General features: G+C 48.0%; 40 protein-coding genes (1 of these 40 running past the window's edge). 24 read left to right on the top strand and 16 right to left on the bottom strand.

Going from position 1 to position 41312, the window contains the following annotated elements; all coding sequences use genetic code 11:
* The first annotated feature begins 140 nt into the window (after nt 1-140).
* Together V7728_RS15705 and V7728_RS15700 are read left to right on the top strand one after the other, a co-directional pair.
* Nucleotides 141-902, top strand: a complete 762-nt coding sequence (locus tag V7728_RS15705; protein ID WP_099567293.1) for a MerR family transcriptional regulator — start codon at nt 141-143, stop codon at nt 900-902.
* A gap of 46 nt (nt 903-948) precedes the next feature.
* Nucleotides 949-1791 carry a DUF2268 domain-containing protein gene (locus V7728_RS15700; protein WP_309194580.1) on the top strand — a complete coding sequence of 281 codons (843 nt, stop codon included), beginning with the start codon at nt 949-951 and terminating at the stop codon, nt 1789-1791.
* Between the two features lie 82 nt (nt 1792-1873).
* Here V7728_RS15700 and V7728_RS15695 read toward each other — a convergent pair whose 3' ends face one another.
* Nucleotides 1874-3061, bottom strand: coding sequence for a class I SAM-dependent rRNA methyltransferase (locus tag V7728_RS15695; protein WP_099567193.1), 1188 nt, complete (start codon nt 3059-3061; stop codon nt 1874-1876).
* Nucleotides 3062-3155: 94 nt separating this feature from the next.
* On the opposite strand from V7728_RS15695, the gene V7728_RS15690 reads away from it, so the two are divergent.
* Nucleotides 3156-3539, top strand: coding sequence for a VOC family protein (locus tag V7728_RS15690; protein WP_012118757.1), 384 nt, complete (start codon nt 3156-3158; stop codon nt 3537-3539).
* Nucleotides 3540-3567: 28 nt separating this feature from the next.
* Here the strand turns inward: V7728_RS15690 and celB (V7728_RS15685) are convergent, their stop codons facing one another.
* Nucleotides 3568-4902 carry a PTS cellobiose transporter subunit IIC gene (gene celB, locus V7728_RS15685; protein WP_007407728.1) on the bottom strand — a complete coding sequence of 445 codons (1335 nt, stop codon included), beginning with the start codon at nt 4900-4902 and terminating at the stop codon, nt 3568-3570.
* A 161-nt stretch (nt 4903-5063) separates the two neighbouring features.
* Here celB (V7728_RS15685) and V7728_RS15680 point away from each other — a divergent pair, with 161 nt between their 5' ends.
* On the top strand, nt 5064-6809 hold the full coding sequence (locus tag V7728_RS15680; RefSeq protein WP_309194582.1) for a S8 family peptidase: 1746 nt from the start codon (nt 5064-5066) through the stop codon (nt 6807-6809).
* 57 nt (nt 6810-6866) lie between these two features.
* Here the strand turns inward: V7728_RS15680 and V7728_RS15675 are convergent, their stop codons facing one another.
* The 3 genes from V7728_RS15675 to V7728_RS15665 all read right to left on the bottom strand — a co-directional run bounded on the left by V7728_RS15675 (nt 6867) and on the right by V7728_RS15665 (nt 9686).
* The gene (locus V7728_RS15675) at nt 6867-7727 is read right to left on the bottom strand and encodes a glycosyltransferase family 8 protein (RefSeq protein ID WP_015418500.1); all 861 of its coding nucleotides are present in this window, start codon (nt 7725-7727) and stop codon (nt 6867-6869) included.
* Between the two features lie 259 nt (nt 7728-7986).
* A complete protein-coding gene (locus V7728_RS15670) occupies nt 7987-8619 on the bottom strand; it encodes a GTP pyrophosphokinase (RefSeq protein WP_007407732.1) in 633 nt (210 codons plus the stop codon).
* Nucleotides 8620-8750: 131 nt separating this feature from the next.
* Entirely contained in the window at nt 8751-9686 is a 936-nt protein-coding gene (locus tag V7728_RS15665) for a 1,4-dihydroxy-2-naphthoate polyprenyltransferase (RefSeq protein WP_003150884.1), read from the bottom strand.
* A 443-nt stretch (nt 9687-10129) separates the two neighbouring features.
* On the opposite strand from V7728_RS15665, the gene V7728_RS15660 reads away from it, so the two are divergent.
* The 6 genes from V7728_RS15660 to V7728_RS15635 all read left to right on the top strand — a co-directional run bounded on the left by V7728_RS15660 (nt 10130) and on the right by V7728_RS15635 (nt 15692).
* Nucleotides 10130-10279, top strand: coding sequence for a teichoic acid D-Ala incorporation-associated protein DltX (locus V7728_RS15660; RefSeq protein ID WP_003150882.1), 150 nt, complete (start codon nt 10130-10132; stop codon nt 10277-10279).
* A 15-nt stretch (nt 10280-10294) separates the two neighbouring features.
* Nucleotides 10295-11806, top strand: coding sequence for a D-alanine--poly(phosphoribitol) ligase subunit DltA (dltA, locus tag V7728_RS15655; protein ID WP_012118761.1), 1512 nt, complete (start codon nt 10295-10297; stop codon nt 11804-11806).
* Entirely contained in the window at nt 11803-12984 is a 1182-nt protein-coding gene (gene dltB / locus V7728_RS15650; protein ID WP_012118762.1) for a D-alanyl-lipoteichoic acid biosynthesis protein DltB, read from the top strand. The genes dltA and dltB overlap by 4 nt, the downstream gene beginning before the upstream one ends.
* Before the next feature lie 16 nt (nt 12985-13000).
* Nucleotides 13001-13237: a D-alanine--poly(phosphoribitol) ligase subunit 2 gene (gene dltC / locus V7728_RS15645; protein ID WP_003150875.1), complete on the top strand. Its 237-nt coding sequence runs from the start codon at nt 13001-13003 to the stop codon at nt 13235-13237.
* Nucleotides 13238-14416 carry a D-alanyl-lipoteichoic acid biosynthesis protein DltD gene (dltD, locus tag V7728_RS15640; RefSeq protein ID WP_061581632.1) on the top strand — a complete coding sequence of 393 codons (1179 nt, stop codon included), beginning with the start codon at nt 13238-13240 and terminating at the stop codon, nt 14414-14416.
* 184 nt (nt 14417-14600) lie between these two features.
* Entirely contained in the window at nt 14601-15692 is a 1092-nt protein-coding gene (locus V7728_RS15635; RefSeq protein ID WP_052828079.1) for a branched-chain amino acid aminotransferase, read from the top strand.
* 41 nt (nt 15693-15733) lie between these two features.
* Here V7728_RS15635 and licH read toward each other — a convergent pair whose 3' ends face one another.
* From licH to V7728_RS15600, 7 genes are all read right to left on the bottom strand, one after another.
* Nucleotides 15734-17062, bottom strand: a complete 1329-nt coding sequence (gene licH / locus V7728_RS15630) for a 6-phospho-beta-glucosidase LicH (RefSeq protein ID WP_015240832.1) — start codon at nt 17060-17062, stop codon at nt 15734-15736.
* Nucleotides 17059-17391, bottom strand: coding sequence for a PTS lichenan transporter subunit IIA (gene licA / locus V7728_RS15625; RefSeq protein WP_003150867.1), 333 nt, complete (start codon nt 17389-17391; stop codon nt 17059-17061). The genes licH and licA overlap by 4 nt, the downstream gene beginning before the upstream one ends.
* Nucleotides 17392-17409: 18 nt before the next feature.
* Complete coding sequence (gene celB, locus V7728_RS15620; protein WP_015240833.1) at nt 17410-18768, bottom strand: PTS cellobiose transporter subunit IIC; 1359 nt, start codon at nt 18766-18768, stop codon at nt 17410-17412.
* 15 nt (nt 18769-18783) lie between these two features.
* Nucleotides 18784-19092 carry a PTS lichenan transporter subunit IIB gene (licB, locus tag V7728_RS15615; RefSeq protein ID WP_003150863.1) on the bottom strand — a complete coding sequence of 103 codons (309 nt, stop codon included), beginning with the start codon at nt 19090-19092 and terminating at the stop codon, nt 18784-18786.
* Between the two features lie 98 nt (nt 19093-19190).
* Nucleotides 19191-21146: a transcriptional regulator LicR gene (gene licR, locus V7728_RS15610; protein ID WP_015240834.1), complete on the bottom strand. Its 1956-nt coding sequence runs from the start codon at nt 21144-21146 to the stop codon at nt 19191-19193.
* Between the two features lie 146 nt (nt 21147-21292).
* A complete protein-coding gene (locus V7728_RS15605) occupies nt 21293-21427 on the bottom strand; it encodes a hypothetical protein (protein WP_369719122.1) in 135 nt (44 codons plus the stop codon).
* A 51-nt stretch (nt 21428-21478) separates the two neighbouring features.
* Nucleotides 21479-22069 carry a DNA-3-methyladenine glycosylase gene (locus V7728_RS15600; RefSeq protein WP_007407743.1) on the bottom strand — a complete coding sequence of 197 codons (591 nt, stop codon included), beginning with the start codon at nt 22067-22069 and terminating at the stop codon, nt 21479-21481.
* Nucleotides 22070-22310: 241 nt separating this feature from the next.
* Between V7728_RS15600 and V7728_RS15595 the strand changes: the two genes are divergently transcribed.
* The 13 genes from V7728_RS15595 to katX all read left to right on the top strand — a co-directional run bounded on the left by V7728_RS15595 (nt 22311) and on the right by katX (nt 35200).
* The gene (locus tag V7728_RS15595) at nt 22311-23309 is read left to right on the top strand and encodes a FecCD family ABC transporter permease (RefSeq protein ID WP_223252816.1); all 999 of its coding nucleotides are present in this window, start codon (nt 22311-22313) and stop codon (nt 23307-23309) included.
* Nucleotides 23310-24323: a FecCD family ABC transporter permease gene (locus V7728_RS15590; RefSeq protein ID WP_007407745.1), complete on the top strand. Its 1014-nt coding sequence runs from the start codon at nt 23310-23312 to the stop codon at nt 24321-24323.
* A gap of 16 nt (nt 24324-24339) precedes the next feature.
* Nucleotides 24340-25236 carry an ABC transporter substrate-binding protein gene (locus tag V7728_RS15585; protein ID WP_007407746.1) on the top strand — a complete coding sequence of 299 codons (897 nt, stop codon included), beginning with the start codon at nt 24340-24342 and terminating at the stop codon, nt 25234-25236.
* 102 nt (nt 25237-25338) lie between these two features.
* Nucleotides 25339-25689 carry an ArsR/SmtB family transcription factor gene (locus tag V7728_RS15580; RefSeq protein ID WP_025285481.1) on the top strand — a complete coding sequence of 117 codons (351 nt, stop codon included), beginning with the start codon at nt 25339-25341 and terminating at the stop codon, nt 25687-25689.
* A 12-nt stretch (nt 25690-25701) separates the two neighbouring features.
* On the top strand, nt 25702-27000 hold the full coding sequence (locus tag V7728_RS15575) for an arsenical efflux pump membrane protein ArsB (protein ID WP_061581630.1): 1299 nt from the start codon (nt 25702-25704) through the stop codon (nt 26998-27000).
* Between the two features lie 153 nt (nt 27001-27153).
* Nucleotides 27154-27465 (top strand): PTS sugar transporter subunit IIB, encoded by a 312-nt coding sequence (locus tag V7728_RS15570; protein WP_020958028.1) that lies wholly within the window; start codon nt 27154-27156, stop codon nt 27463-27465.
* Nucleotides 27466-27479: 14 nt separating this feature from the next.
* Nucleotides 27480-27797 (top strand): PTS lactose/cellobiose transporter subunit IIA, encoded by a 318-nt coding sequence (locus V7728_RS15565; RefSeq protein WP_007407750.1) that lies wholly within the window; start codon nt 27480-27482, stop codon nt 27795-27797.
* An 18-nt stretch (nt 27798-27815) separates the two neighbouring features.
* The gene (gene celB / locus V7728_RS15560; RefSeq protein ID WP_012118772.1) at nt 27816-29135 is read left to right on the top strand and encodes a PTS cellobiose transporter subunit IIC; all 1320 of its coding nucleotides are present in this window, start codon (nt 27816-27818) and stop codon (nt 29133-29135) included.
* A gap of 29 nt (nt 29136-29164) precedes the next feature.
* Nucleotides 29165-30565 (top strand): glycoside hydrolase family 1 protein, encoded by a 1401-nt coding sequence (locus tag V7728_RS15555; RefSeq protein WP_025285483.1) that lies wholly within the window; start codon nt 29165-29167, stop codon nt 30563-30565.
* 19 nt (nt 30566-30584) lie between these two features.
* Entirely contained in the window at nt 30585-31466 is an 882-nt protein-coding gene (locus V7728_RS15550) for an ROK family protein (protein ID WP_099567195.1), read from the top strand.
* Nucleotides 31463-32407 carry a mannose-6-phosphate isomerase, class I gene (gene manA / locus V7728_RS15545; RefSeq protein ID WP_099567196.1) on the top strand — a complete coding sequence of 315 codons (945 nt, stop codon included), beginning with the start codon at nt 31463-31465 and terminating at the stop codon, nt 32405-32407. Before V7728_RS15550 ends, manA begins: the two co-directional genes overlap by 4 nt.
* Before the next feature lie 19 nt (nt 32408-32426).
* Nucleotides 32427-33509 (top strand): glycosyl hydrolase, encoded by a 1083-nt coding sequence (locus tag V7728_RS15540; protein WP_099567197.1) that lies wholly within the window; start codon nt 32427-32429, stop codon nt 33507-33509.
* A 77-nt stretch (nt 33510-33586) separates the two neighbouring features.
* Complete coding sequence (gene katX / locus V7728_RS15535) at nt 33587-35200, top strand: catalase KatX (protein ID WP_059367540.1); 1614 nt, start codon at nt 33587-33589, stop codon at nt 35198-35200.
* 39 nt (nt 35201-35239) lie between these two features.
* Here katX and V7728_RS15530 read toward each other — a convergent pair whose 3' ends face one another.
* Nucleotides 35240-36226 carry a choloylglycine hydrolase family protein gene (locus V7728_RS15530; RefSeq protein WP_099567198.1) on the bottom strand — a complete coding sequence of 329 codons (987 nt, stop codon included), beginning with the start codon at nt 36224-36226 and terminating at the stop codon, nt 35240-35242.
* 316 nt (nt 36227-36542) lie between these two features.
* On the opposite strand from V7728_RS15530, the gene V7728_RS15525 reads away from it, so the two are divergent.
* The gene (locus tag V7728_RS15525) at nt 36543-37901 is read left to right on the top strand and encodes a purine-cytosine permease family protein (protein ID WP_015240847.1); all 1359 of its coding nucleotides are present in this window, start codon (nt 36543-36545) and stop codon (nt 37899-37901) included.
* A gap of 13 nt (nt 37902-37914) precedes the next feature.
* Here the strand turns inward: V7728_RS15525 and V7728_RS15520 are convergent, their stop codons facing one another.
* The 3 genes from V7728_RS15520 to cydD all read right to left on the bottom strand — a co-directional run.
* On the bottom strand, nt 37915-38745 hold the full coding sequence (locus tag V7728_RS15520) for an NAD(P)H-hydrate dehydratase (protein ID WP_052827997.1): 831 nt from the start codon (nt 38743-38745) through the stop codon (nt 37915-37917).
* A gap of 91 nt (nt 38746-38836) precedes the next feature.
* Nucleotides 38837-40567: a thiol reductant ABC exporter subunit CydC gene (gene cydC, locus V7728_RS15515; RefSeq protein WP_099567199.1), complete on the bottom strand. Its 1731-nt coding sequence runs from the start codon at nt 40565-40567 to the stop codon at nt 38837-38839.
* On the bottom strand, nt 40564-41312 hold the 3' portion of the coding sequence (gene cydD, locus V7728_RS15510; protein WP_047936301.1) for a thiol reductant ABC exporter subunit CydD. It continues 955 nt past the right edge of the window; 749 of the gene's 1704 nt are visible here — the last part of the coding sequence; the start codon falls outside the window, past its right edge; it ends in the stop codon at nt 40564-40566. The genes cydC and cydD overlap by 4 nt, the downstream gene beginning before the upstream one ends.

The raw sequence follows: 41312 nt of genomic DNA, 5'->3' as shown, positions 1-41312 counted from the left end.
TCACGCCCGGCTTTTTTTCTTTAATTTCAGCAATGAAATCCTCATATGTTCTCCCTCTATATACAAAAAATCTTTAACCAACTATTGACTCTTACGTTGCGTAATACTTTAGAGTAGCCATTAAGGAGGCGGCAAACGTGATGGGTATGAAAGTAAAAGAAGTAGCTGAACTGATTGGAGTGAGCATACGTACTCTCCATCATTACGATCAAATCGGATTATTGACTCCTCAGGAAACGACCGATTCCGGTTATCGGCTTTATTCTGAAGAGAATCTTGAACAGCTGCAGCAGATACTATTTTTCAAGGAGCTCGATTTCTCCTTAAAAGAGATTAAAGAAATCATTAATAGTCCTTCATTTAACCGAAGGGAGGCATTAATTTTACAAAAGAAAATGTTGATTGAGAAACGGAATAGAGTCGATAAGATGATTGAAACCATCGATAAATCAATCAAACATTTGATGGGAGAGATTAGCATGACGAACAAAGAGCGGTTTGAGGGAATGAACTTCAATCATAATCTTTATGAACAAGAAGCTCGCAAACGGTGGGGTGATCAACCTGTCGATAAGGTAAATATTAGATTAAAAAACATGACTGATGGTGAGCAAAAAGATTTATCTGATAAGTGGACTGCAATGTTCAATAAATTTGCACTCCTTATTAACCAATCTCCCAAGTCCCCAGACGTACAAACAGCTATCAAAGAGTGGTTTGATTTTCTCAATGAAAATTTTGGTGAATATTCTTTTGATGCCTTTTACGGATTAGGTCAACTCTATATTGAAGATAAACGCTTCACTAAGAACATCGATCAGTATGGTGAAGGGTTGGCGAAGCTCATGAGTGATGCCATTACAATTTATATAGATCATCAAAAAAAGGGTGGTACCCATTAAAATCATTATCGAGGATACAATCAGGCAATACGAAACGTTATTTTCAATGATTGAAAATAGAGAAGATTATTATCGGTATTCAATGATGAAACCTTTTGAAGATATGTGGAAAAAGATGAATGTTCCCTTAAAGGCAAAGCAACCTAACGGATATGATGTAATCATGGCTGCAAATATGCTGGGCTATCTGAGCATATTTGATACGGAAACCGGAAGAAAAGCATTAGAGAATCTAAAAGAAATTCAAGCTCTTCAAATTGCATATGGCACTTTAACTCATTGTGTAGAATTTATCCAACAAAACCGCTTAAAAATAAATGCTGATGAAATAAGGTTTGGGATGTATTTGGCCAATCAAAAAAAGCTTGAGTTACATAGAGGGTATTGTGGATTCGGAGGAATTCCGGGATTTATTCAAGTTTCAATATTCCCCAATTCATATAACATACCGAGACTGCCTGCTGTAATCGCACATGAATTTCATCATAATATTCGTTTTTCGTATTTCAATTGGGATTATGGGAACGTAACGGTTGGTGATTACTTAATTATAGAGGGGTTGGCAGAATCGTTTGCCAAAGAACTTTACGGAGAAGCTTTGTTAGGTCCTTGGGTTACTTCTTTTGAAAAAGAAGACTTAGAATACTCAAAAGAAATCATCAAAGGCTCGTTAAATATGAAAGGATTTGCTGAGGTCAGCAGTTACATGTTTGGTGACACCTTTGCAGCCGAACAAGGTTATCAGCCTGTCGGCTTATCACCGTTTGCAGGTTATGCGGTTGGCTACCAAGCGGTACAATCCTTCATGAAAGCCAACAATGTGGGGATTAGTGAGGCCACTTTACTTAGCACAGATGAGATACTAAGTAATAGCGGGTTGTTTCTTTAAGATATGAAGATTATTTTATCCCGTATTAACGCGATGGAAGAGGGTTTTCTTTTCCCCTCTTTCCACGCTATAAATGATCATCCTATTTTTTCCGCAAGAAAACAACCTTCAAATAGTTCCCTTCTTTAAACGCGGGAATCGTTTTGAAATCTTCCGGAAGCGTGTATTCTTCCAAAATGTCGTAACGCTCATTTGTTTCTTTAAAGGCGGTCTCTATAAAGCCTTTAAATTTCTTCATATTGAAGGCGCTGCTGTTTGTCGAAGCGACGATGATGCCGTTTTTTGCGGTGATGGCGATCGTTTCCTTCAGCAGATTTTTATAATCTTTCGCCGCGCTGAACGTCCGTTTTTTTGTGCGGGCGAAAGAAGGCGGATCAAGGATGATGAGGTCAAACTCCAGCCCTTTTTTCTCCGCATAGCCGAAGTATTTGAAAACATCCATGACTTTAATGTCATGCGCTTCATAATCAATTCCGTTGGCGCTGAACTGTTCAATTGTTTTTGCGAGACTGCGGTTGGCGACATCGACGCTGGTCGTTTTCTCAGCTCCGCCAAGCGCCGCCGCAACGGAAAATGCCCCCGTATAAGAGAACGTATTCAGCACCCGTCTGCCGTTTGCATACTTGTCCCGAATCGCTTTGCGCACATGACGCTGGTCTAAGAAAATGCCCGTCATCGCCCCGTCGTTTAAATCCACCGCGTATCGGATGCCGTTTTCTTGAACAATGACCGGAAAATCTCCTCTTTCGCCTTTGACAAAATCGTCGTCTTCCACGTATTGCCCGGCCGTATCGAATCGTTTCTTTTCATAGATCGCTTTATAAGAAAGCTCCAGTCCGTCAATCGCCTCAATCATGCTGTCCTTATAAGCGTAAATGCCTTTACTGTACCATTGAATCAGCAGATAACCATCATAAAAGTCAAGCGTGACGCCGCCGATGCCGTCGCCCTCACCGTTGAACAGCCGGAACGCCGTCGTGTCGGGCGCCTTAAACAGATGGGCTCTCGCTTCAGCCGCTTTTTTCAGCTTGTCCAGAAAGAAACGTCCGTCGATCCGTTCATCTCTCGCGCGTGACAGCACCCAGCCGACTCCTTTATTCTGCAAACCGTAATAGCCTTTTCCGATAAACTCACCCTTCTCGGATGTCACATCAAAAAGATCGCCCTCTGTTAAATGAGCAGAGCTTCCGGACAGAGCGTCTTTTTCAATCAGGGGGAATCCTTTTTTCAGCTTTCCGGCAAATGTATCTTTCACTGTAAGTAGCTTCATTGTGCATTCCTCTTTCGTTTTGCTTTCTCTTATCGTACCATAAAACATGATCAACACCGCATTGTCCCGAAAAATTCAAAACAGGGGGAAAACCATGACAGCCAAAAGAATCGACCATACAGGCATTATGGTCAAAGATATTGAAACATCCATCGCCTTTTATCAAGACGTTCTCGGTATGCAGTTAAAGGATCGTATCACTCATACGAACGGCATTATTGAACTTGCCTTTCTCGGCTTTCAGGAAGGGCCGGAGACAGAAATTGAGCTGATCCAGGGCTACAGCAGCGAGCTTCCCGCAGAAGGAAAAGTTCACCACTTCGCTTTATTAACTGAAGATATCGCGGCGGAGTTCACGCATGCGAAGCGTCAGGGCGCCGTATTTATCGATGAAGAAATCACGACGCTTCCGAACGGGTACCGCTACTTTTACATTGAAGGACCTGACGGCGAATGGATTGAATTTTTCCAGCGTTAAAAAAAACGGGCGAAAGCGCCCGTTTTTTTTATGTTTCTTCAGTGACGTTTTGTTCCGCCGCCCGTTCCTCTCTCCATTTTTGAAGATCCCAAATTCGGAAAAACGGATAATAGATGATAAATGTAATCAGGAGATTGATCAGCTGCATGACCGAACCGGAGATTTTCCCGCCCGTCGCCAAATAACCGGAAATCAGCGGCGGCATCGTCCACGGCACGGCGATTCCCGCCGGTTTTGCCACCATCCCCGTGCTCATCCCGATGTACGTCGCCGTAATGGTCAAGAGCGGCGCAATGATAAAAGGCACGATTAACAGCGGATTCATGACGAGCGGCATCCCGAAAATAATCGGTTCGTTAATGTTAAAAATCGCGGGCCCGATTCCGAGACGGCCGAGCTGTTTCATCTGTTTGCTTCTGGAGCGCACAAGCATGGTCAGCACAAGGGCAAGCGTCGCTCCGCTTCCGCCGACATTAATCCATATTTGAAAGAACTGTGTCGTAAAAATGCTCGGCAGCGCTTCTCCCGCCTGAAAAGCCAAACGGTTGGCGTCCATCGCCCCGTACCAGATCGGCGACATGACGCCGCCGATAATGGACGCGCCGTGTATGCCGCACGACCAAAGCAGCATTTGCACGAATTCGGCGATAAGACTCCCGCCGAGACTCCCGCCCAAAATAGACAGCGGGGTGCCCAGCAGATCGCCTACGACATTGTGGAGGCTTTTAAAAGGAGTTATTTCAATAAACAGACGGGCCAGCCATACAAGCGTAATAATAATGAAACCGGGGATGAGCGCAACGAACGATTTGCTGACCGCAGGCGGCACTCCGTCAGGCATTTTAATGACGATATTTCTTTGTATGATAAACCGGTACACTTCCGTAGACAGCATTGCAATGATCATCGCGACAAACAGACCTTTGCTTCCGAGCAGCGAAATCGGAATGCCGCCTCCCACCATAATCTCTGTTGCCGAGCCGTCAGGAATAAACGGAATCTGATACGGCGTCGCCAATAAAAAGGCGGCAAGGGCAATGGCTCCCGACGACAGGGCATCCACCTCATAGCTTTCCGCAAGCCGGTAGGCAATCCCAAAGGCGGCGACAAGCGCCATAATGTCAAAGGACGCATTCACGGGATACCCGAGCTTTTCAACCCAATTTTCACCGAAAAGACCAGCCATAAAATCGGCATAACCGGGAATCGGAAGACTCGTCAGAATCAGAAAAACCGATCCGATGATGATAAGCGGCATAGTCAAAATAATGCCGTCCCGCAAAGCTCTTAAGTGCCTTTGGCCGGCGACTTTTCCGGCGACAGGCATGATTTTTTCTTCCATGACCCGATTGAACGTACTCATTTATCAAAAACCCCCTTTTTGAGTTCATTGCGCAGATGTCTTAAAGCATTTTCTCCATCATATTTTGGAAACGCTTACATTTGCATACAGAAATTTTCCTTATCCCTCAGGAAAAAAAGAATTCCGCACTGCCGATATATAAAGAAAAAGGGGGAATCACAATGTATCACACCCTGAAACCGATAATGGCCGCGGCCTTGTGCGTCGGCCTGTTCTCCGCCGCGGCGCCCGCGCACGCCGAGACGCACGACCGGGACGTTATCGTGGTGTACAAAAATCAAAACGGCAAGGAATCCGCCATAGACAGCGGAGCGGATGTGGAACAGACCTATCAGCATCTCCCGGCAGTCGCCATGTCAGCCGATTCACAAACGGTGAAAGACCTGAAACAGGACCCTGACATCTTATATGTAGAAGACAATGTATCCTTTCAGGCAGCAGGCGGTTCTGATATCCGCCCGTTATCAGCGGCCCAAAGCAGCAGTTACGCGCTGCCGCAATGGGATATAGAACCGACTCAGGTCAAGCAGGCGTGGAAAGAAGGCTTGACGGGAAAAAAGGTGAAAGTGGCTGTCATTGACAGCGGCATTTATCCTCATGATGATCTGTCCATTGCGGGAGGCTATTCCGCAGTCAGCTATACTTCCTCATACAAAGATGACAACGGACACGGGACGCATGTCGCCGGAATCATTGCGGCCAAACATGACGGATACGGCATTGACGGCATCGCGCCGGATGTCCGGTTATATGCGGTTAAGGCATTAGACAGAAAGGGTGCAGGGGATCTTAAGAGCCTTCTTAAAGCAATCGACTGGTCGATCGCCAATAAAATGGACATCATCAATATGAGCCTCGGAACTAACGCAGACAGCAAAATTCTTCACGACGCCGTAGATAAAGCATACAAAAAAGGAATCGTGATCGTAGCCGCCGCAGGAAACGACGGCAACAAAAAACCCGTCAATTATCCGGGTGCCTACAGCAGCGTAACAGCAGTCTCAGCGTCAACTGAAAAAAACGGGCTCGCGGCTTTTTCCACGACCGGAAAACAACTTGAATTTGCCGCACCCGGCACCAATATTACGAGCACGTACCTGAATCAAATGTACGCCGTAGCTGACGGCACATCTCAAGCCGCACCGCACGTCACCGGCATGTTCGCGCTGCTCAGGCAGAAATATCCCGAGGAAACAAATACACAGCTCCGGCAGCAGATGCAGCAAAACATCAAAGATCTGGGCGCTCCCGGACGTGACAGCCGATTCGGGTACGGCCTGGTGCAATATCATGTAAAGCAAAAGAGCTATGCCGAACGGGCCGTAATAAAAGCGGAAAAGACGAAAAAACAGGCAGATATCAATCAAGCAAAAACGGCCGTCAGCAAGCTGTCCAAGTCAAAGGGAAAAACCGCTCTCGAGTCCCGGATCAATAAAGTTCAGACGGCAAGAAATGTGACGGACGCAAGAGACAAAGTCCGGACTGCCGAAAAACAAAAGAAAAAAACCGCCGTCAATGCCGCACAAAGCGCCATTCGCAAATTACCGGCCGGTTCAGAAAAAAAAGGGCTGCAAAAGCGGCTGAACGCTGTCAACTCAAGCCTTTTGAAAACAGCTGAGGCCAGCGTCAAGCAGGCGGAAAAAAAGACCTCTGAGGCCAGCACCGTAAAAGCCCAAAAAGCAGTCAGCGAAATCCAGCCGGGAAAAGAAAAAAACGCTCTGGAAAAACGGCTTGACCGGATAAAAGATAAACTCAACCGGCAGCAGGCTAGAGACAAAGTAAAAACGGCTGAGAAAACCAAGACGAAAAAAGCAAAATCAGCGGCGCAAACGGCAGTCAGCCGATTGAAGCCGTCTGCCGAAAAAACCAGCCTGCAAAAACGCGTGCGTGCGATTCGGGTGAAATAGCAAAAAAAACGCTTATGAGCCGGATAACGGCTTCACAAGCGTTTTCATCACACCTGCCTATTGGTTCATGGCCGGGCGGTCGATCGTGTTCCATTTCGTAAAGGACATATATCGGAAATAATGATCACGATACGGGTGCGAGGTGCCTGTATTCCAAGGCTTGTCACTGCCGCAGAAATGGACGATGGCCGGTTCGGCACGTGTTTCTCTGTAACGTATACGGTCGATCAGTTCAGGAGGCGTTTTCTCGTTCATGATAATATGCGTCTGCGCGTTCCAGCGCGGATGCAGTTCATGCCATTGATCATATAAGATCGCGTTAAGCGCGTCCTGATCATGAAACACGAGAAAATCCTCCGAGCTGTTTTCGTTGATAAAATCAATCACCTTTTCGGAAATATTTTGTTTTCTCCAAGGTTCGAAATCTATAATCATAATGCCGGAATTAAAATACTTGGCAGTTTCGCTGATATTCATTTTTTTCAGTCTTTCATGCTGTCCGGCGTCTTCTACCGCCGCAACTATTGCCGGGGAAATATCCAAGTCCCATAAAACCGAAATATCTTCCATCACAATTGCATCGCAATCAATGTAAATCATCCGCTTTACGGACTCATCCTTAATTAAATCAGGGATGGAAATGCGGTAATAAGCCGCTTTTGTAATGTGGCTGCTTTCGACTGCATGCTTGTATTGATCAGCGTCTACTTCTAAAAATTCAAGCGGCGTCCCGAATGACATCGCGGTCTGTTCAAGCTTGTCCTTGTTTTCGGCAGTAATTCCGCCGTCGATTACATATAATTTTGCATCCCTTGTTTTATCCATATTCATCAATAAAGAAGCGAACATCCCACCCAAATGACGAGCATAATGATCATCGGCACATGATACGATATGCATTGTTTCATTCTTTCCCACTGATATTCATCTCCCTTTTTGTTGTACAAATGTCTTTCCCTTTTTTTAAAAAGTAAACCTCGATCTTACACATTTTTTCTGCGGGAATGTGCTGTTTGCGATTTGATATCTTTTGCATTCCCTGTTCAAATTCAATCAGGATTTCAGCCTGAATCATCGTCAGAATATATCGCGCAGGAAAGCGAAAACACGTAAACATAAAAACAACCAGCCGGACTGCACATAAAAGCGGTCCGGCTGGTTGTGATGCGTCAATCGTTTAATCGACTTCTTTCTTAATCCCAAGCATCTTTTCGTCTAAATAATGGGCGATGTCCGCCGCTTCCTTCAGCTCGTCGGTCAGATGCTTTGGGACTTCGTTATTTAATTTGTAATAAATTTTATGTTCAAGACTCGCCCAAAAATCCATGGCAATGGTGCGGATTTGAATTTCCGCCTTCACATATTCCACACGATTCGTCAAATAAACGGGAATTTCAATAATCAAATGCAGGCTGCGGTAGCCGTTCGGCTTCGGATGTTTGATATAATCCTTCACCTTTACGATCTTCAGGTCCTTATGCTGCTTCAAAACCTCAGCGACATTATAAATATCGGAAATAAAGGAACAGATAATCCTGACACCCGCAATATCATGAATATGCTCTTTCATTTCCTGCGTCGTCACATCGCAGCCTTTGCGCATCAGTTTATTGACGATACTCTCAAAACTTTTCACGCGTGATTTTGTATGCTCGATCGGGTTATGCCCGTGAATCAGATTATATTCCTGGCTGATAATAGAAAACTTCGTATCCAGCTCATCTAAAGCGAATTTATAAACTAATAATTCATTTTTCCAATCTTCCATGACCGTTTTCAAATCATCCATATGGGCTGTTGACAAGTCCATTTTTTTCATCTCCTTGCTTTGCTGTCCATATATGAGACGGGTCAGTCCGCGGTCAGGTTCTTTACAAAATCGTGAAGATTATGTCATAAAAAAAAGCAAATGCCGGTTATGGCATTTGCCCTTTCATTTGATCAGCGGAAATAACTGATCAGGAGTCCGATGGAAAGCAGGAATCCGAAAAATGTATTGGTTTGCGCCGTTGATTTCATCGCAATAATCATGTTCATCGGCATTTCGTTTTTCACAAAGCCTTTCACGGCCTGAACGGGTTTCGGCACGCTCAGGAAGACCAGGAACAGCCACGGGCTTGTGTAACCCATAATGACAAGACCGACGATCCAGATGTAAGCGATGGCAAAAGATGCGGCCAGTATCATGACGGCCCCTCTATGCCCCATCAAAATGGCCAGGGTTTTACGTCCGCCCTTTTTATCTTCCTCAATATCACGGATATTGTTGGACAGATTAATGGCTCCGACCAAGATGGCGATCGGGATGGAAATCAAAATGCTCTGTTCATTAATTCTGCCTGTCTGAATGAAGAAAGAAATAAGGACAAATACAGAGCCCATGCAAATGCCGGAGAACAGTTCCCCGAACGGTGTATACGCAATCGGCAGCGGGCCGCCCGTATACAGATAGCCGATCAGCATGCCGGCAAGGCCGATAGCCGCAAGCCACCAGCTGCTGCTCATGCAGATATAAACACCGAGCACGAGGGCAATCGCATAAGAGCCGAGCGCCAGCTGCAGAATTGTTTTCGGCTTCATGCCGTGGCGGACGATCGCTCCGCCGATACCGACGGAATCCTCCGTATCTAAACCGCGTTTAAAATCGTAATATTCATTGAATAAGTTCGTGGCGATCTGAATCCAAAGACAGGAAAACAGCATGGCCAAAAACAGCAGGAAATCAACCTTTACGTAAAACATCGCCAATACGGTGCCGAGAAGTACGGGCACAAACGATGCCGTCAATGTATGAGGGCGGGTTAGCTGCCACAAAATGCGGCCCATGCTTTCTTTCTCGGGCGTCTTTTGGCTGCCCCCCATATTGTTTTGATTCATTTTCCTCTTCCTTTCTATTAAAAGGCTTTCACAGTCAGCCGATAACAGTAGTGTTGAATTGGGGTTTTCACGTTTTCTGCTACCTTATCTATCATAATAATTTCTTCCTCATTTCACAAGATGCGGCGCTTTATCGGCTATCCTGCCGGAAACGGCTTTTCGCCCTTCTCCATTGGGGTTCGGCACAAGCCTGCTTAAGAAAAAGCCGCCAAAATTTTTTTACCTCGTTTATATTTACGATAAGTTAAAAATCCCGCCTGAACAGCGCCCTTTTAGTATGATCATTTGCCAATTTATACATGCGTGTTTTCCATCCTTTTGTTTCTCATTCATTTTTAAGGAAATTTTAAGCTTAGGATATTAGACATATTTTGAAACTTTTTGTTAATCTAATCGTCATATACTGGTGTAATTATTGAATACGCGGGGAAGGAATTTTGAATATGATGCAAAAATTAAAACGTGCTTATGAAAATACATTGATCAAATGGACGTTTCATACGGGCTTTTATTTTCTGATATTAGTATTGCTCTTTTGGATGTATGGATTTCATACAGCGAATACCGGCACTTATATTTACAACGATTTCTAATCGGGGAGGATAACTATGAAACTACTTGATGCTATAAAAACATACGCAGACGCCAAGCCGCAGGCCGAAGCGTTTCGTTCCTTAGATCATTCCCTCACTTACGGGGAATTATGGGATTTGTCGGAGCGGGTTGCGTCCGGCATTCAAAAACATACAGCTGACGGTTCGAAAGCGCCTGTCCTGGTTTACGGACATATGGAGCCGAATATGATCGTTTCTTTCTTAGGAAGCGTCAAAGCGGGCCGCCCTTACATCCCTGTCGATGTTTCCATTCCGGCGGAGCGGATCGTCAAAATCATTGAAAGCTCAGGCGCAGAGCTGCTTATCAGCGTATCGGGCGATGCAGTCGATACGGGAAGCAATCTGATTAAAACCGTTACGCCCGAAGAGCTTGCAGCTGACGGAGATGCAGACCTCAGCCGTGAGAACTGGGTAAAAGAGCTGGACACGTTTTACATTATTTACACGTCCGGCAGCACGGGAAATCCGAAGGGCGTGCAGATATCGGCTGATAACCTGCAAAGCTTCACTGACTGGATCTGCAGGGATTTTCCTGTGGGCGAGGGTAAGACATTCTTAAACCAAGCTCCGTTTTCTTTTGATTTATCTGTCATGGACATTTTCCCGTCGCTTCAAACGGGAGGTACGCTGCACTGCGTAACGAAAGACAAAATCAATAAACCGAAAGTACTATTTGAAGAGCTGGAGAAATCCAAACTGAACGTCTGGACATCGACGCCGTCTTTCGTCCAAATGTGTCTGATGGACCCCGGCTTTACGCAGGAGCTCCTGCCTGAGGCAGAAGTATTTATGTTTTGCGGAGAAGCGCTTCCGGCTGCCGTGGCACAGGAGCTGTTAAACCGTTTTCCGAAGGCCCGCGTATTCAATACATACGGCCCGACTGAAACAACGGTTGCCGTCACCTCCGTTGAAATTACGCAGCAGATCATTGATGAAAATGAATCTCTGCCTGTCGGTTTTGCAAAACCCGATATGGATATCTTCATCATGGATGAAAACGGGAATAAGCTTCCGGACGGTGAAAAAGGGGAAATCATCATCGCGGGCCCGAGCGTAAGCAAAGGCTATCTCGGAGAACCTTCTCTGACGGAAAAAGCGTTTTTCCCGATCGACGGCCAGTGGGCATATCACACGGGTGATGCCGGTTATGTTCAGGATGGTCAGATTTTCTGCCAAGGACGCCTTGATTTCCAGATTAAGCTTCACGGCTACCGCATGGAGCTGGAGGAAATCGAAGTACATGTAAGGCAGTCTCAATATGTGCGCACGGCGGTTGTCATCCCGTATCAGCCTAACGGACCTGTCGAATATTTAATTGCCGCCATCGTGCCTGAAAAACATGATTTTGAAAAAGAATTCCAGCTGACAAGCGCCATTAAGAAAGAACTGGCCGCTTCGCTTCCGGCCTACATGATTCCGAGAAAATTCATTTATCAGGACCACATTCAAATGACTGCGAACGGAAAAATCGACCGTAAACGCATTGGCGAAGAGGTTCTTGTATGACGCCTTACAGCTCGTTTTTCTTCTTTATCTTACTTGGAATCCTTCTTTTGCCGACGATTATTTTAGGGCTGAACGGCAAGAGATTCCAAGGATACAACATGTTTATATCCATCATCGTATTGGCTTTGATTTTCGCGCATGATCTGCACGGCGTGATCGCACTATGTATCTTTACGCTGTGGCAGGTGCTTTTAATCAGGGGTTATCTCGCTTACAGACTGAAAGCCAACAGCGGCTTTGTCTTCAGTATGGCCGTGATCGCGTCCATTTTACCCCTGTTTTTATCTAAATTATGGCCGTTTTTCTTTCCGCCGGCGCCTCATCACCCGGTTCATAACCTGATCAGTTTCTTAGGAATTTCTTATTTGACATTTAAAGGCGTCCAGCTGATCATGGAAACGAGAGACGGGCTGATTAAAGAAAAAATGCCGCTTCACCGCCTTTTGTACTTTATTATGTTTTTCCCGACCATTTCTTCCGGTCCGATCGACAGATACCGCAGATTTGCCAAGGACGAACAGAAAGTATGGACAAAGGGAGAATACGCTGATTTACTGTATACCGGCATTCATAAAATTTTTATCGGTTTCTTATACAAATTCATTATCGGATATGCGATTAACACGTATTTCATTATGAATCTGTCTCATATCACCCACAGCAAACTGTGGGGTAATGTGCTGTACATGTACGGATACAGCTTGTACCTGTTTTTTGATTTTGCGGGTTACACGATGTTTGCCGTCGGTGTAAGCTATATCATGGGTATCAAATCTCCGGAAAACTTTAATAAGCCGTTTATCAGCAAAAACATTAAAGACTTCTGGAACCGCTGGCACATGTCCTTATCCTTCTGGTTCAGAGACTACGTATTTATGCGCTTTGTTTTCTGGATGACAAAGAAAAAATGGATAAAGAACCGGATGGCCGTCTCAAACATCGGGTATTTCCTGCTGTTCATGCTGATGGGCGTCTGGCACGGACTCGCCCTGCAATATATTGTATACGGCCTGTACCACGCCGTATTAATGACCGGGTATAACTTTTTTGAGAAATGGAATAAGAAATACAAGTGGCTGCCCGCCAATCGTTTTACGGCCTTTTTAGCCATCGTCATCACATTCCATTTCGTATGTTTCGGATTTTATATTTTCTCAGGAAAACCATTTCATCACTAAAGGAGATTGAAAACACATGGAATTTAAACAGGAAGTATTAGACGTATTAGCTGAAGTTTGTCAGGAGGACGCTGTGAAAGAAAATCCTGATATTGAAATCTTTGAAGAAGGACTGCTTGATTCTTTCGGAACTGTAGAGCTGCTGGTCGCCATCGAAAACCGCTTCGGCATTACAGTGCCGATCACTGAATTTGACCGTGACGAGTGGAATACGCCAAACAACATTGTAAACAAACTGACTGAGTTGAAGTAAATGAAAAAGCGTTTCTTTGGACCAATTATTTTAGCGTTCGTCCTGTTTGTCGGAGCTATCGCAGTTCCGGCTTCATGGCTTACGCGCTTCATTCCTGAAAAACGTGTCGAAGAGTCGGCGGCAGCCTTAAATCCGAATATGTTCCAGGGACTCTATCTTCAAAACAAAATGTTCGAAGACTCGAAGTATATGCCGATTTTCGGTTCTTCCGAGCTTTCAAGACTGGATGAGTTTCACCCGTCCAACTATTTCCAAGTGAACAACCAAGGCTTTACGCCTTATCTTGTCGGAAAAGGCGGGGACCAATCCTTGATACACGCCGTGAACTTTGCGGCGCATTATCAGCAGCTGAAGGGCAAAAAACTGGTATTCATTGTTTCTCCGCAATGGTTTATCAAAAAAGGTTCTGATGAACAGCACTTTGCGCCGAATTTTTCATCACTTCAGGCATTGGATTTAGCATTTAATAACCAGATTGATCCCGCGGTCAAAAAGAACATGATGAAGCGCATGCTCCGTTTTAAAGTCGTTCAGCATGATGCCGTCCTTTCTGAATTGTACAAGGGAATGGTCAACGGACAATCATGGAAAGTGAAAGCGGTCATGCCGGCTGCCAAAGCTTATTATTCTCTGCTTGAGAAAAAAGATCTTTATTATTCAATGGGAGAAAACAAGGGCCCTGAACGGACGATCTCTGAAAACCTGAAAGGGAAATCGTGGTCAGAGTTAAAAACAGCCGCCGCTCAATTAGGAGAACGGAGCTCCAAGTCCAATCCTTTCTATATCGATGACGCTTCTTATAAAAAGATTAAGAAGAAAGTAAAGAGAGTGAAAGGAATCAACAAAGGAAGAACATACGCCAAATCAGTCGAATATCACGACTTTGAGGATATGCTGGACATTCTGAAAGATGCAGGCGCTGAACCGATGTTCGTGGTTATTCCGGTCAACGGAAAATGGTATGACTACACCGGCTTCCCGAAAAAAGGCCGGACTGATTACTACAAAAAAGTCACTAAGCAAATTAAAGCGAAGGGCTTTCAGGTTGCCGACTTATCCGGGCACGAATATGATCCGTACTTTATGAAAGACACCATCCATATCGCCTGGAAGGGCTGGGTGTACGTCGATAAAGCAATGGAGCAGTTTTACAAAACCGGCAAGGTGACGGTTCACTGAGCACGGTGATGACAGAATACGTAAAAACGAACACGCAGGGGGCATTCTCTCCCCTGCTTTTTATGTGATTTTGATTTTTTCACAAATTTGAGGAAAACTATTGCGAATATTTGTTGAAGGTATACAATAGAATATAAATTATTTTCAAATAAGTTTGACAATAACACCAATAGGGAGACAGAACATTATGAAACAAGATATTCGTGTTGAATTCACTTCAGCCAAAAAACCGAAACCGGACCCCCATGACCTTGCGTTCGGCAGAATTTTCACCGACCATATGTTTGTTATGGATTACGACGCCGATCAAGGCTGGTATGATCCGAGAATTATCCCTTATCAGTCCATCTCAATGGATCCTGCGGCCATGGTTTATCATTACGGCCAAACCGTTTTTGAAGGGCTTAAAGCGTATGTAACGAAGGATCAGGAAGTGCTTCTGTTCAGACCGGAGAAAAATATGGAGCGCCTGAACCAGTCAAATGACCGCCTTTGCATCCCGCTCATTGATGAAGAGCTTGTTCTTGAAGGCCTGAAACAGCTCGTAGCCATCGACAAAGACTGGATTCCGAAAGCGGAAGGCACTTCCCTTTATATCCGTCCGTTTATCATTGCGACTGAGCCTTTCCTCGGTGTAGCGGCATCCCATACGTACAAGCTGTTTATCATTCTTTCCCCGGTCGGCTCTTATTACAAAGAAGGCATTAAACCGGTAAAAATCGCCGTGGAAAACGAATTCGTGCGCGCCGTCAAAGGCGGCACCGGAAACGCGAAAACCGCCGGCAACTACGCATCAAGCCTGAAAGCGCAGCAGGTTGCGGAAGAGAAGGGATTTTCCCAGGTTTTATGGCTTGACGGCATTGAGAAAAAATACATCGAAGAAGTCGGCAGCATGAACATCTTCTTCAAGATCAGCGGCGAGATCGTGACGCCGGAGCTGAACGGAAGCATTCTTGAAGGAATTACGAGAAATTCCGTCATCACCCTTCTCAAACATTGGGGACTGACTGTGTCTGAGCGGAAGATTTCGATCGATGAAATCATCCAGGCGCATCGTGACGGCCGATTGGAAGAAACATTCGGAACCGGTACGGCTGCGGTCATTTCTCCGGTCGGCGAACTGATCTGGAATGATGAAAGTCTTGTCATCGGCAGCGGTGAAACCGGAGAGATCTCGAAGAAATTGTATGATACCATTACAGGCATTCAAAAAGGCGCGGAAGCCGACGTGTTCGGCTGGACGACGGAAGTCGCCTCACTAAGCGAATCAAAATAAGCAAAAAACCCGGAAGCGAATCCGGGTTTTTTTTACTGCTCTTATGCTTCAATCGACTTAAAGAAATGAGGCAGATGATCTTTGTGGGCCTCAAGCATTTCATCCAGAATGGCCTTTGCCACGGAGTCTGACGGGACGAGAGGATTGATCGTCATCGCAAGTAGCGCCGTTTGATAATCTCCCGTGACGGCTGCTTCAGCGGCGACACGCTCAAATGATTTGATTTGCTGGACGAGTCCGCGGACAGACACCGGCAGATCACCGACGGCGATCGGTTTCGGACCGTCTTTCGTCATAACACAGTTCACTTCGACCGCTGAGTCATTCGGAATGCTGGCGATCGCGCCGTTGTTGATCGTATTGACGGGCTGGATATCATGTTTGTCGTTATAGATGGAGCTGATCAGGTTGCAGGCCGCGTCACTGTAGTACGCTCCGCCCCGTTTTTCAAGCTGCGGCGGTTTAATGGCGAGATTCGGATCTTTGTACAGTTCGAACAGTTCTTTCTCAACCTTCTGTACGACCTCGGCGCGTGTGCCCTCCGTCTGTGACGCTTCTATTTCATGCTCGAGCATTTCTTTCGTTTTGAAATAATAGCGGTGGTAGCCGCAAGGAATCAGATCGAGCGCCTTCAGGAATTCAGGCTCCCATTCCGCCCCTGAAATATTTTTCATCGTCATGGCGTTTTTCGGGTCTCCCATGGCTTCAATGACTTGATCTTTCACGCTGACGCCGTCTAAGAAAACATCTAATCCGAAGACCATATGATTCAGCCCGGCAAATTGCACTTCGATCCGGCTGACATCCACGTCCAATGCTTTTGCGACGCCCATTTTAATGCCGATCGGCACATTGCAGAGGCCGACGACTTTTGTGAGATTCGAGTAGCGGAGCAAGGCCTCGGTAACCATGCCGGCAGGGTTTGTGAAATTCACGAGCCATGCATTCGGACAAAGCTCTTCGATGTCTTTCGCGATTTCCAGAATAATCGGGATGGTGCGCAGCCCTTTGAATAAACCGCCCGGACCGTTTGTCTCCTGGCCGATTACACCGTATTTTAGCGGAATCCGTTCGTCTTTGGCGCGGGCCTCAAGAAGGCCGACGCGGAATTGAGTCGTTACGAAATCCGCATCCTTCAAAGCTTCTCTCCGGTCAAGCGTCAGGTGAATCTCTATCGGAACACCCGCTTTTTCGACCATGCGTTTTGCAAGCGTGCCGACGATATTGAGTTTTTTCTCGCCTTCGGGAATGTCGACGAGCCATAATTCTCTGACAGGCAGTTCCTCATAGCGTTTAATGATGCCTTCCACAAGCTCCGGTGTATAGCTTGAACCTCCGCCGATCGTTACAATTTTAATTCCTTTTGTCATATTTTCGCTCCCCCTTGCAGACTCACTTTTTCGTAAATCTCGACTAACTCAGCGGCCAAGTCTTTCACGGTCATGGCATTCATTAAATGATCTTGCGCATGCACCATTAAAAGCGTCATGTCTGTTTTTTCTCCGCCGGCTTCATTTTGGATCAGTTCTGTCTGATAATGATGGGCTTCCGTCAGTTCCCTTGCGGCTTCCTGAAGCTTTTCTTCCGCCATGGCTCTGTCCCCCCTCTTTGCGGCGGCAATGGCTTCCATTGATGCGCTTCTGCCGTTGCCGCCATGCAGGATGATCTGAAAAATGGTCTGTTCCATTTTTTCATTCATGTGTTTCACTCCCTTTCTCTACAGCACGGCTTTTTCGTCTCCCTGTACGGCTGGCGCCTGCGATTGTTCAAGTTCGTTTTCTTCTTTCAGCTTTTGCGAATCCCACATTCTGAAGAACGGATAGTACACGATAAAGGCTGTGATGATATTAATCGCCTGCATGACAGCCCCTGATATTTTTCCGCCCGTGGCAAGATAGCCGGAGAAAATCGGCGGCATCGTCCATGGGACGGCAATGCCGGCAGGTTTGGCGACGAGGCCAGTGCTCATGCCGATATAGGTAAGGACCAGTGTGACAAGCGGTGTGATAATGAACGGAATGAGAAGCATCGGGTTCATGACGATCGGCATTCCGAAAATAATCGGCTCATTAATATTAAAGACGGCCGGCCCGATGGCGAGTTTCCCAAGCTGCTTCATCTGCTTGCTTCGCGAACGGAGAAACATGGTGACCACGAGCGCCAGTGTCGCGCCGCTTCCGCCGATGTTGATCCAGATTTCAAAAAACTGCTGGGTGAAAATATTCGGAAGCGCATCGCCCGCCTGAAACGCAATCCGGTTGGCATCCATCGCTCCGAACCAGATCGGCGCCATGACGCCGCCGACTATGTTCGCCCCGTGTAATCCGCACGCCCACAAGAGCATTTGAACCGCTTCGGCTATCAGGCTTCCGCCGAGACTTCCCCCAAGAATCGAGAGCGGTGTCCCCAGTACAACGCTTACAATGTTATGAAGGCTTTCAAACGGTGTCGCTTCGACAATTAAACGCGCGCCCCAGATCAGAAAGATGACGGCAAAACCGGGAATTAAAGCGATAAACGATTTGCTGACCGCAGGAGGCACGCCGTCCGGCATTTTGAAGACGAAATTCCGCTGGATGATCAGGCGGTAAATTTCCGTCGACAGCATGGCGATGATCATCGCGACAAACAGCCCTTTGCTTCCCATGAGAGACAGCGGGATGCCGCCGCCGACCATGATTTCCTCTTTGGCGCCGGAAGGCAGAAACGGAACTTTGTACGGCGTTGCCAAGAGAAACGCCGCCAAAGATATCGCACCGGCCGATAATGCATCCACCCCGTATTTTTCGGCCAGGCGGTAGGCGATTCCGAAAGCGGCGACAAGACCCATGATTTCAAAGGTCGCATCAACCGGATATTGCAGTTTTTGAGACCAGGCGCTTCCGAACGTCTTTGCCATGAAATCCGCATATCCCGGAATCGGCAGGTTGCCGATGATCAGAAAAAATGAACCGATGATAATAAGCGGCATGGTGAGGATGATCCCGTCACGCAATGCTTGCAGATGCCGCTGGGAGGCAATTTTTCCGGCAATGGGCATGACTTTCTCTTCTAAAAACTGGTTCACCTTATTCACACGGCCCGCCCCTTTCTACGATGCGTTTCCGAGCTGTTCCGCTGATTTCAGAACCTCCGCTCCGTTGCATGTGCCGTAATGGACAGTATTGATGACTTCAACCGGCACTCCTTTTGATTCACCCAATTTTTTCAGCTGCGGAAGCAAATAACGGACTTGAGGCCCAAGCAGCAATACGTCCGCTTTATCAATATGCTGGTTGACTGAATCGCCTGACACCGCCCAGATTTTATATTCTTTTCCTTGTTCCTGCGCGCTTTTTTCCATCTTGGTGACGAGTAAGCTTGTTGACATCCCTGCTGCACAAACGAGTAATATATTCATGTAAAAGACCTCCTGAAAGTTTGATATTTTGTATGTCTCGATGTTAGTACCATCATATTATGAAATCGCTTTCATAACTACTCAGGCTTTTTCCGCTGTTAACGGAAAAAAGGTGTATCCCGGTCTTTCTCTGATCGTTTGTCTCTGAATACTCGTAAAACCTCCTGATAGGTTGTGCATTTTAAGAGACGGCTTACCGCGGCCGGATCATCTAACATGCCGCCGAGCCATTTGTACATATGCTGGAGGTCGGCTTTGCTTTCTTTCTCGACGCAGAGCAGGCAGACAAATTGGACACGCTTATCCGCCCAGTCAATCGGCTTCTTCAGCGTGCATACCGCCCAAAACGTCGTGTCTGTCTGCGGAACGAGCGGGTGCGGAATCGCCGTAAGATTGCCGAAACTCGTAGGAGAAATCGCTTCCCTTTCAAAAATAGAATCGGTCAGAGAATCAGAAGCGAGGCCGGCTGCTGCAACCTGCTGTCCGAGAAAACGGATGACGTCCTCCTTCGTCTCCAGATCCTGCTGCAAAAATACCAGCTCCGGTTTCAGAAAGTTCAATTGTTCCCGCTTTTCTTCCAGCATGGCGTCGATTTTTGTAAAATCCCCGCCGCCCAACAGCGTATGAACCTTTAATACGGGAACGGGCAGGTCTTTTTTGATCGGCACTGTGCTGACCACAAAATCAATCGACTCAAAGGAAAGCTGGTCAAGGCTGCAGTAATCAGCCGTTCCGACGATTTCAAGACGCTTTGCGAACCGGGAACGGAGCTTTTCTCTTAAAAGCTGTGCGCTGCCGGCGCCGGACGCACAGACAATCAAGCAGCGTTTAGGCGGCCGTTCCGTCTTTCTCCTTTCAATGGCGGCTCCGAAATGAAGCGCCAAATATCCGATCTCATTCTCATGAATATCAATGCCGGTTTGCTCCTTGATCACGATTCCCGCAATCACTCCCGCTTCAAATGCGAGCGGATAATTTTCCTTTATGGCGGAGAGCATCGGGTTTCTCAGGTTCATTCCGTACCGGTTTCGGTTAATCGCCGGCTTGATGTGGAGCGCAAGACCCGCTTTCAGCTCATTGTCGTCCGTGATTCCGAGCTTCAGCTCCCGCTCAATGGCTTCGATCATGGCCTCCGTCAAACGGCTGGTTTCCCCGTCTATCAGCCTTGTAAGCTCTTTTCCTTCCAGTTGTGACTGGGTCATGCGCTTTGTCCCGAGCAGGTGAATGGCGATATAGGCGGTTTCCTGTTCGGGAAAGGTGACCGAAAGCGCCGATTCAAGCTCTTTTACGATGGCTTCCGCTGACTGATATTCTGTTTCAAGCTTAATATCATGAAGATCTTCCGGAATGAGAGATACATAGTTTTCTGTCCGGATACGTTTGCAGGCAATGGCGATATGGATGATGAGATTGTTCAGGCCGAAGAAAGAAAGCGGGATCTTATGGTTTCGAACCTGCTTCATAATGGCTGTGCGGATCACATGAATGTCGTCTTTCGGCAGAATACCGGCCTTTTCACTCAGGAGATCAGGCTCAGGCTCGCGGTCGTCCACTAAGTATTCCGCCATACAATAACGGAGGCGGAGCTCTTCGCCGCGCAGCTTAAAGCCGTAGTTCGGCCTTGTTTCCAAAATGATGTCATAGGGGCGGAGCCGTTTTTTGACTTCTTTTAAATCAGATTGAAGTGTGGATTTACTGATGAACAGTTCTTCCGCCAAGTCATCCAGCTTGAGGTAGCCGTCGGCCAGAAGCATTCTTTTCATAAGGTAATCTATCCGTTCATCGGGAAAAATCGGCACGGTGCTGTTCTGCTGGAAATTGTCCTGAAGCCAGTTTTTAAACGGCTGCTCATTCCGGATCAGCAGCTTATAGCCGCTCCCTCTGACAGATTGAATGGATGCGCCGTGTTTTTCTACAATGGTTTGCAGTTCCTTTATGTCATTGCGGACCGTCCGCGTCGTTACCTTTACATTTGCAGCGATGACTGAGCTTGTAACCGGTGTTTCAGCAGCTAAAAGCAAGCGCAGAAGTTCACGAAGCCGCCCATGAAGCATGAGAAAAACCTCCTATCAGATCAGATGCAGACGTGAAAAATGGGCAAAAAGAATGAGGAAGGGGTAAATGTATGTAAATTCTATAATGGGGAGGATTTCAAGTCAATGCGGCAATCCGATGCCAAGCCCGTAAAAAAACAGCCGGATCAGCCGGCTGTTCGGGATGCGGACATGCGGTTCCGCTTAGATGCCTTCCGTTCTTTTATGATTTTTCTGATGATCGGATAGATGACGGGCGCCCATTTGATAATCGTTTTGAAAAATTTTTTCAATGTCTGAATCCCCTTTCTTTTACCTTGTCTTTCCCCTGTTATCAGCGTTTATAAACATGGTCAGCGTGAGACATACCGGTTCCCCGTCACCCAATAGCGCCACGGATAATCCCGGGCTTCTCCGCTGTTGTCAATCCCGATTCTCGGGCCTGTTGATATATGCTCAGGCGTAAAGCCCTCCGTAATATACAGCGGCGGTTCCGTGATCATGCCGCCGTAGTCGTTCATTGAAATGCCCATCGCCTTCGTCAGTTTTCCCGGGCCGTTTGTCCACTCTCTCGGAGGTCTGCCCGGTCTCCTGCTCTCCATCAGGAACTGTCCTTCATGAGGCTCCGCCGCCCTGATTAACACGGCCTGCGGAATGCCGATGTCCGCGGCGACGACGTTCATTAATGTATGAGTGTGCATGACGTATGTATAAATGCGGCCCGCCTCATGGAACATAATTTCCGTCCGTTTCGTGCGCCGGTTGCCGAAGCTGTGCGCCGCCCGGTCTTCCGCTCCCATATAAGCTTCCGTTTCCACGATAAAACCTGAAGCCGTTCCCTCATCCGTCTCCTTCACCAAGAGACAGCCGAGCAATAAAGGGGCAAGCTCCACTGACGGTCTCTGGTAAAATTCAATCGGCAAAGGCTTTCGTTCTCCCGCCATTTGCCTCCCTCCTTTCTAATATAGCGATTTCCTCTTTCACGTTTTTCACTTCTTTTTTACAATATAAACATGAGAGAAAAAAAGGACATTATTGTTGAACGCTCTATTGCGTTTTGAAAATCGGCTCGGTATAATATGATGGTTCAAATGAAAATGATTCTCATGTTCAATAAATACCGGACAATGATCATAAAAGTAGGTGAATTGATTTTTGAGCGATTCTGTCAGGTCCGCAAACCGTCTGATCAGCATCTTAAAAAACGGGGTTTTCTTCCTGATCGCGGTGATCGGGCTGCTTGTATCTATTTTTTTCGCCGTCTCATTCGGCGCGAAAGACATTACTTTACATACGGTTTGGTCGGCTGTTGCTGATTACAATCCGAATATAACGGGCCAGCAGATCATTCATGAATTGCGTCTTCCGAGGGTGCTCGGGGCGGCCGTTACAGGAGCCGCTTTTGCCGCAGCCGGCGCCCTCATGCAGGGTGTCACGAGAAACCCGCTTGCCGATTCGGGAGTCTTAGGCGTAAACGCGGGCGCCATGTTTGTTGTTGCGCTCAGTTTTGCTTTTTTCCCTCACTTATCATACGCCCTGCTGATGGTGATGTCATTTTTGGGAGCACTGGCAAGCACCGGCTTGATTTTCTTTATCAGTGCGGCGGGAAAAGGCAGCATGACACCTTTAAAAGTGACGCTTGCCGGGGCGGTCGTGGCCGCTCTTTTACATTCACTCAGTACCGGTGTGGCGATTTATTACGATTTAAGCCAGGATTTGGCCTTCTGGTACGCCGGCGGGGTGTCAGGGATCAAGTGGACTCATTTACAAGTCCTTGTTCCCGTGATTGCGGTCTTCATCATTCTTGCGACATTCATGGGCCGGTCCGTCACCCTTCTCTCAATGGGAAATGACGTGGCGGCGAATTTAGGGGTGAACACGGCTCTGACGCGTGCCGCCGGATTAATGATCGCCGTCGTTCTTGCCGGTGTGTCTGTTTCCGCTGCCGGCGCGATCGGCTTTGTCGGGCTGGTTATTCCCCATATCGCGCGAAAGATCGTCGGCGTTACGTACAGGCTGATTATTCCGATGTCCGCGTTACTCGGCGCGATTCTATTGATTTTGGCTGACCTGGCCTCGCGCACGGTCAGTCCCCCGAGGGAATTGGCGATAGGCATTATGGTCGCACTTGTCGGTGTCCCTTTCTTTCTTTATATTGCCCGCAAGGAAGGGAGAGACTTATAAATGAAAGTGCAGAAAGAAACAAAAAAAGCGGCGGCGGCAGGACTCATTCTGCTGGTCATCGCCGTTTGCATTATTCTGATCGGGCTGCATACGGGCTCATTCCGGCTTTCTCCTCTCACGGTGGGAAAAACGCTGTTCGGATACGGCACGTTTCAAAGCACAACCGTTTTATTCGATTACCGGCTTCCCCGGATTCTGGTGACGATGCTGGCCGGCATCGGTTTAGGAGTGTCGGGCGCTATTTTGCAGGGTGTATCCCGAAATCCGCTTGCCGATCCGGGCATTCTCGGACTGCATGCCGGCGCTTCCTTCGGTTTGATGATGTATATCACGTTCTTTCATTCCCTGGAGGCGCAGGCATCGATGTTCATCCCGCTGTTTACGTTTGCGGGCGGAACACTCGCCGCCCTGCTGATCGTAGTGCTTACGTACGACAGGCTGAACGGTTTTTTAACGATCCGCATGCTGTTAGTCGGGATCGCCGTTTCCGCGGGCTTCAGCGCCGTTACATTGTTTATGTCGCTGCGACTGAATGAAGAAACTTATACATTCGCTTCCCGCTGGCTGGTGGGAAACGTCTGGGGCAGGGATTGGATTCACGTGTGGTCGCTATTGCCCTGGATCGGCATTCTCGCACCGCTTGCATGGCTTAACGCCCGCTCTTTGAATATTTTAATGCTCGGTGACCAGGCAGCCGCGGGGCTCGGCGCACACGTGCAGAGAAAAAGGATCATGCTGATCGCCATAGCGGTCGGCTTGTCCTGCGCGAGCGTCGCGATGGCCGGGGGAATCGGCTTTATCGGCTTTGCCGCCCCTCACTTGGCAAGACGGCTCGTCGGCACCATGCATCAGCATATTATCCCGATTGCGGGATTAATCGGACTCGTCATTCTTGTCGCGGCAGACACCATCGGCCGGTCTTTGTTTCAGCCGAACGCCATTCCGGCCGGCGTGGTTGCGGCAGCCATCGGCGCGCCGTATTTTCTCTATCTCGTCATGAAAATCAAATCATAAAACAAGGAGTATTCCCATGAAAAAAATAATTGCGCTCGTCAGTTTCATGTGTATTTTCTTATTGGCTGCCTGCCAATCTGATTCAACACAGCCGGAGTCAAAAAAGAAATCCGGCGATCATAAAATCGCTTCGATGTCCATTCACCTGACAAATGATCTGCTGGCTCTCGGCGTTACACCTGCCGGTTCCGTCGTGGGCGGAGAATTAAAAGATTTTCTCCCTCATGTGAAAAATCAGCTGAAAGACACGAAAAAACTCGGACCTGCCTCAGACCCGGATATGGAAGCTTTACTTGAGTTGAATCCAGACAACATTTATCTTGATAAAGAATTTGCGGGAAAAGATGTGTCAAAATACAAGAAAATCGGAAACACACACGTTTTCGACCTTGATAAAGGCACTTGGCGCGATCATTTAAAAGACATCGGAAAAATCGTCAATCGTGAAAAAGAAGCGAAAACATTTATTCAAGATTACGAAGATGAAACAAAACAAGTCAGATCCATGATGAATAAGGAATTAGGGAAAAACGCCAAAGTCATGGCGATCCGCGTGAACGCAAAAGAGCTTCGCGTCTTCAGCACACGCCGTCCGATGGGACCGATTCTGTTTGACGATCTGAAGCTGAAACCGGCTGACGGCATTAAAGAAATGAACACCTCCCGCCCTTATGAAGTCATTTCTCAAGAAGTGCTGCCTGATTACAACGCAGATGCGATTTTCGTCGTCGTTAACAGAGACGACAAGTCACAGCAAGCCTATAAAGAATTGCAAAAAAGCGCTGTATGGAAAGGGCTGAAGGCCGTGAAAGCAAACCACGTCTATAAAATTGCCGATCAGCCTTGGCTTGATTATTCAGCACTGGGAAATAAATTAGCAATGGATGAAGCGAAAAAACTGTTCCAAAAATAAACATGAGCCGGTTTTGCAAAAAGTGCAAGGCCGGCTTTTTTATATTGTCGTTTACTTATATAAACATCTGCTTATATAATAGTGTAAAAAAGGAGTGAGCGCATGGAACGGAGGCATCATGCTTTAAGTTCCGAAGGGATCAGCCAGTGCCTCAAACTTCTAAGCGACCCGACGAGGCTTTTGATGCTGAAGCTTCTGAAGGATAAGGAATATTGTGTCTGCGAGCTGACAGCTATTTTTCATATAAGTCAGCCCGGCATCAGCCAGCACTTGCGGAAGTTAAAGAACGCCGGCCTTGTGCGGGAAAGACGCGAGGGTCAGTGGCGGTACTATGCCATTCATCCGTCCGGTCCGGAATACGCGCTGGTTTGCTCGATTCTGCAGCAGATAGATGAAAAGGACGAAGTTTTACAGACATTGCGGCAAAAAGAAGTCACTGTTACATGCCGGTAAGGGGGATATATCTTGGGAGTTGCGGTTTTATCAGCGCTGATTTTTGTGCTGACACTTGTGTTTGTCATATGGCAGCCGAAACATGTATCAATCGGCTGGTCTGCCTGCGGCGGGGCGGTCCTCGCTTTGATCGCCGGAGCAGTCAGCCTGCACGATATCGCGGAAGTGACGGGAATCGTCTGGAATGCGACACTTGCCTTTATCGCCATTATTATCATTTCATTGATTCTTGACAGTATCGGTTTTTTTGAGTGGGCCGCGCTGCATATGGCCATGGCGGCCAAGGGCAGCGGGCTGCGGATGTTTCTCTATGTGTCGGTCTTAGGGGCTGTTGTCTCCGCCCTATTTGCCAATGACGGAGCGGCGCTCATTTTGACCCCGATCGTACTGGCGATGGTGCGGGCTTTGAATTTACCTGAAAAGCTGGTTTTTCCTTTTATTATCGCCGGAGGATTCATCGCCGACACCACCTCGCTTCCGCTCGTTGTAAGCAATTTGGTCAATATTGTATCCGCCGATTACTTTCATATCGGATACATTGAATATGCATCACGCATGCTGGTGCCCAACCTTTTTTCTCTGGCGGCAAGCATTTTGGTGCTGTATCTCTATTTCAGAAAAAACATTCCGAAACGGTATGACACCGGTCTTGTGAAACATCCGGCATCCGCGATTAAGGATGAACGCCTTTTCCGGTTATCGTGGGCTGTGCTGGCCGTTTTATTGATCGGATATTTCGTCAGCGAACTGCTATCGATACCCGTTTCCTTCGTTGCCGGCTCCATCGCGGTCATTTTTCTCATTCTGGCGCAGCGAAGCCCCGCCGTCCCTGCGAAACAAGTCATCAAGGACGCCCCGTGGGCCATCGTGTTTTTTTCTGTCGGCATGTATGTTGTCGTGTACGGCTTGCGGAATGCCGGACTGACGGATCTTCTTTCTCAGCTTATACAGAAAGCGGCGGATCACGGTTTGTTTGCGGGCACACTCGGAATGGGGTTTATCGCGGCGATCCTCTCCTCCGTTATGAATAACCTGCCGACGGTGATGATTGACGCCATAGCCATCAGCGGAACGGAAACTCACGGGCTGATGAGAGAAGCATTGATTTACGCGAATGTTATCGGTTCGGACCTCGGGCCGAAAATTACGCCGATCGGGTCGCTGGCGACGTTGTTATGGCTCCACGTTCTGAGCCGGAAAAACGTGAAAATTTCCTGGGGAATGTATTTCAAGACAGGTCTGATATTAACCATTCCGACGTTATTCATCACCCTGATCGGACTTTATTTATGGCTGTTATGGCTCGCTTGAGATGAAAAACCTTTTAAGTTGAATCTTAAAAGGTTTTTTTGTGTCAAAAATCCGAAAAGTAAAACTTTTATATTTTAAAAGTATAGACATTTAATTTCAAAAGATTATAATATTCATGAAAACGTTTTAACTTTATGAAAGAAGGGATTCCTCATGAAAAGAATTTTATTAGCCTGCAGCTCAGGCATGTCCACCAGCCTTCTTGTTACGAAAATGCAGAATTACGCCCGCTCCATCGGTGAGGAAGCCGAGATTTGGGCAGTCGGACAGGATAAAGCAAAAGAAGCGATGAAAGACGCAGACGTCGTACTGATCGGCCCGCAGATGAGTTTTTTAAAAGGTGAGCTTCAAAAAGATGCGGACCCGCTTCACATCACCGTTGATGTGATTGACATGATGGCTTACGGCATGGGAGACGGCAAAAAAGCATACGAACAGGCCGTTGCCTTGATAGAGAACAAATAAAGGAGGCGATAAGCATGGAAACGTACACGGATGAACAGATAAGTTTTCAGCTGATTCTTCACAGCGGCAATGCCCGCAGCAATATTATTCAATCGATACGCGCATATAAAGACGGCCGGACAGATGAGTCAGACACCTTTCTGACAAAGGCTGAAGAAGAACTGGGGAAAGCGCACGACATCCATTTTCAGATGATTCAAAAAGAAGCCGGCGGCGCCAAGACGGATGTCTCTCTGCTTTTTATGCATGCTGAAGATCACTTAATGTCAGCGCTTTCAATGAAAGAGCTCGTCAAAGAAATGCTCGACTTATTTCAATCAAAGAATTTATAAAAAGCCGGGGGTGAAGACGTGTTTGAGAAAATCAGCCAATTCCTTGTTCCGATCGCGGGAAAATTAAACAATAACCGCTACTTGCAAGTCTTACGGGATGCTTTTATGCTGGCGTTTCCGCTGACCATTTTCGGTTCGGTGTTCGTCGTGCTGACGAACCTGCCGTTTTTAAACAAAATCATGAGCAGCTCCGCCCTGTCTGTCTTTCAATCCGGATTTGGCGGCGCTTCGACGGCGACGATGGGGATTATGTCCATTTTTGTCGTCTTCGGGATCGGCTATTACCTTTCCAAAAGCTACGAAGTGGAGGCCGTATTCGGCGGGGCGATCGCATTGGTTTCTTTTCTGCTGCTCACCCCGTTCGTTTTAGAGCCGGAAACGGGCAAAGCGGTCGCAGGCGTCATTCCGGTTGACCGGCTTGGAGCAAAAGGGATGTTTCTCGGCATGATGACCGCGTTTTTGTCAGGTGAAATCTACAGAAGAATCGTTCAGAGAAACTTAACGATTAAGATGCCTGCCGGTGTTCCTCCGGCTGTTGCTAAATCGTTCGCCGCATTGATTCCGGCTTTTATCACGCTTACCGTCTTCCTCTTGATCAATGCGGCTGTCACCCAGATCTTTCACACCAATCTGCATGATGTCATTTATCATACGGTTCAAGCCCCGCTTGTCGGACTTGGAAGCGGCATCATTCCTACATTAATCGCTGTTTTCTTTATTCAGATTTTATGGTTTTTCGGACTTCACGGACAAATCATTATCAATTCCGTGATGGACCCGATTTGGAATACATTACAGGTCGAAAATTTGGCAGCGTATACAGCGGGGAAAGAGATTCCCCATATTATTTCTAAGCCGTTTATGGAGATTTACACCGTCGGAATGGGCGGAACCGGAATGACATTGGCCATAGTGATCGCCATCTTGCTTTTTATGAAAAGCAAACAGATGAAACAGATATCCAAACTCGGTCTCGCGCCAGGCATTTTCAATGTCAATGAGCCGGTTATTTTCGGTTTGCCGATCGTGATGAACCCGATCATTATCATTCCGTGGGTGATCGCGCCGATGGTTGTCACCCTTGTCACCTACCTGGCCATGTCGGCGGGGATCGTGCCCCCTCCTACCGGCGTGACCGTGCCTTGGACCGTCCCCCTATTCATTAACGGGATTATGGCGACCAATTCCGTCATGGGCGGCATCATGCAGCTGGTCAACCTCTGTATTGTGTTTGTCATCTGGTTCCCGTTTCTTAAAGCGCTGGACAAATTAAACATGGCAAAGGAAAAAGAAGCTGAGACCGAGCAGCATGCCCGGGATGACAGCATGAGTATGTAATCAAAATCGCAGTAAGGGAGAGAAATCAATTGACTGAATCAAATATTCAATATCGTTTTCCGGAAGGATTCTGGTGGGGGTCTTCCGCCTCCGCCACCCAAACAGAAGGCGCCGCTGACAGAGACGGAAAAAGCCAAAACATATGGGATTACTGGTATGAAAAAGAGCCGAGCCGTTTTTTTAACGGCGTCGGCCCCGGCGACACGTCACGTTTTTACGATCAATACAAGGAGGATATCCGGCTGATGAAAGAAATCGGCCATAACTCCTTCCGGCTGTCTATTTCCTGGTCAAGATTGATTCCGGACGGAACTGGCGAGGTCAATCAGAAAGCGGTCGCGTTTTATCAGGACGTCATCGATGAAATGCTTGCCCATCGCATTGAGCCGTTTGTCAATTTGTTTCACTTTGACATGCCGCTCGCCCTTCAGCGTAAGGGGGGCTGGGTCAGCCGGAACACCGTTGACGCGTTTGAACATTACGCCAAAACCTGCTTTTCGCTATTCGGTGACAAGGTGAAAAAATGGTTCACTCACAACGAGCCGATTGTGCCGATTGAAGGCGGCTATTTATACGACTTTCACTACCCGAATCACGTTAATTTTCAAGAAGCGGTGCAGGCCGGTTTCCATACCCTGCTGTCGAATGCAAGGGCTGTCAAAGCCTACAGAGAATTGAAACAGGACGGACAAATCGGAATCATTCTGAATCTGACGCCTTCTTATCCGAGAAGCTCACATCCAGAAGATGTCAAAGCGTCCCGGATTGCCGACGCCTTTTTCAACCGCTCATTTTTAGATCCCGCCGTAAAGGGCGAATTTCCTGAGGAGCTTGTCGAGATTCTCAAGGCGGAAGGCTTTCTGCCGCATTATGAGAAAGAAGATCTCCGTCTCATTCAGGAGCATACGGTTGACCTGTTAGGCGTGAACTACTATCAGCCGAGGCGCGTCAAGGCAAAAGAACATGTTCCGAATCCGCATGCCCCTTTCCTGCCTGAGCGTTTCTTCGACCCGTATGTCATGCCCGGCCGGAAAATGAACCCTCACCGCGGGTGGGAAATTTACGAAAAAGGAATCTACGACATTCTCACCAATCTCAGAGAACATTACGGAAATATCGAGTGTTTTATTTCTGAGAACGGCATGGGAGTAGAAGGCGAGGAACGCTTCCGCGATGAAAACGGCATCATTCAGGATGATTACAGGATTGAATTTATCCAGGAACATCTCAAATGGGTGCATCGGGCCATCGGAGAAGGTTCAAATGTAAAAGGCTATCACCTGTGGACTTTCATGGACAACTGGTCTTGGACAAATGCTTATAAAAACCGTTACGGCTTTGTATCTGTCAATCTGGAAAACGGGGGCGAACGGACCGTCAAAAAAAGCGGCCGCTGGTTCAAAGCCGTTTCCGATCAAAACGGATTTTAACAGATGAGGAGGGACGGCCATGCTTGGAGGTATTGAAGCCGGCGGCACGAAATTTGTCTGTGCCGCCGGACAAAGAGACGGCACCATTCTGGACAGAGCAGAGTTTCCGACGGGAGAACCGGATGACACACTCAGACAGGTCATCCGTTACTTTACAGATTTCCCGATAGAAGCCATCGGCATCGGGTCGTTCGGGCCGATTGATATCCGTCCTGACAGTCAAACATACGGGTGCATCACCGCGACGCCGAAGACAGCCTGGCGGAACTGCCCTATTCTTCAAACGATCAAAAGCGCTCTGGGTATTCCCGCAGGCTTCACCACCGACGTTAATGCGGCGGCGCTCGGAGAAGCTTCTTTCGGCGCGGCCAAAAACGCGGACAGCTGCCTGTATTTGACGGTCGGCACAGGCATCGGCGCGGGCGCCATCATGAACGGCAGATTTGTTCAAGGGCTGTCTCACCCTGAAATGGGCCACATTTATGTCAGAAGACATCCGGACGACGGCTACAAAGGCAATTGCCCATACCATACAGATTGTCTGGAAGGCCTCGCGGCAGGCCCCGCCATTGAGAAACGCTGGGGGAAAAAAGCATTTTTGCTCACGGATCAGCAGGAAGTGTGGGAGCTTGAGGGCTATTATATTGCCGAAGCGCTTGTGCAGTACATTCTCATACTTTCGCCGGAAAAGATCATTCTCGGCGGAGGCGTCATGAAGCAGCGGCAGCTGTTCTCTTCTATCCGTCAGCACGTGAAAAAGCGGCTGAATCAATATATTGATCTCCCTGATATTGAAAAATACATCGTTCCCCCTCAATTAGGGATTCACTCCGGCGCGGCCGGTTCGCTCGTATTGGCGGAGCAGGCCTTAGAAGCGGCAAACCGGGAGGCGGGAAAATGACGAAACTCTTATTTTTGGAACCGGTTTTTAAAGAAAGATTATGGGGCGGGACGAAGCTGCGCGATACATTCGGGTATGAGATTCCTTCTGAGCGGACGGGAGAGTGCTGGGCGATTTCAGCTCATCCGCACGGTACTTCCATTGTGCGGAACGGGCCTTTTCCCGGAACATCATTACACCGTCTCTGGAATGAACACCCTGACCTGTTCGGACATCCGAAAGAGGACGCCTTTCCCCTGCTCACAAAAATTCTTGACGCAAATATGGACTTATCCGTGCAGGTTCATCCGGATGACGCATATGCACATCGGCATGAAAACGGAGAACTCGGAAAAACGGAATGCTGGTACGTGTTGGACTGCAAAAAAGACGCGGAGCTCATTTTAGGGCATCGCGCCCAAACGAGAGAAGACTTCGTTCGGCTCATTGAACGAAACGAGTGGGATCACCTGCTCCGCCGCATCCCCATTAAGCCCGGCGACTTTTTCTATGTCCCGAGCGGCACACTGCACGCTTTATGTGAAGGTACGCTCGTTCTTGAAATCCAGCAAAGCTCTGATGCCACCTACCGGCTTTACGACTATGACCGGACGGATGGGAACGGGAATAAACGCGAGCTTCATCTTCAGAAAGCAATTGACGTAACAGACATTCCCCATACCGATGAAAATGTAAAAAGCACAAAGCATCAGATCGGAGATGCTCTTATTACAACACTCGCAGAAACACCTTTCTTTTCAGTTTATCAATGGGATGTGAGCGGAAAAGCATCATTTCCCGCACCCGGCCGGTATTTACTCGCAAGCGTCATGAAAGGACGCGGAGAACTGGATGGATGTCCCATTCACAAAGGCGATCACTTTATCGTGCCGGCGGATTCCGGAGATTTTGTTATAGAAGGAGATTGTGAGGTTATCGTTTCACATCCTTCATCATCCTAAAAATCAGGAGGTCTTTTATATGCTCAAAAAGTTAGCAGTCTGCCTGTCTATCGTTTTATTACTCTTAGGAGCCGCCAGTCCGATATCGGCTCACACCGTTTATCCCGTCAACCCAAATGCCCAGCAGACGACAAAAGATATCATGAACTGGCTGGCGCACCTGCCCAACCGTTCAGAAAACAGGGTCATGTCCGGGGCGTTCGGCGGGTATAGCGATGTCACTTTTTCAATGACAGAGGAAAACCGCTTGAAAAACGCGACGGGACAGTCTCCCGCCATCTACGGCTGTGACTATGGGAGAGGATGGCTTGAAACAGCGGATATCACCGATTCTATCGATTACAGCTGCAACAGCAGCTTAATCTCATACTGGAAAAGCGGCGGCCTCCCTCAGGTCAGCCTGCATCTCGCAAATCCGGCTTTTCCATCCGGAAACTATAAAACGGCCATCTCAAACAGCCAGTACAAAAACATCCTGAACCCTTCAACTGTTGAAGGAAAACGGCTTGAGGCGCTGCTCAGCAAAATCGCCGACGGCCTTACTCAGCTGAAAAATCAAGGCGTCACCGTTCTGTTCAGACCGCTGCATGAAATGAACGGCGAGTGGTTCTGGTGGGGGCTGACAGGCTACAACCAAAAAGACAATGAAAGAATCTCGCTGTACAAAGAGCTTTACAAGAAGATATACCGCTATATGACAGAGACAAGAGGATTGGATAACCTTTTGTGGGTGTATTCGCCGGATGACAACAGAGACTTTAAGACAGACTTTTACCCAGGCTCATCTTTTGTGGATATTACCGGTCTGGACGCTTACTTCACTGATCCGTATGCGATATCAGGCTATGATGAAATGCTGTCTCTGAAAAAACCGTTTGCCTTTGCCGAAACCGGTCCGTCCGGTAATATCGGAAGCTTTGATTATGCTGCTTTTATCAATGCGATCAGGCAAAAGTATCCCGAGACAACGTACTTTTTGACATGGGATGAACAATTAAGTCCGGCGGCCAATCAAGGCGCGCAAAGCCTTTATCAAAACAGCTGGACGCTGAACAAAGGCGAAATATGGAACGACGGGTCCTTGACGCCGATCGCGGAATAACTGCTTCTTTTGAAAATCGGTTTTAAGAAACGGCTCTGCTGGGCATATTGTTACCGTTCAAAAAGGAGGGTTCAACAATGGAAAATAACAAAAACAGCGAAGAAACGCTTTCCAGTAAAACGACCGGTAAAGGCGAGTCAGAAGACACGCTGACAAACCGGCAGGGCCATCCGGTCACTGACAACCAGAATGTCAGGACAGTCGGCAATAGAGGACCGACGACATTGGAGAATTATGATTTTTTGGAGAAAATCAGCCACTTTGACCGCGAACGAATTCCCGAGCGCGTCGTTCACGCGCGCGGCGCCGGGGCACACGGATACTTTGAGGCGTACGGAAGTTTTGGAGACGAGGAGATTTCTACATACACAAGAGCGAAAGTGTTTCAAAAGAAAGGAACGAAAACTCCGGCGTTTGTGCGGTTTTCTACCGTCAACCATGGAAAGCATTCCCCGGAAACATTGCGTGATCCCCGGGGGTTTGCCGTTAAGCTTTATACCGAAGACGGCAACTGGGATCTGGTCGGCAACAACTTGAAAATCTTTTTTATCCGTGATCCGCTGAAGTTCCCGGATCTTGTGCACGCATTTCAGCCTGATCCCGTTACGAACATTCAGGACGGCGAGCGTATTTTCGACTTCATTTCCCAATCACCGGAAGCGACTCATATGATCACTTTCTTGTTTTCGCCGTGGGGCATCCCGGCCAACTACCGGCAGATGCAGGGCTCAGGCGTCCATGCCTACAAATGGGTCAATGAAGAAGGAAAAGCCGTGCTCGTCAAATATCACTTTGAACCGAAACAGGGCATCCGCAACCTGACACAGAAGGAAGCGGAAGAGATTCAGGGGAAAAACTTTAACCATGCGACACAGGATTTGTATGAAGCGATTGAAAAAGGCGATTACCCTGAATGGGAAGTGTATGCGCAAATCATGACTGATGACGAACACCCCGAGCTGGATTTTGATCCGCTTGATCCGACCAAGCTGTGGTATAAAGACGATTTCCCTTGGAAGCCGATCGGTAAATTGGTTCTGAACAAAAACCCGGAAAACTACCATGCCGAGGTGGAACAAGCGTCATTCGGAACGGGCGTGCTTGTGGACGGCCTTGATTTTTCGGATGACAAATTACTTCAGGGGCGGACATTCTCCTATTCAGATACCCAGCGGTACCGCGTCGGCGCAAACTACCTGCAGCTTCCGATCAACTCGCCGAAAAAGCATGTCGCCACCAACCAGGAAGGCGGGCAAATGCAGTATCGGGTCGATCGGGCAGAAGGACAAAACCCGCACGTCAACTATGAGCCGTCCATTATGGGAGGACTCAACGAAGCAAAGCAGGATGGGAAAGACCATACACCTCATGTCGAAGGCGATGTGAAGCGGGAGGCGATCGACCGGTCGAATAACTTCGGCCAGGCCGGAGAAACATACCGCAGATTTTCAGAATTTGAACGGAACGAATTGATCACAAACCTGGTCAATACGCTTTCTTCCTGCCGCAAAGACATTCAGGATCAAATGATTGAGAATTTCACAAAAGCAGATCCGGACTACGGAAAACGTGTGGCGGAAGGGCTGAAGAAAGCCGCCGAAAGCAACAGCGGCGGGCCGATCGGCACTACTGATACAGCACAAGCCGCAAAACAGGCTGAACAGGAAAGCCATCCGTCTGATCCGTATTAAATAAAAAAACAGGACAATCGCGTCCTGTTTTTTTTTGAGCTAATTCAGCTCCTGTATATTCTGCTCCGCCGCGGCCGCAAATACTTTCGGCTCCGGACGGTCAAGATCTTCATGGAATAAACTTACTTTGTGAATCTGCCGGTTGTCGTACAGATGAAAGTAGTAGTTCCCGGTGTCACAGCACATGACCGACGTATACTGCGTATAATCAATTTCATTCTCCTCTGTGATCACCGCGCCTTTTGGAATATTCACATTGGACAGCACGTGAAAAGCGGCCGTAACGCCATCCGTTTCATGAGCGGCAGGCTCTAAATGCTCTTTCAGATAAGCGGCTCTGATAAATCGGGATGGCGGCGTGTAATCACCGGGAAGCCCGATCGTTCCAGATCCTTGGCCGAAAGCGGTTAATGTCATTCCGCCCAATGTTTTGCTTTCTGACTGCTGCGGCCTGATTCCGATATAATGGCGCAGATTGGTCACATGCCAAGGAAATTCCGGACTGTTGGTCATCACTCCGGGTTTGTTGTCATATACTTTCATTCCCTCCGGTGTCGGCTCGATGACAATGCAGCCGCCCGTGCGGTCTGATAAAATCCAATGAAGAGGCAGCACCGTATCCAATAACATTAACTTCTTCTCTACAATCGTCAGCATTGAGAGCTTTTCCTTTATGTCTTCAAGAGATTCACAGTTTGATAAGGCCCAGGTGACAAACTCATGAGGAGCGATGTGACAGGTGCCCTCCCGTTCCGCTTTCTCGTATCCCGCAAAGCCCGGAAAATACAGCGTCGCACACGACAGCCCTTTTTCATTTACGCCGTCGGCAAACAGAACATTGCCGAGATTTCTCCCCATGCCGATAAATGCGTATTTCGTCTTATGCATCCTGCCGTCAGCTTCGCTTTTCCAGCTGTACTGACGAGGGTAAAGCACGATGTCCGTACCGAGCTGATATGCAAAATCCATCGTTCGCGCCAATAGGTGATTACCGTCTGTCGTTTTCAATGTAAGACTTGTACACATATTATCAATCCCCTTTTCATTAATGAAATTTACACAAAGTAAACTATTCTTCCAGCTTAACGAATAATGGCTCCATTCGTCAAAAGATTGACACATTTCTCCTTAATACATATTAGTCCGTAAGCATATCCATGCCTTTTAAACCCTGGCAAATCGTTTTGGCGGCAGTGTTTGTTCCGTTTTTCAAAAAAACTTTTGAACGGCTGTCAACGAGGCTTTACAATGTTTTTCCTGCATGCTGGAATTTGTAAACGGCAGGTCAATCTGTTAAGCTATGTCTTTATGTTAAAGAAGAACATACGGAGGAGATTATCTATTGAAAGTAGAAAGGCGAACGATTGAACATATTCCGCATGACGAAAGACACGGAAAGGCTAAAGATTTATTCCCCGTCTGGTTCGGGGCTAATATGCATATTACGACGTTAGTCACAGGCACACTGCCCGTTACAATGGGACTCGATCTCTTTTGGAGTATCGCCGCCATTATTATCGGGACCTTTATCGGCGCAATCTTTATGGCGTCTCATTCCGCACAAGGACCTCAGCTCGGAATTCCGCAAATGATTCAAAGCCGCGCGCAATTCGGCGTGATCGGAGCGATTCTGCCCCTCTTTTTGGTCATGTTTATCTACCTGGGCTTCTTTGCGAGCAGTACGATTCTCGCAGCCGGTACACTGAGCAGCTTTGTACCGATTCCGGCTTCATGGTGTATTATCGGCTTAAGCGCCATCTGTTTTTTACTCACGATCTACGGTCATGATCTGATTCACAAAATGCAGAAAATCCTCTCTTGGACCTCCTTTGCCGTTTTTTTTGCTGCAACGATTCTTATTTTTCAACTGCCGATTCCTTCAGGAAGCTGGGTGCCCGGCTCATTAGACCTGCCTGTTTTTCTAGTGGCGGTCAGCGCGGTGGCCACATGGCAGCTGGCATATGCGCCATATGTCGCAGATTATTCCCGTTATCTGCCGGTCAAAACACCGGCATCGCATACCTTTTGGTACAGCTACGCAGGTACGTCAGTCAGTTCCATCTGGATGATGCTTCTCGGCGCCATTTTGACGACGGCGCTCCCGGAATTTACCGCTAATGCGGGAAATGAGATTGTCCGATTGTTCGGTCCGTTTTCCTTTATTATGCTGATCATCGTCCTGTTCGGGCAAATGGCGATCAACGTCTTTAATTTATACGGAGCCTTTATGTCAACCACGACTACCTTGGAGCCGTTTTTAAAACTGAAGGTGACGCCGAAAACGAGAGTGGTAATGATCCTTTGTGTGACGGCAGCAGGTACTGTATTAAGTCTCTTGGGCCAAAGCAATTTCATGGAACTGTTTTTAAATTTCATCTTTTTCATCAGTTATTTCTTAATTCCCTGGACGGCGATCAACCTCGTGGATTACTATTTTATCCGCCGCGGAAAATACCACGTCAAATCGATGTTTGACGTCAACGGACAATACGGCAGGGTCAATTGGATTACAGCGGCCGCCTTCGTTTTGTCGATTATATTAGAAATCCCATTCATCAATACATCCTTTTACATCGGGCCGCTCGCTGAAATATTCGGCGGAGGCGACATTGCCTGGGTCATCGGCCTGGCCGTTCCGTCGCTGCTGTATTATGTCCTGATGAAATCAAGGGTAAAACAACAAGAGGCGCCTTCTCTATGAAGACGCCTTTTCTTTATTCATATTCCTTCCATACACGCGGCAGCAGTTCAGAAAGTTCGTGCGCCAATAAGGTATGGGCGGAGCGCTCTTTCGTCCATAACTCCGCACATTCACCGTGAAGGCGGACGGCGTTCAATACGGCATGCTTCGGGTCTTGATGACAGCACAGCATGCCGAGAATCATTCCCGTCAGCGTGTCGCCGGTCCCGCCTTTTGCAAGCGCGCCGTTTCCTGTTGTATTCCTGCGGCATTCCCCGTCGGGAAAAGCGATAATGGTTTCGTTTCCTTTCAGGACAATCGTGGCGTGAAGCCGCTCCGCCCATTCCGCGGCATATCCCGCTCTGTTCTGCTGAATCTCTTGAATCGGAAGGCCTGTCATTCTGGAAAATTCGCCGGGATGAGGCGTCAAGATCACGGGGGCTTTCCTCTTTGGATAGGTTCTTTTCGTAATGGCGCCCGCGTCCAGTATGACGGGATAATCGGCAGAAAGCAGCTGATCAGCCGCCTGCTGCACTTCGTCTGTTTGGGGAAGGCCCGGTCCGATGGCAGCGGCCCGGATGGTTTCCCCGGGCTGGCCCGCCGCGGCTTTTTTCCAGCCGTCACGCCAGTACGTCGCTTCCGGCAGCACCGGGACGATAAGCGGGATGACGCCTGCCGATGTACCGATGACGAGCTTGCCGACACCGCTTCTCATCGCGCCCAATCCGGCCAGAAGGGCAGCTCCCGGCATGTCTTCGCTGCCGGCCAGCAATAACGCCGTCCCGAACGTCCCCTTATGGCTGTCTGCCTCCCGCTTCGGCAGCGTATCTTTCACATCCTGTTCCGTCCAATCCATTATATTCATCTCTGTACCTCCTCTTCTGTCTCCTATTTATATTCCAAACAAGAAGAGATTTTAAACCGCACAAAAAAAACAGCCGCTTGTTTGCGGCTGTTTATGTTCTGATTGGAACATCAAGACGGTAAAGCTTCCGGTACCGTTCGTTTTCTGCAAGCAGCTCTTGATGAGTTCCTTCCATTTCTGCTTTTCCATTTTCTAAAAAGACGATTTTATCAGCTGTTTCCACACCCGCTAAATGGTGTGTAATCCAGAGGATCGTTTTCTCTTTAAAGACATCAAAAATCGTATCAAGCAATTCTCGTTCAGTGACCGCATCAAGGCCGACCGTCGGTTCATCAAGGATAATGACCGGCGTGTCTTGGAGCAGAATACGGGCAAGCGCGATCCGCTGCCGTTCCCCGCCTGAGAAACGAATCCCCGTCTCCTGCACGGACGTTTCATATCCGTCAGGCAATGATTCAATATAATCATGCAGCTTCACTTGCCGAGCCGCACGCTTAACATCTTCATCACTCGCCTTGCCGTTTCCGAGCCGGATATTGTTCATAATGCTCGTGTTAAAGAGATGAGGTTTCTGATTCAAAACGGCCACCGCTGAGGAAATCTGCTCCTGCACGGCCGCAGTTTCCAGCCCGTTCAGCATCACTTTGCCCGAATCGGGAACTAAGGCGCCTTCAATTAAAGCGAGAGAGGTCGACTTACCGGAGCCGCTCCTGCCGAGCAGCGCCATTTTTTCACCTTGGCGGAGAGTGAAGGAAAAACGGTCAAGCACATGACTGTGCTGATCATAAGAAAACGTCACGTTATCAAATGTAAGTGTCACATCCGATACATCCAGTTTCTCATCCGTCTGCTTCACCTCACGACTTCGCAGCTCCGGAGCCGCCTGACTCATTCTTTTGATGGAATCCTGATAAGAAGGCACTTCCGTCAGCGCATCCGAAAGGGGCAGAAACGCCTCCGTCAATGGAAATACGACAAGCACAAAGGCCGCGATCATCGTGTTGGCGATGCTGCCGTCCGCATACTGACCCGCCGTCCAGAACAGCATGATCAATATGAAGCCGCCGACAAGACATTGCGCGGCGAGATCACGCCATCTCGTAAACCGCTGACGTTTGCTTTCAAGATCAAACCATGCCTTCTCTTTCTCTTCATAAGAGGAAATAAAGGCCGCCTGGCGTCCCGAGAACATCCAGTCGCTCACGCCGAGCACGGCATCTGTCAGCCGGCTGTAGAGCGTATTCCGGCCGCTTTTCAGCCTCATGTTTTTCGCTCTCGTCACAAGAAGCGACACAACCGGAAACAATACAACCAATATAAACAGATAAATCGCCGCAAAAGCGGCAAACGGCCAGGAAAAAAAGCCGAGTCCGATAACGGATGCCGCATACAGCAGCAAAGCGGAAACCGCAGGGAAAATCGTTTTTAAAAACGCATCCTGCAAATGCTCAATATCCTCAGCCAAAATGCCGAGCATGTCGCCCGTCCGAAAACGGGATGAAAGCATGAGCGAGGCCGGCTCCAGCATATTGTAAAGCCGCACCCTCATGTCGGACACGATTTTCAAAATGATATGGTGCCCCGTCAGACGCTCGGCGTACCGTGAGACTGAACGGGCAATCCCGAAGGTCCGCACGGCTACAATCGGAACGTACACCAGCAGGATATTCTCAGGCCTAGCCGCCGACTTAGAGATCAAAAAACCGGAAGTGAACATGAGAAAGGCCGCCGAAAAAATCGTCACCGCGCCTAAAAAAATCACAAGAACAAACAAACGGGCATTTTGCTTCATATACGGCAGAATCCATTCTTCTTTTCTCATGTTCTTTCCCCCAGTTGCGCCTTTACAAGTTTGGCGTATACGCCTTGTTTCGCCATCAATTCGTCGTGGGTGCCGATTTCCGCCACCGCGCCGTCATCAAGCACGATAATTTCGTCCATCTCAAGCATCCAGTGAAGACGGTGAGTGGCCAGAAAAACAAGTTTGTTTTCAAACAGGTCTTTCATCGTTTCTTTTATTTCATATTCTGTTTCAATATCAAGGTGAGCGGTCGGCTCATCCAAAAGGAGAATCGGCCGGTTTCCTAAGAAGGCTCTGGCCAGCGCGACACGCTGAGCCTGCCCTCCGCTGAGCGCCCGTCCGCCCTCGCCGATCCGGCCGTCAAGACCGCCGGGCAGATCACGGATCAGTTCGGAAAGACCCGCCGATCTAGCGGCCTGCGCCGTTTCCTCACGCGAAGCATCAGGATGATAAAACCGGATATTATTCAAAAGCGTGTCATCAAAAATATACGGGTGCTGCGGAATATAGAGCAGCTGCTTCTGCCAGCCGTCCGACTGCAGATGCGAGCGGGATTCACCGTTTACCTTGATCTCACCGGACGCAGGCTCTAAAAAGCCGCCCAGCACATCAATGAGTGTCGATTTTCCCGCACCGCTTTCCCCGATAATTCCGATTTTCTTCTTCCCTTTAAAGGACAGATGAAATTCAGACATCGATTCCCGGACGGACAAACGCGTAAGCTGTAATTCATCCCGGTCAGTCCACGTATCAAGTTCGAGCGGCT

This window comes from Bacillus sp. JHAA, assembly GCF_036961585.1.
Classification (GTDB): domain Bacteria; phylum Bacillota; class Bacilli; order Bacillales; family Bacillaceae; genus Bacillus; species Bacillus velezensis.
Note: the sequence above shows the minus strand (reverse complement) of the source record. Positions and strands in the feature narration are given on the sequence as shown.

Coding starts and splice junctions, on each gene's coding strand:
- licR (WP_015240834.1), bottom strand. CDS start 21,146: ATGCTTCATGGGCGGCTTCGTGAACTTCTGCGCTTGCTTTTAGCTGCT.
- licB (WP_003150863.1), bottom strand. CDS start 19,092: ATGAATATATTACTCGTTTGTGCAGCAGGGATGTCAACAAGCTTACTC.
- V7728_RS15530 (WP_099567198.1), bottom strand. CDS start 36,226: ATGTGTACAAGTCTTACATTGAAAACGACAGACGGTAATCACCTATTG.
- V7728_RS15705 (WP_099567293.1), top strand. CDS start 141: ATGGGTATGAAAGTAAAAGAAGTAGCTGAACTGATTGGAGTGAGCATA.
- V7728_RS15670 (WP_007407732.1), bottom strand. CDS start 8,619: ATGGACTTGTCAACAGCCCATATGGATGATTTGAAAACGGTCATGGAA.
- licH (WP_015240832.1), bottom strand. CDS start 17,062: ATGACAAAAGGAATTAAAATTGTAACGATCGGCGGAGGTTCAAGCTAT.
- dltD (WP_061581632.1), top strand. CDS start 13,238: ATGAAAAAGCGTTTCTTTGGACCAATTATTTTAGCGTTCGTCCTGTTT.
- V7728_RS15580 (WP_025285481.1), top strand. CDS start 25,339: ATGGAACGGAGGCATCATGCTTTAAGTTCCGAAGGGATCAGCCAGTGC.
- katX (WP_059367540.1), top strand. CDS start 33,587: ATGGAAAATAACAAAAACAGCGAAGAAACGCTTTCCAGTAAAACGACC.
- V7728_RS15695 (WP_099567193.1), bottom strand. CDS start 3,061: ATGAAGCTACTTACAGTGAAAGATACATTTGCCGGAAAGCTGAAAAAA.
- cydC (WP_099567199.1), bottom strand. CDS start 40,567: ATGAGAAAAGAAGAATGGATTCTGCCGTATATGAAGCAAAATGCCCGT.
- V7728_RS15600 (WP_007407743.1), bottom strand. CDS start 22,069: ATGGCGGGAGAACGAAAGCCTTTGCCGATTGAATTTTACCAGAGACCG.
- dltA (WP_012118761.1), top strand. CDS start 10,295: ATGAAACTACTTGATGCTATAAAAACATACGCAGACGCCAAGCCGCAG.
- V7728_RS15540 (WP_099567197.1), top strand. CDS start 32,427: ATGCTCAAAAAGTTAGCAGTCTGCCTGTCTATCGTTTTATTACTCTTA.
- V7728_RS15590 (WP_007407745.1), top strand. CDS start 23,310: ATGAAAGTGCAGAAAGAAACAAAAAAAGCGGCGGCGGCAGGACTCATT.
- V7728_RS15570 (WP_020958028.1), top strand. CDS start 27,154: ATGAAAAGAATTTTATTAGCCTGCAGCTCAGGCATGTCCACCAGCCTT.
- V7728_RS15700 (WP_309194580.1), top strand. CDS start 949: ATGATTGAAAATAGAGAAGATTATTATCGGTATTCAATGATGAAACCT.
- licA (WP_003150867.1), bottom strand. CDS start 17,391: ATGAATGAAAAAATGGAACAGACCATTTTTCAGATCATCCTGCATGGC.
- V7728_RS15680 (WP_309194582.1), top strand. CDS start 5,064: ATGTATCACACCCTGAAACCGATAATGGCCGCGGCCTTGTGCGTCGGC.
- V7728_RS15660 (WP_003150882.1), top strand. CDS start 10,130: ATGATGCAAAAATTAAAACGTGCTTATGAAAATACATTGATCAAATGG.
- dltC (WP_003150875.1), top strand. CDS start 13,001: ATGGAATTTAAACAGGAAGTATTAGACGTATTAGCTGAAGTTTGTCAG.
- V7728_RS15565 (WP_007407750.1), top strand. CDS start 27,480: ATGGAAACGTACACGGATGAACAGATAAGTTTTCAGCTGATTCTTCAC.
- V7728_RS15520 (WP_052827997.1), bottom strand. CDS start 38,745: ATGAATATAATGGATTGGACGGAACAGGATGTGAAAGATACGCTGCCG.
- celB (WP_007407728.1), bottom strand. CDS start 4,902: ATGAGTACGTTCAATCGGGTCATGGAAGAAAAAATCATGCCTGTCGCC.
- dltB (WP_012118762.1), top strand. CDS start 11,803: ATGACGCCTTACAGCTCGTTTTTCTTCTTTATCTTACTTGGAATCCTT.
- V7728_RS15550 (WP_099567195.1), top strand. CDS start 30,585: ATGCTTGGAGGTATTGAAGCCGGCGGCACGAAATTTGTCTGTGCCGCC.
- V7728_RS15665 (WP_003150884.1), bottom strand. CDS start 9,686: ATGAATCAAAACAATATGGGGGGCAGCCAAAAGACGCCCGAGAAAGAA.
- V7728_RS15690 (WP_012118757.1), top strand. CDS start 3,156: ATGACAGCCAAAAGAATCGACCATACAGGCATTATGGTCAAAGATATT.
- manA (WP_099567196.1), top strand. CDS start 31,463: ATGACGAAACTCTTATTTTTGGAACCGGTTTTTAAAGAAAGATTATGG.
- V7728_RS15585 (WP_007407746.1), top strand. CDS start 24,340: ATGAAAAAAATAATTGCGCTCGTCAGTTTCATGTGTATTTTCTTATTG.